Genomic DNA, 57671 nt, shown 5'->3' with positions numbered 1-57671 from the left:
TCGCGCGGGGGCAGGTCCGGGGCGGTGGCCGAAGTGAACACCTCGTCGTTGAGCGTGTCCAGGTCGCGGTACGTCCCGGTGATGCGGACCCGCTCGGCCTGCGCCCCCTTCTGGTCGGTCTGGACGATGGCCGCCGTGCCGGTGGAGAGTTGCCGCCCCTGACGCACCACGTCGGTCCGGATCTCGACGGGCCCGGGGGCCGAGCGGCTGAGGAAGTGGGCGCTCAGCGCGAACGGGTCCAGCCGGGCCGAGCCCTCCGCGAGCCGCTCGCCGAGCGCGCGGGCCGCGACGGCGAGCAGGAAGCCGCCGTTGACGTGGCCGTGGTTCAGCCATTCGGTGCTGAAGTCCGCCCGGTACCGGTCGTTCGTCCCTTCGACCGGCCGGACGGCCGTGGCCTTGTCGAAGTCTGTCTCAGTGGTCACAGGCGGTACTCCTCGCAGTGGGTGGGTGGCCGGGGCGTTCTCCGGGGCGGTTCACCCCGGAGGTCGGTCGTTCACCCGGGGATCATCGGAAGGTGATGCGGAAAAGGTTCGCGTAGCGCTTCTCGAAGGACTGGGCGGTGACCTCCAGGTAGCGCTCGTACTTCAGGACCGTGTCGGTGCCGGCGACGGCCTCGGCGGCGTCCCGGTTGTCCTTCAGGCGCTCCAGCCAGGTCCTGATCGTGCGCCCGTAGTGGTCGCCGTCGAAGCGCACCGCGATCGGGTCGAAGATCAGCTCGCTGGCCTCCAGGATCTCGGAGAGCCGGGGCGGTTCCGTCTCGGGGAAGATGTCGTCCGACACGAAGGCGATGTCGCGGATGTACCGGCGGTCGAGCTTGACGGTGTTGCCCTTGCCGACCGTCTGGAGTCCGAGGCGGCCCCCCGGGCGCAGCCAGGAACGGCAGCTCTCGAAGAAGGCCCGGTACCCGGCCACGCGTTCGGCGCGCGACAGTCCGCGCCGGGCGAAGTGTTCGAACGCGCCGATCGAGATGACGGCGTCGTACTGCTCGGTGGGCCGGTGGTCCTTCCAGTTCTCCAGGCGGACGTCGCAGCCGGGCAGCCCGAGGGAGCGGGCGGCCTGCGCCTGCTCCTCGCTGAGGGTCAGGCCGACGGCGGCGCCGACGCCGTGCACCTCGATCAGCCGCCGCAGGAGTCCGCCCCAGCCGCAGCCGATGTCGAGGACCCGGGCGCTCCCGGCCGCGCCGGTCTGCTCGACGAAGTAGTCCAGCTTGCGCAGTTGGGCGCTCTCCAGGGTGTCGCCGTCCTGCCAGAGTGCGCAGGAGTAGACGCGGTTCTCGTCCAGCCAGAGCCGGTAGAAGTCGTTGGACACGTCGTAGTGGTGCTGGATGGCGTCGGGAGAGGCGCCGGTGTAGTGCGCGTTCGTGCCCGCTGTTCCCATTCCTTCTCAACCCTTCCTCGGAACACGTCGGTACAGGTCGGTGCATTCGGTCGGGGGCGCGGTCAGGCGGGTCACCAGCGGACGAGCACGGCGCCGAAGCTCAGTCCGCTGCCGAGGCCGACGAGGCACACCAGGTCGCCGCCGCGCAGCCGTCCGGACGCCGCCGCGGCGGCCAACTGCTGCGGTATCGCGGCCGCGTTGGCGCAGCCGTACTCGTCGACCATGATCAGGACCTTCTCGCCCGGGATGCCCAGAGTGTGGCAGAACTCGCGGGTGTACGGGACGGATATCTGGCTGATGCAGACGAGGTCCACGTCCTCCACGGTCAGACCGTTGTCGGCCAGGAGTTCGGGGATCGGACCGAAGTCCGTCTCCGCCAGGGCCCGGAGCGCCTTCATCGGCTTGACCCTGAGCCGGCCGATCTCCAGCCTGCCGTCGGCGTTGGTGGTCATCGGGGTGACGGAGGCGCGCCAGGCCCGGGAGTTGGCGCCCATCCGGTGGGCGATGACGCCGGGTTCCGCGCTCGCCTCGATCAGCAGCGCGGCGCCGACGTCCGACATCGTGAGGGCGGCGCAACTGTCCAGGTAGTCCTGGAGGTTCGCCACCGCGGTGCCGAGCAGCCGGGTCGGGGCCTCCCCGCAGGCGACCAGGATCCGCCGGTAGCTGCCCGCCCGGATGAGCGCGTCCCCGACCTCGATGGCGTTCAGGACCGAGTTGCAGGCGTTCTTCAGGTCGAACACGGGGCAGGTCGCGCCCAGCCGGTCGGCGACGATGTGGGCCGTGGCCGGTTCGAGGACGTCCCCGCTCGCGGCGGCGAAGACGATCAGGTCGAGGTCGCCGGGCCCGTGTCCGGTCTGCTCGAACAGCCGGCGCGCGGCCGCCACCGCGAGGTCGGACGCCTCCCAGCCGGCCGGGGCGACATAGCGGTGGCGCACCCCGGTGAACCGTTCGATCAGACCGCGCGGCAGGTCGAGGCCGGGGTTGCCGGCGGCCAGTTCCTCCTCGACGTCGGCGACGGACCGCCGCCGCTCGGGCAGGTGGACCGCCACGGCCGCGATCCGGGAGCCGAGCGTCATGACCGGTCGCTGCTCAGGGCTTCCGCCACGAGTGCGGCGACCTGGGCGACGCTGCGCACGGCCGGGGCCTCGTCCTCGTCGAAGGCGATGTCGAAGTGGTCCTCGACCGCCAGCAGGCCCTGGAGGAGCTTGAGCGAGTCGACCCCGGGGAGGTTGAGGAGCTGGGTCTCGGCCGTCACCTCGGACAGCGGGATCTTGAGGTGGTCCGCGATCAGGCCGCGGACCTCTTCGAGCACGCGCGGGTACTCGGTGCCGCCGCCGTTCACCGCTTCGGCCGTGTGCTGGGTCACCTGGGGGTCTCCTTCGTTCGGTTCGGGTCAGCTCGGCCGGGGTGCCGGCCGGTAGTCGTTCAGCGGGGTCGCCAACACCGCGCCCGCGGCCGCGAGTTGGCGCAGCCGGAACAGGTAGGCGGCGCCGTGCATGAGCTGTTCGGCCACCTCGACCACGGTCCGGTTCTCCGCCGGGAAGAGGCGGCTGTCCTTCGCCCAGTCGTTGAACGCGCCCATGGCCGGGCCGCACCACACCTGGTAGTCCCGGATCCGGTCGGTCTCGCCGCGGACGGCCCAGCGCGCGGACAGGCCGAGGTACCACCGGAACACCAGGGCCATCTTGACCCTGGGGTTCCCGGCGGCGCGGGCGATCTGCGCCGGGTCCCGGGTACCGAGGTAGTCGAGGCACTCCCGCCACACCTCGTCCACCGACATCCGGAACACGTCCTTCTCCAGGCGGCTCAGCTCGGTGGCGGGGATGTCGTCCAGGCCCTCGTACGTCCGGTAGAGCTCACGCAGCCGGGAGGCGCGCATCGGGAACATGGTGCCGCTCCTGAGGACCTGGACCTCGGCGCCGAGTTCGAACATGTCGGCCGCGGGCGCCATCGCGTAGTCCGCGGCGCCGGCCCGGGTGAGCAGTTCCTTGGCCTCCGGGGACGTCCCGGCCTCCACGCAGCTCTGGTTGACCGAACCGGTGACCACGTAGTCCGCGCCCATCGCGAAGGCGGCGGCCAGGCCCTCGGGGCTGCCGAGTCCGCCGGCCGCTCCGACCCGGGGCACCGACCGGTAGCCGAGCTCCCGGGTGATCCGGTCCCGCAGCCGCAGGACGGCCGCCATGGCCACGGTCGAGGGCCGCCGGTCGGTGTGCCCGCCGGAGTCCGCCTCGACGGTGATGTCCTCGGCGAGCGGCACCCGGGCCGCCGACTCGGCCTGGAGGGCGTCGATCCGGCCCTCCGCGACCAGCGCGTCCAGGACCTCGCGGGGCGCGGGGCGCAGGAACAGCTCGGCGACCTCGGGACGGGACACCTTCGCGATCACCCGGTTGCGGGCCACGGTCCGGCCGTCGCGGTCGCGCTCCAGCCCCGCCACCCGGTAGCGCACCACCTCCGCGGTGGGGGCGATGAAGGCGGAGGCCTCGACGAGCCGGACCCGCCGGTCGAGGAGGAGGTCCACGGTGGCCCGTTCCAGGCCGGGCTCGGCCGGGCTGTGGATCAGGTTGCAGGCGAACGGCAGGCCGGGGATCTTCGCCGCGAAGGTGTCCAGGGCGGACGCGATGCGCTCCGGCGCCAGCCCGGCGGCGCCGAACGACGCCAGCAGGCCCGCCTCGGCCATCGCGATGACGAGTTCCTCGGAGGCGATGCCGTTGGCCATCGCGCCCGCCAGGTAGGCCAGCCGCACGCCGTGCGCCTCACGGAAGGCGGCCGAGCCGAGCAGGCCGGGCGGGAACGCCGGTGCGGTGGCCAGGAGTTCGAAGCCGTCCTCGTCGGTCGCCCGTCCGCCGGAGACCGCGCCGACCGCGTCGCCGTCGGCGACGACGTGGCAGGCCTCGTGCAGCCGGTGCAGCTCGCCGCGCACTCCGGCGACGTCGAACCGCGGGGTGCGTTCCCCCCGCCAGTTGGGTGTTCCGCTCACCTGTGACCGCCCCCCGTCACCACCGCGATGGCGATGTCCTTGAACTCGTAGACCCGCAGTTCGCCGCGCCAGACACTGGCGTCCGCGATCAGGAGGCGCCGGCCGTCCTGCTCCCGCACCTCCTTGAGGTGCGCCTCGAAGTCCAGCCGGGGGTGGGTCGGCGCGAACTCGCCCCGGTAGGTCCAGCTCGTCCGGACGCCGGGCGCGTGGTCGAACCGCGCGTCGGGCCGGTGCCGGGCCGGCTCGGCGACCATGGCGTACGCCCGCAGGCCCGCGTACACGGTCTCCGCGCCGAGCGAGCCCGGCATCACCGGGTCCTGGTGGAAGTGCAGCGGGAAGTACCAGTCGTCCGGGCCGATGGTCCGGTGGCCGCGCAGGTAGCCGGCGCCGTGCAGGCCGCCGCCCGGCACGTAGGAGAAGCCGTCGAGCATGTCCAGCCGCCCGGTGCCGAGGCGCAGCGAGTCGGTCCGCGCCCGCAGCGCGTCCAGGTCGACCTGGACCGCCCTGCCGGCCCCCGGCCCGGCGGAGTCCAGCCACAGCGGTACCGGCCTGCCCTGGTCCAGGCCGACGCTGCCCGCCCTGAGCTCACCGGTGAAGTAGCCGGAGAGCTGCTCCCCGGTGTGGAAGACCTCGCCGTCGACGGAAAGCTCCCAGTCGGCGCGGTGCAGGATCGCGCCGCCGACGGCGTCGTTGGACAGGATGGTGACCCGCTGCCGGACCGTCCTGCCGCGCAGGTCGACCTGGCGCAGCGCGGTGGCGTGCCCGCCCAGGTTGCGCAGGTAGTACTCGGTCTGCGGGAACCGCAGGGTCGTGCCGAGGTAGTACGGCCCGAGCACCCCGGGCTGGACGCCGGCCTCCATGTAGGCGAAGTGCGGCATGTACGGCTGGTTGTTCTCGGTGAAGTACCAGGCGTCCGCGGGGACGTCGTACTCCGACTCGACCACGACGCCGGGCCGGACGGCACCGTCGGCCGCGTCGACGCGCAGCACCCGGTCCACGAAGCAGAGTTCACCGCTGGGCAGCCGCGGCACCCGGGGCAGTTCCCGGCAGACCTCGAACTGCTCGCCCAGCATCGCGTGGTCGCCCCTGGCCACGTGGGCGACGTGCATCTCGTTGAGCACGGCGGGTTCCCCCGACGCGCCGCTGCGCCCCAGGTACCGCGGGGTGCGGTCACGGCGGTCCGGGCGGAAGGGCGTGCCCGGCTTCTCCATGAGCTGGAACCCCACGTTGCTGATCCGGGCCACGGGCAGGTCGTCGGCGTGGACCAGGACGTCGGCGACGACGAACGGGCGGGGGACGAGACCGATGTCGACGATGTCGATCTCGTAGCGGATCTCGCGGGTCGCCGGGCTGATCTGGCCGCGCACCTTGGTCGTGGTGGTCAGCCCTTTGACGGGCTGGTAGGTGGCGTCCGGCAGACACAGGTGGAGGCCGGCGTGCAGACCGTACACCTGGAGCGCCTGCATGGCGCCCTCGGCGACCAGGGTGCCGGGCATCACCGGGTCGCCGACGAAGTGGCTGGTGAAGTACCACTCGTCCGGGTCGAGCCGCTTGATCGAGGTGCAGGAGCCGCGGCCGTGCGCACCGCCGGTGAGCCCCATCCAGGGGACTTCGTCCACCATCAGCAGCCGTGTCGGGTTCAGCCGCAGCGAGCGGTTGGCGCCGGGCTCCTGCCGGTACGCGGGGCCGAACACCTCGGCGAAGCGGCCCTGGGTGAGCTTGGCGATGTCCTCGCCGTCGAGCTTCGTACGGTCCGTCCGCGCGAGCGGCTTGAAGGCGGAGGGCCGCGCCGCACGCCCGGCCGGCTCCTCCGCCGGTGCCTTCGACTCGGCGCCGATGATGCCCCCGGCCTCGGCGAGCTCACGGTCGGTGAAGAAGCCCGCGCAGCCGTTGCGCATGGTGAAGGCGAGCTCGCCGTCGACGAAGCAGTCGTAGTGGAAGAAGGTCAGGGTCGGGCCGTTGGTCTGCAGGACGTTGCTGATGTGGATGTCGCACCGGATCCGCTGGCCCTCCCGCACCGACGAGCCGTACGGGGTCAGTGAGCCGTCGAGCAGCCGGTAGACCCGCTCGCCCCGGTTCTCGAAGTCGATCCCCATGTAGCTGATCAGCACCAGGTCGCACTGGCCCGCCTCGGCGAGCACCCCGAAGGGGACCTGCCCGTCGACGCTGTACCAGGCCCCCACCGGGACGTCGTACTCGGTCCGGATGAAGGACGGCCCGAACCTGCCGCGTTCGGCTTCCAGGGCGGTCACCCGGCTGACGAAGTGGTAGGGCTCGGCGGGCAGCCGGACCCTGCGCGCGAAGGCGTCGATCGGCGCGTACTCCGGACCGAAGGCCTTGCCCACCTCGCCGTTGGCGAACTCCAGCAGGTCCTGCTCGTCGAGGACCACGCCCGGCGGCTTCCTCCGCCCGGCGGGCGGAGCGGCGGCGGGCGGAGCGGCGGCGGGCGGAGCGGCGGCGGGCGGAGCGGCGGCGGGCGGAGCGGCGGCGGGAGCAGCGGCGGCGGTCCGCCGTACCCGGCCGGGGAAGGTGATGGCCGGCTGCTCCTCCGGCGCCTCGCTGCTGGGCCGCAGCCGCTGGATCGCTGCGCGGCTGTTCTCGGCCACGGACTCTGCCACCGGTGGTCCTCCTGGAGTTGTCTGACGGATCGACAGAGCGCGGGCGGTTCCCCGGGGCGGCTCCGGCAGGTACGGCGAGAGGTCGACCGGCAGGCCGTGCGCCGCCAGCTGCGCCAGGACCCGGCCGATCCCGGACGCCGTGCTCGTCCGGCGCCGGTCCACCGATGCCGCGACGTGGCTGCGGGTGGCGAGGGTCTCCCTGATCCACCTGCTGCAGGTGCCGCCCGGTCCCACTTCGACGAAGTAGCGGTAGCCGCGCGCGTACAGCGTCTCGACCAGCCTCGGGAAGTCGACGGTCCGCCTCAGCGTCGCCGCGTTGTTCTCGGCGACGGCCGTGGCGCCGAAGTCCGTCAGCGGCGCGTAGCCGTTCGCGGAGTACAGCTCCACGTCGGTGACCGGCCGGGTCTCCCGGCGCAGGCAGTCGGCCAGTTCGCCCGCGTCCGGCAGCGGGCAGTGCAGCACGTGGCTCACCCCGGAGGCCAGGTTCCGGCAGCCCAGCGCGTCCACCACGGCCCGGCACTGGGCCGGGTCGCCCGAGATCACCACTTCCACCGGGGTGTTGACGTGGGTGACGAAGACCCGGTCGTACTCCCTGACGGCGGCCCGGACCTTCGCCACCTCCTCGAAGAGGACGAACCCGGACCAGACGTCGGCGTCCGCCGTGGCCTCCGGGAGCGCCCACGCCTCGCGAACGGCGGTCTTGGGCCCGCTCAACCGGCCCTGGAACACCTCGGCGAGCCGGGCACGCTGCTCCCGCCCGTGCGAGGCGGGGGAACAGGCGCCCAGGGCGTACAGCATGCTGGACTCGCCGAGGCTGTACCCGAAGGCGCCGTGCACGGGCACGCCCAGGAGGCGGCGCAGCGCCTGCGTCTGGAGCCAGGCGAACGAGCTGCCGATGTCCACCATGGACGAGAAGTCCCGCATGAGCGCCGTGGCGGCGGCCTCCGCCTCGTCGGCGTCCGCCGGGCGCACCCGGCGGCGGAACAGCAGGTCCTCGCGCATCAGTTCACCGGCGTCGGGCACCGCGGCCTCCGCGATCGGCAGCAGCCCCGGAAGCGTGCGGAACAGCTCGGCTCCGACGCCGGGATAGGCGCTGAGCATGCCGGGGAAGACCAGCGCGACCTTGCCACGGCCGCCGATGGGGGACGGCGTGTAGTGGCTCCCGGCCGGAGTGGTCCACTCCGTCCCGGCCGCGTGCGCCCGCGGCACCCGGGCGAGCGCACGCTCGGCCTCACGCCGCAGGACGTCGGGGCGGGCCGCGCACAGCACCAGCCGATGGGCGTGCTCGGGCATGGCGGCGAACTCCGTTGCGACCCGCCGGAGTTCGGCGCGGTCGCCGGTCGCGTCGCGCACCTCGGCGACCCGGTGCATCAGCTCGGCGAAGTCCGCCCCGCCCACGGCCACGATCAGCTGCCCGTGGACGTCCGGGCCTTCGACCGCCGTGACGTCACCGCGCACCGAGGCGCCCGAGAGGACGACGCTGACGTGCGCGCCCCCGGTGCCCAGTCCGTTCACCACCGCCCGGCGCGGGCCCCGGCGCGCGGCGCGCAGCCAGGGCCTGCTCCGGTCGGGAACGAAGAACGCCGACTCCGACAGCGTCGCCGAGAAGCGGTCCGACGGGCCCGACCAGCCCGGGACGGCGGGCAGGTAGGCGCGGTGCAGACAGAGCGCGACCTTGACGATGCCGACCAGCACCGCCGCCAGCTGGGTGTCCCCCACGTTGGCGGAGACCGATCCGAGCGCCGTGGTGCGTCTCCCGGCGCTCTCCGTGCTGCCCTCCTCCGGGCCCTGTCCGGCCCAGACCTGGGCGAGGCCCTCCAGCTCGGCCGCGTCCTGGTCGGGAACGCCCGTCGAGTGCAGCTCGACGTAGTCGACCTCGCCCGGCGTGATCCCGGCGGTCCCCAGCGCGTCGAGCGTGGCCAGCCTGACCTGCTCGGCGTCGGCCGCGAGGCCCACCGCCGGGGACGGCGCGTACCGGATCGACAGCGCGTCGATCGTGGCGTAGGCCGGGCGCCCGGGCGCCCGCCGGTCGCCGGCCCGGGTGAGCAGCAGCGCGGCGGCTCCCTCGCCCGCCCGCCAGCCCGGCCCGCCGCCGATCCCGAGTCCGGGCGCGCCCCCGTAGGCGGCGAGCCCGAACCGCGCCAGCATGTTCTCCACGTTGCCGGTGAAGTCGACCGCCCCGACCAGGACGGCTTCGACCGACTCGTCCAGGAGCACCAGCGCGGCCGCCTCCAGGGCGGAGGCGGCGCCCGTGCTGTCGGCCGCCACCGTGAACGCCGGACCGGTGAAGTTCCACAGCGACGAGACCCTGGTGGCGGTGATGCCCAGGTAGCTCAGCACCGCGTTGGGCGACCAGCCTGCGCCGATGCCCCGCTGCGCCGCGTCCACGAGCGCGGCCACGGCCTCGGCGTCGCCGGTCAGCTCGAGTTCCTCGCAGCGGCGGCGCAGGGCTCCGGCCAGGTCGTGCCGTGCGGCGTAGGAGTGCCCCACCGGGTTCATCTCGGCGGCCACGACCACGGCCACCCGACGGGCGGGCGGCGGTCCCCCGTCGTCGGCCTGCCGCCGGTAGCCCGCGTCCAGCAGCGCCTCCTCGGCGACCCGGACGAAGAGCAACTGCTGCTCGTTGAAGCCCTCCAGGTCGATCGGGGGAACGCGAAGGCGGGCCGTGTCGCAGTCGAAGGAGTCGATGTACGCGCCGTCGGGCAGCGGGTGGCCGGGGGCGAGGCCGCGCCAGCGCCGCTCCGGCAGCGGGCCGAATCCGTCGCGGCCCTCGTACACCGCGCGTTCCAGCTCGCCGGCGTCGGCGAAGGGGCCGACGTGGCAACCGACGCCCAGGATGTCGAGCTTCGGCAGTGCGCGCGGGGCCTCCGGCGCGGTGGCGGTTCCGGAGGGCTCGGTCGGCTCGGAGAGGACCACGTGGGCGTTCGTCCCGCCGAACCCGAAGGAGGACACCGCCGCCGTGCGGGGCCGCCCGGTCCCCGGGAAGTCCGTGTTCTCCCGGGCGAGTCGGCCGTGGGTGTCCGCGAGCGGTTCGGTCACGCCCGGGGTGGGCGGGATGACGCCGTACCGGATCGCGAGGATCGTCTTGATCAGCCCGGGCATCCCCGCGCCGGTCAGCAGGTGCCCCAGGTTGGACTTGACCGAGCCCAGGTACGGGATGGTGCCCGAGGCGCCGAAGAACTCGTTGATGCCGGACAGTTCGACGCCGTCACCGAGCCGGGTGCCGGTGGCGTGGCACTCCAGGTACTGCACGGTGGACGGGTCGACGCCCGCGTTCCCGTACGCGCGCCGGTAGGCGTCGACCTGGCCGGTGCGCTGGGGCACGAGCGTGTGCCGGCCCGTACCGTCGTTGGTCAGCGCGGCCCCCTCGACGACGGCGTGGATCCGGTCACCGTCGCGGCGGGCGTCCGCGAGCCGCTTCACCACCAGCATGCCCGCGCCCTGGCCGGTCAGCGCCCCGCTGGAGCGGGCGTCGAACGGCTGGCAGCGGCCGTCCTCGGGGTAGGCCCGCAGATCCGAAAAGGCCAGGTGCAGACCCACCAGTTCCTGGCCGCCGACCGCGCCCGCGAGCATCACGTCGGCCCGGCCGACGGACAGGTGGTCGCAGGCCAGCTTGAGCGCGTACAGTCCCGAGGCGCACGCCCCGTCGACGGCCAGTTGGGGGCCGCCAATGCCCAGCGCCGCCGCGACCACGCGCGCGGGCATGCCCCCGACCCACAGGTTGTGCGCGGCGGCCAGGGGATCGGAGCCGCCGCCCGCGCCGGAGGCCAGCGCCTGCCCCGGGTCGAACCCGGCCTCGGCCAGGCCGCGTCCGACCGCGGCGAGCCACAGGTCCGAGCCGTGCCGGGTGGACAGCAGCGACGGGAAGCCCGCGTTGCCGAGCACGATTCCGGCCCGGTCGGCCCGCACCCCGGCTATCCGCCCGGTGCCGTCCCCGGCGTCGTGCCCGAGACCGCGGCCGAGGTGGTGTCCGGCGTCGTGTCCGAGGTCGTGTCCGGCGTCGGCCAGGGCGTCGCGGGACGCGTGGAGCGACCACTGGAAGATCCGGTCGAGCGCGGAGAGGTAGTCGGCCGGCAGCCGGTAGCCGGTGGGGTCGAAGCTGAAGTCGCGGACGAAGGCGCCGCGGGTGCTGTAGATCCGGTGCCGGTCCCCCGGCCGGGCCGCCGGTCCGCCCGGCACGCCCCGTTCGAAGATCTCCTCCGTGCCGTCGGTGCGGCTGTCCCGGCCCCGGCACAGGTTCTGCCAGAACTCCTCGACCGTCGCGGCCTCGGGGAACAGGCAGCCCATGCCGACGACCGCGTACTTCTGCCCGTGCGTCATCCCCGTCAGCCCCCGGTCACGGCGGAGGAGGGTGCCCGCCGCGGGTCGAGGCCCGCGGGCCCGGCCGTCGGACCGATCATGACGACCGCGTCGCCGGTGCGCCCGGGCGCGAACTGCTCGGCGAACATCCCCGCGCCGACGTGCCGCGGGATGAGGACGACCCCGCGCTCCTCGAACATCCCGCGCAGTTCCGGCGTGACCATTCCACCGTCCCACGCACCCCAGTTGATGGAGAGGACGCGGTCCGCCCGCCGCTCCCGCCTGAGCGCGGCCACCATGCGGTTCAGCACTTCGTTGGCCACCGCGTAGTCGGCCTGGCCGCGGTTCCCGAACAGCCCGGCGACCGACGAGAACAGCACGATGTGCTTGAGGCGCCGGTCCGTCAGCGGCGACAGGACGTTATCGAGGCCGACCAGTTTGGTCGCCAGCACGGCGGTGACGTCCTCGGCCCGCTTCCTGGCGATCAGCCGGTCCGCCAGCAGGCCCGCGCCGTGGACCACACCGCTGATCCGCTCCCGATAGGGCTCCAGGGCGTCCTTGACCGCGCCCGCGTCCAGGATGTCCACGGCCAGGTACGTCACCCGGGCACCCCCGGCGCGGAAGCGGGCCAGGTTCGCGGCGATCTCGCGCCGGGCCAGGATGGCGCGGTACCGGCGCTCGACCTCGGGGAGGGCCACCTTCCCGCCGTTGCGTCCGGCGTGCTCGATGATGCCCCCCTTCAGCCCGGCGCCGTCGAGGCCCTCGGCCCACTCCGGCTCGGCCTCCGGCTCGGTCCGGCCGAGGATCAGCAGCTCACACGGGTACTCGGCGGCCAGCGCGGCGACGCACTCGGCGGTCACCCCGCGCGCCCCACCGGTCACCACGAACAGGTCCGACGCCCCGGGTGATCCACCGCCTCCGGGACCGACGGCCGTGCCGGGGGCCACCGGTGGTGCGAAAGCCAGCGCGGTGCGCCTCCGGCCGTCGTGCCCCACTTCGTGGAGTCCGGTGTCCGGGTCGTTCAACTCGCCGTGCACGACGGCCCGGACCGTTGCGTCGTCGAGTCCCGGTGCGAGGTCGATCGACCGGCAGAACAGGTCCGGTGATTCGACGGCCAGCGTCTTGGTCAGGCCCGTGAGCCCGGCCAGCAGGCCGCTCGGCAGACCGGCCGGTGGACCGCTCGGCAGCGTGCCGCCGCCGAGCCCTGCCGCGCCGTCCAGGTTCGTCACGACGACGAACCCGGAACGCCCGTCCTGCGCGGTCGCCAGCAGATGCGGCTGCGTCAGCTTCGCCAGCAGGATCGCGTGGGTCAGCCGCTCCACGGCGTGCCCGACGGTGGCCGGTTCGCTGCCCGCCATCTGGAGGCACAGGTCCAGTCGGCCGGCCCGGCGCGCCACGTCCTCGACGGCTTCGGCGAGCGCCGACTCGTCCCAGGATCCGAGCCGGGTGACCGGCAGGTCGGCGGCCGGCGGCTGGACACCGGGCAGCGTGACGAGATGCGGCCGGAGCCCCAGGGTGAGGAGTTCGTCGACGATGCAGCGGGTGATTGCGGAACCGTCATCGACCAGCAGCGCCGCTGACCGCGGCGCGAATGCTTTTCCCTGCGTCACCACCTCGCCCACGGTGTCGTAGGCGACCGTGAGACGGCCGATTCCGGACGCGTGGTCGTCGCCCTGCGCCGCGTCCGCCGCGTCCGGGGCCGGGTCCGAGTCCGGGTCCGCTGCCACGAGGACGGCCACCACATCGGCGAGCGTCCTGAGTTCACCGAGCCGCTGGGTGTCCATCTCACGGATCGCGGGGTACGCCCCCTGCAGACCGCTGACGATCTCCACCCGCTTGATGGAATCCACACCGAGATCCGCCTCGATGTCCATCGACACGTCCAGCATGTCCACCGGATAACCGGTCTTCTCCGACACCACCGCGAGCAACGCCTCACGCGCCCGCACCGCCGCCACCGACTCCAGAACCGGAACCGGAACCGGAACCGGAACCGGGTCCGGGGCCTGGACCGGCGCCTCCACCGGTTTCGGCGCCTCCACCGCGGCCTCGACGACGTCCGCCGCGTCGGGGTCGGCAGCGACGAGGACCGCCACCACATCGGCGAGCGTCCTCAGTTCACCGAGCCGCTGGGTGTCCATCTCACGGATCGCGGGGTACGCCCCCTGCAGACCGCTGACGATCTCCACCCGCTTGATGGAATCCACACCGAGATCCGCCTCGATGTCCATCGACACGTCCAGCATGTCCACCGGATAACCGGTCTTCTCCGACACCACCGCGAGCAACGCCTCACGCGCCCGCACCGCCGCCACCGACTCCAGAACCGGAACCGGGTCCGGGGCCGGGGCCTGGACAGGAACCGGGTCCGGGGCCTGGGCCTGGACCGGAACCGGGTCCGGGGCCTGGACCGGAAGCGGGGCCAGGGCCTCCAGCGGTTCCGGCGCCTCAACTCCCGGTGCCTCGACCGCCTCCGCCGCCGCCCGCGGTAGGACCGCCTGCCGTGGCGCCGGTAAGGGCTCGACAACCGCAGGCGCCGGCAGCTCCGCCCCGTCGAGCAGAGCGGTGATCAGGTCGTGCCCCTGCTCCTGCCCTTCGAGGATCAGCGCGAGGTAGCGCTGCAGCACGCGCAGCGACTTCCCGACCTCCTCGGCGGGTGCGGCGCCGACGTGTTCGGAGATGTCGGCGACCATCTCCTGGGCGGCGTGCAACTGCCCGTTGAGGTATCCCTTGTGCAGCGTCACCTGTCTGGCCAGCAGTCGGCTGGTACTGATCGGCACATCGACTCCATCGTCATGAGTGGCAGGTCCGCTCTCCGCTGCCGGGGAGGGCCTCGCCGGTTCTTCGTCCCGGTGGCCGTGCGGAACGGCCGCGGCGGCGGGTGCATGCGGCGTTTCGGGCGTTCGGGAGGTCGTCATCTCGTACGGTGTGGCGAGGAGTTGCTCGTACTCCGCCTTCTTGTGCTCCGGGACGAAGTTCTTCGCGGTGAGGAGGATCGAGCCCTTGGCGACGGGCGCCGGGTCCTCGGTCCGGTCGTAGCGGCCGATCCGGTGGACGGGCAGGCCCAGGACGCGGAGCCGGAGCGCGAGGAGCTTGAGGGAACGGTCGGCGCAGGCGCGCGGCCCCTTGTCGGCGGAGAGACAGACCACCGAGCCGTTCGGCAGCGTGCGCTCGATCAGCCCGGAGAGCGTGGACCTGGGCCCGAACTCGACGAAGACCCGGAAGCCCGCGTCGTACATCTCGGTGATCCGTCCCGCGAAGTCGACCGGCTTGCGCAGCTGCTCCACCAGGACCCGCTTGTTCCTCGCCGGGTCGGCCCCGTAGGAGGCACCCGCCGTGTTCGCGTAGACCGGCCGGTCCGGGGCCCGGAACTCGGTCGCCTCGACGGCCGCGCGGAAGGACTCCACCGCGTGCTCCACGAACGGCGTGTGGAACGCCGCCGACACAGGGAGCCGTGACGCGGTGATCCCCTTGGCCTTCGCCTCGGCGACGAGTTTCTCGATCTGCCAGGTGGCTCCGCCGACGACGAACTGCTCGGGCGCGTTGATGTTGCAGACCCGGATGTCCTCGTGCGCCCGGACCAGGTCGTCCACCACGCTGCTGGGCGCGCTGATCGCGGCCATCGCCCCGGTGTCCAGGGCGCCGGGTCCGGTGGCGGGAGCGGCCATCGCCCGGCCCCGCGCACCGGCCAGGCGGAAGAACTGTTCCTCGGTCAGGCTGCCGGCGGCCCAGAGCGCCGTGAGTTCGCCGAAGCTGTGCCCGATGAAGCCGTCCGGGGCGAAGCCGAGTTCCCGCAGCCAGTTGTACTGGCCGACGGAGAGCGCCCCGATGGCGGGTTGGGCGTTCTGGGTCTGCCGCAGCAGCTCCTCCTGCCGCCGGTCGTCCTCGCCGAAGGTGGGCGGCGGGAAGACCGCACGGGACACCGTCGACTTCCCGGCTGCCCTGGCCATGCTGTCGAAGGCTTCCCGCACCGGCGGCACGGCGAGCGCGGCGGTCCGCCCCATGTTGACGTACTGGCTTCCCTGACCGGCGAACACGGCCGCGACCCTGCCGTGTCCGGGCAGTGCTCCGCGTCTGCCGGAGATCCCCGCCGGGTCGTTCCACTCCTCGGCCTCGGGGTGCTCGCGCACCAGGCGGGCGGCGGCCGACCTCAGCTCCTCGAACTCGTCCTGGGTGCGGTAGACGAAGCCGATCCTCGGGTCCCCGGCCGGAACGGCGGCGTCGTCCTCGGCCGGCGGGTCCTGGACGAGCCGTTCCGCCAGGGTCGGGGCGTCCGGGGCGTGCCACAGCGCCGTCCGCACGGTCGGCGCGAGGACCGTCCTCGGCTGACCGGGGGCCGGGTACTCCTCCAGTACGCAGTGGTAGTTGGTCCCGCCGAACCCGAAGGCGGAGACCGCCGCCCGTCTGGCCGGACGCTCCGGGTCGTGGATCCACGGCTGCGCCAGGGTGTTGACGTAGATCCCGCTGTCGGGCGCGGCGGCCGCTTCGAGCGGCTGGGTGACGTTGATCGTCGGGGGCAGCACCTTCTGGTGCAGTGCCAGGGCGGTCTTGATGAGGCCCGCCGCACCCGCCGCGGCCTTGGTGTGGCCGATCTGCGACTTCACGCTTCCGATCGCGGCGAACTTTCCTTCGGAGGTGGCCTCCCGGATGACCTCCGTCAACGACGAGAGCTCCACGCTGTCACCGGCCTTGGTGCCGGTGCCGTGCGCCTCGAAAAGGCCGATCGAGGAGACCGGTACGCCCGCGTCCTCGTACGCCCGGCGCAGTGCGAGCATCTGCCCGTTTTTCTGCGGGGCGTAAATGCTGCCGGACCGGCCGTCATTGGCGGTTCCGAGTCCGCGAATCACGGCGTATATCTTGTTGCCGTCGCGCTCGGCGTCATCGAGCCGGCGCAGCGCGACCATGCCTATTCCGTCGCCGAGGAGGGTCCCGTCCGCGGATTCGTCGAAAGGCCGGACGTTGCCGGAGAGGGAAAGCGCCGGAGTCTTGGAGAAGGCCATGTAGGCGAAGACGGTGTTGTCGACGGTGCAGCCGCCGGTGACCATCATGTCCTGTCGGCCGGCGGCCAGTTCCCGCACCCCGACTTCTATTGCCGCGAGGGAACTCGCGCAGGCGGCGTCGACCGTGCAGTTCATTCCGCCGAGATTCAGTCTGTTGGCGATGCGCCCCGCCACGACGTTGCCCAGCAGCCCGGGAAAGGAGGCCTCGTCCCATTCGACGAAGGCCCTCGTGAACCGCTCCGCGATCTCCTCGGCATCGCGCTCGGCGAGGCCGATGCTCCGCGCCGCGTCGGCCACGACCGGGGCCTGCATCCGGGAACTGAGCGGGATGGTGGCCGAGAGGGAGCCGCTGATGCCGAGGACGACTCCGGTCCGTGACGGCTCGAACCAGGAGGATCCCTCGGCTCCGGCGTCCCGCAGCAGGTCGCGGGCGACGACCAGGCTGAGCAGTTGGACGATGTCGGTCGACGGCAGGAGCGTCGGCGGGATGCCGAGGCCCATCGCGTCGAACGGGACGTCGGGCAGGAATCCCCCGCGCCGCGAATAGGTCCTGTCCCGGGCCGTCGGATCGGGGTCGAAATAGCGTTCGGTCGACCAGTGCGAATCCGGGACTTCCCGTATGCAGTCCTCGGCCTCCACGACCCTTTGCCAGAAATCACCCGTGCTGCTGGAGTTCGGGAAGAGGGAACCGATTCCGACGATTGCGATCGGAGTTCCCGAAGATCGCCGTTCACCTGAATGGGAGCGCATGTCTTCCTTCCATGGAAGCCGTTGCACGGCGTCCGGACGGCGCTCCAGATCAAGCGCGCGACACGACAGCAGAGGTCGGTGTCATGCGCCCCCGCTGCTTGACGAGTCCGATCCTTACACGGCTATCGGCGAATCAGCAAGGCCCTGGCGCGAAGTGAAATCCGATCACGAAATCTCCGCCTATCACGTCGACTTGCGGCGGCATGATCATTGTTGTGGCGGCATGATCCTCTTTATCGGAGATCTTGGAACTGCCGCCGGGCGGCCGGTCGGTGCGGCGCGGGGGTGGTCGACGGGGACGGACTCGACGAGGGCCCGGCCGCTGCCACCCGGTTCCGCGTTTTCCGCCCAACTGCACTGGAACCACGGTAGGTTGAGGCATGACGCAGACAACCCCGCCGGCGGAGCAGGCGCTCGCGGTCCTGCCCCCGGCGCTGCGCGGGTGGCTCGGGCCGGTCGCGGGCCTCGCCGCGTCGGTGGTCGCGCTGCTCGCGTTCCGGTACGCCGGCGAGGGCGAGCCCGGAACGCTGGACGCGCGGATCGGCGCGGCGGCTGGCGGGGTTCGCCCGCCGTGGCGGTCCGTGGCGCTGCTCCTGGACTCGCTGGGGGAACCGGTGGGGGCCACGGCGCTGGTCGCCGTCCTCGTGACGGGTTGCCTGGTGCTGCGGCGCCCGCGCGCGGCGGTGTTCGCCGTGGCCGCGATCGGCCTGACCGTCGGAGCGGCGACGCTGCTCAAGCACCTGGTGGGGCGCACCATCCACGGCGAGAACCTGTCCTACCCGAGCGGGCACACCGCCTTCGCCACCGCCCTCGCCCTCGTGCCGGCCCTGCTCGCGACCGGCCGCCGCAGCCACCACGGCCCCGGGCCCGGATTCGGGTCCGGGGCCTGGCTCGTACTCGCCGCCGCGGCGGCGGCCGGAGCCGCCATGGGCTGGGCGCAGGTCGCGCTCGGCGCGCACTACCCGACCGACGCCCTGGCCGGCTGGTGCACCGCGCTGGCGGTGGTGCCGGCGACGGCGTGGCTGGTCGACCGGACGGCCGACGCCGCTCGGCGCGAGCACCGCTGACGTCGGCACGTCACCTCACGTCACGTCACCCGGCCGACCGAGCCGGGCCGGACCGGACCGGACCGGGCCGGGCCGGGCCGGTCAGGCTCGGCGGCGGAACACCGGCTTCACCGGCCGCCCGCCCAGCCACGACGTGGGATCACCGGCGTCCAGCGCCTTCCGGTACACGGCACAGGCGGCGGCCACCACCTCGACCGTCCGGTCGATGTCGGCCTCGTCGAGCGCGCTGCTCACCACGAACGACGGCGCCAGCACCCCGCCCGCCAGGAGCTCCCGCAGGAACAGGGTGCGGTAGGGCTGCGAAGGCCGTCCCTGCTCGTCGAGGGTGGCGAAGACCAGGTTGCTGGCCCGCCCCCGGACGACGACGTGGTCGCCGACGCCCATGGCGGCCGCTGCCTCGCGGACACCGGCGGCCAGCCGCTCCCCGAGGGCGTGCAGCCGGGCGGTGACGCCCTCCTCGACGTAGGTGGCCTGGACGGCCATCGCGGCGGCCAGCGCGTGGGTCTCCGCGCCGTGCGTGGTGGACAGCAGGAACACCCGGTCGCCCTCGCCGCGCAGCCCGCCCCGCTCCATCAGGTCGCGGCGCCCGGCCAGCGCGGAGACCGCGAAGCCGTTGCCCAGTGCCTTGCCGAAGGTGGAGAGGTCGGGGACGACGCCGTACAGGGCCTGGGCGCCGGCCTCGGACCAGCGGAAGCCGGTGATCATCTCGTCGAAGACCAGCACGCAGCCGTGCCGGTCGGCCAGTTCGCGCAGCCCGGCGAGGTACCCGGGCGGCGGCTCGGTGTGGCCGGCGGGTTCGAGGATCAGGCAGGCGATCTCGCCCCGGTGGCGGGTGAGCAGTTCCTCGGTGGTGGCCAGGTCCCCGTAGGGGAACGAGACGGTGAGCTCGGTGATCGCCGAGGGGATGCCGGCGTCCATGGGGGTGGTGCCGATGAACCAGTCGTCGACGGAGAAGAACGGGTGGTCCGCGCAGACGGCCACCCGGGAACGGCCGGTGGCGGCGCGGGCCAGGCGCACGGCGGCGGTGGTGACGTCGGAGCCGTTCTTCGCGAACTTCACCATCTCGGCGGTCGGCACCGTGGCCAGGAAGTGTTCGGCGGCCTCGACCTCCACGACGGACGGCCGGACGAAGTTGCTGCCGCGGTCGAGTTCCCGCCGCACCGCCTCCAGCACGCGCGGGTGGGCGTGGCCCAGGCTGACCGACCGCAGCCCGGAGCCGTATTCGACGTACCGGTTGCCGTCGACGTCCCAGACGTGGGCGCCGCGGCCGTGGCTGATGACCGGGGCCAGGTGCTCGGGGTACTGGTCGTCGCCCTTGGCGTAGGTGTGGGCGCCGCCGGGGACCAGCGCGTGCAGCCGCTCGTTCGCCGCCCGCGACTTGGGGAGCTGGAAGTCGTCAACGGTCATGGGACTCAGTTCTCCTCAGCACGCAGGGCCTCGGCGAGGCTCGGCGCCTCCCGGTCCCGCTTGGACATCGACACGGGCGGCAGCGGCCAGGCGATGGCGAGCTCCGGGTCGTCGAAGGCGATGGTCACGTCCTCGCCCGGGTCGTGCGGGCGGTCGATCCGGTACGAGACGTCGGCGTCGGTCAGCGCCTGGAAGCCGTGCGCGCACCCGGCCGGGATGTACACGCTGGCCTGCGTCTCGCCGGACAGTTCGAAGGTGGCCACGTTGCGGTAGGTCGGCGAGTCCGGACGCAGGTCCACGACGACGTCGAACACCTCCCCGTGCGAGCAGCGCACGATCTTGGCCTCCCCGGCGCCGGAGCGCAGGTGCATGCCGCGCAGCACGCCCCGCACCGAACGGGAGACGCTGTGCTGGACGAAGGCGTCGGGGTCGAGGCCCACCGAGCGGAGCACCTCGGCGTCGAAGGTGCGGCAGAAGAAGCCGCGCTCGTCGGCGTACGGGGTCGGGGTGAACAGGTAGGCGCCGGCGATCGCCGGGACTTCGGTGACCTTCAAGAGGAGTCCTTACACGTTCGGGAAGAGGGCCGTGGTCAGGGCGGTGAACTGTTGCTCCAGCTGCCGGGTGGCCGTCAGGTTCCGTTCCCCGAGGGTCCGCCGCAGCTCCGCGGACCGCTTCTCCAGTTCCCGGAACTGGTCGATCAGCCGGTCGGGGTCGATGTCACGCGCGGCGTGGCAGTACGCGCCCAGGCCCATCCGGTCCATGAGCGCGTCGCTCTTCGCCGCGTAGCTCAGGGCGAGGGTCGGGGTGCCGGCCTTCAGTGCGCAGACCAGGTTGTGGTACCTGGTCGCCACCACGGCGTCGGCGGCCGCCGTCTCCGCCATCAGGTCGGCCAGTGACGCCACCTCGGCGGCGGTGACCAGCGGGGAGCCGACCGCCTCGGTGATCGTGTCGACCACCGCGGCGTCGCATGCGTCGCCGGTGAGCAGCCGCACCTGCCGGCCGTCCTCGACCAGGGCGCGGACGAAGCGGGTCGTGCCGTCCAGGTAGCGCCGGTGGATCTCCTCGGCCCGGGCGCGGTCGTCGTTGCCGCCATGGAAGTCCATGACGCCGACGCAGACCCGCCCGCCCGGGGAGCCGGGGGCGGGCGGTGCCGGCAGGGCGAAGGCGAGGTCCGGGTGGACCTCGTCCCGCGAGACGTCCACGCCCATCGCCCGCATCGCGTCGCGGGACAGCGCGTCCCGGTACGACCGGTAGGCGGCCAGCCGCGCCGACCAGCGCACCAGGGCCCGGGTGGGCCGGTCGGCGATCGCGGCGGCGCCGACGCCGACCAGCGCCACCGGGGTGCCGAACAGCCGGCCGGAGGCGCAGAGCAGGAACAGCGCGTACGGGAAGCCCCAGGGCCGCAGCGGCAGCGTGGCCTCCAGGACGCCCATGCCCGGCACGATCACCACGTCGTGCCGGCGCACCCAGGCGGCGGTGCGGGCGGCGTCGACGAGCTTGCCCAGGCCCTTGCCGAGGATCGCGCCCGCCCCGGAGGCGGTCCGGTACTCGCCCCGGTACCAGTGCAGCCGGGTCGCGGGGATCCGGTACCGGGCCGTGACGACCTCCGGCCCGCCGCACAACGCGTCCACGACGGCCTCCGGCTGCTCGGCACGCAGGTACCCGAGGACGGCCTCCAGCGACCCGTCGTTGCCGAGGTTGCCGGAGCCGAGCAGCCCGAACACCCCGACCCGCAGGGGCGGTTGCTTCATGCCCGCCTCCCTTCGCGCCCGGCCACGAGCCCGTCGACGGAGACGGCCAGGTCGGTGGGCACGACCGGGGCGCGGTCCTCGACCCGCTCGCCGACGCCCGGCCGCGCCCGGCTGGTCATCCAGGAGGCCAGGTGGCGGTAGCACGCGCGCCGGTCGTCCGGGGACAGCGGCGCCCGCCGGATCGCCGAGGCGAAGCCCCAGACGTACTCGGCGAGCAGTCGGGGTGTCGGGTGGAGCAGGCCCGCCCGGCGCGGGTCCAGGTTGACGCACCGGGAGCGCTTGGAGGGGTTGGCCCGCTCGGCGCGGGTGGGGTGGTCGCGGCGGAAGTACAGCAGCTCGGGCACCTGGTGGAAGGGCCCGTGCAGGGTGATCTCGGCGACGAAGGTGCGGTCCGCGTGGTGGTAGCTGTCGTGCGGTTTCACCCGGCGCAGCACGTCGGCCCGCATCACGCCGTAGAAGTCGTCGCCGCCGGGCTCGAACAGCAGGCTGCGGAAGCGCTCGGGCGCGGACGGCGAGTCGGTGGCGAGCCCGTACTCGTAGGGGACCTTGACGTGGCCGTTCTCGTCGATGACGGCCTGTCCGGAGTGCGCGAGGATCATGTGGGGCCGCTCGTCCAGCGCCTCCACGCAGCGCAGCAGCAGGTCCCGGGCGTACAGGTCGTCGTGCGAGGCCCACTTGAACAGCTCGCCACGGCACTGGGTGAAGACGTAGTTGTGGTTGGGCGCGGCGCCGACGTTGACGGGCAGCCGGAGGTAGCGGATGCGCGAGTCCTGCTCGGCGTAGGTGCGGCAGATGTCCTGGGTGCGGTCGGTCGAGGCGTTGTCGGAGATGACCAGCTCGAAGTCCTCGTAGGTCTGCCCGAGCAGGGCGTCGAGCGACTCGGCGAGGTACTCCTCGCCGTTGTAGACGGGCAGCCCGATGCTCAACCGGGGAACGGCGGTCATGGCGTCCTCACTTCGGGGGTGTTTTCGGATGGCTGAGGTGCTCGCGCAGGGCGGCGCGCAGTTGCCACCACCACAGGGCCGAGCCGCAGGCGGTCGCGGCGGCGACGCCCCAGGCCGAGCCGACGGTGCCGGCCGCGGCCGCTCCGCCGAGCCCGCCGCCGAGGTAGCAGGCGGAGGCGAACAGCTGGCAGCGCAGGCTGCGCCGGGCGGCGGCGAGGGCGCGCAGCCCGGCCGCGGCGCCGCTGCCGAGGCCGGCGCCGGCGACGCCGAGGGTGGCCGGGACGATGAGCTGGGAGGCGGAGTGCCAGACGTCGCCGAGGACGAGTTCGCCGGCCCGGTCCGGCATCAGCAGCAGCGCCGAGCCCCACAGCAGCGCGGCACCGGCCTGCCCGCCGCCCAGCAGGAGGCAGAACCGGCCGAGCCGGTGCGGCGTCCGGCGCAGCACCCGGGCCGCCTCGGCCACGGTGACCAGGGACAGTCCCATCAGCAGGGCGAGGAACGGGCCTTGGAGGAGTTCTGCGCCCCGGACGGCGCCCACCGCGCCGACCCCGGCGATCGCACCGAGCCCGTACGCCCGCAGCTGGCCGGCTCCGCTGAGGCTGACGTTCTCGACCAGGTACCGGGAGCCGAGGTCGCGTTGCTCGCGGAGCCACCCACGGGCTCCGGTCACCCGGGGCCGGACGCCGGACTGGAGGAAGCCGTATCCGGCGGCGGCCGCGGCGGCGGCGCCCCAGGCCAGCAGGAAGGCGGCCACCGTGCCGACCCGGGCCGCCACCACCATCGCCGGGACCAGCGCGGCGCCCTGGACGAGGTCGTTGGTGCAGGCCTTGCGCCCGGTGCCGGCGGCGAAGAAGGCGAACCGCCGGGCGTCCTGGAGCAGCAGCGCCGGCAGGGCGACGCCGAGGCAGGCGAAGGCGGGCCCGACCTCGCCGCCGAGGCCGAGCCCGATTAGCAGGCAGACGGTCCCGAGCGTGCCGCCGACGGCGAGCGCGGTCCCCGAGGAGCGGGCGGCCGCCGCGCGCCAGGCGGCCTCGGGGACGCCGCTGAACCGCACCATGAGCGGGTCGGTGGCCAGCCCGCGGGAGACGTTGAGCACCACTCCGTAGGTCAGCCAGGCCAGGCTGAACACGCCGAAGGCGTGCACCCCCAGCTCGCGGGCGACGTACATGCCCACCGCGAAGTTGATCATGCTGGTGACCGCCTGGTCGGCCAGCCCCCAGGACACCCGCCCGAGGACGCCCCGCCTGGCGGGCCGCCCGCCCTCCCCGGCGGGCTCGGTGGACCCGGCCGGGGTCGTCGTCCTCACCCCCTCGGTGGTCATCGGCGTCAGGCCTTGACCAGCCCGGCGCCCCGGAGGGCGTCGGCCGCGACGGCGACCGTGTCGAACGGCAGCCCGGACCGCTCGGCGACGTCCAGCAGACTGTGCCGGCCGTCGGACATGCTGAGCACCCAGAGCATGGCCAGCTGGGCCTGCTTGGCGTCGCTGCGCCCGCCCAGCGAGTCGTACAGCCCGCGCCGGCCCAACTGCGGTTCGCCGTACGGGCTGAGGTTGAGGTAGCTGCGGTTGCGGTCGAGCAGGGAGAAGGCCTCGCGGCAGACCGCGAGGGTGTCCGCCATGGCCTCCGGCGTGACGAAGTCCGGGTTGTCCGCCGAGGTGTGGTACTCGGGGTACCCGGCGTACGGGGTGCGGCTGAGCGAGCCGACGCCGAGGTCGAAGCCGGGCGAGCAGTACTGCCGCTCGTCGTAGCCGTACGGGGTGAACTCGGTGATGCGGTGCGGGCGTCCGGAGGCGGTGAGGACGTGCCGCAGCACCCGGTCGATCTCCGCGTCGCCGCGCCTGCTCCGCTTGTACGTCAGCTGCCCCCGGTCCCCGGCGCAGGCCAGCACCAGGCCGTGCTTGACCCGCTCCACCCGCTCCGCGTTGCGGGCCAGCCAGGTGATCGCCCCGATGGTGCCCGGCGCGAAGACGAACCGGTAGGTGTACCACGGGTCGCGCCGCGCCAACTCCCGTGCCAGGAAGGTCGCCACGGCGATGCCCGCCAGGTTGTCGTTGGCCAGTGAGGGGTGGCAGACGTGGCAGGAGACGATCACCTCGTCGGCGACCTGCCCGGGGACGACGTGCTCGGCGTAGGTGAGGTGGCCGTCCGCGAGCGTGGAGTCGATGCGCACCTCGTAGTCGCCGTCCGGCAGGGCGTCCAGGGTCTCCTGCGAGAGGCAGAACCCCCAGTCGGGCGTGTAGTAGCTGGTCCGGTACGGCACCCAGCTCGGGTGGTCGGGCAGGGTGTGGAGGTGTCCGCGCAGCTCGGCCAGCGGCATGGTGGCCGCCACCGGCACGCTGTAGCCGAGCACGTGCAGGCTGGACGCGGCGAAGTCGACGACCCGGTTCCCGGCGGCGTCGGCGATGTAGGCGTCCCGGATGTTCCACTCCTGCGGCACCGTCCAGTCGAGCACCTGCGTCCCGGTCGGCACCTCGTGCACCTGCAGCGGAAGGTACTCGCCGAGGATCTCCAGGGTGGCGCGCACCCCGTCGCCGGTGATGCTCCGGCAAATCGGGTGGAGCCGGGCCACCAGCGCGTGCATCTCCTCGCCGACGGTGGTCACCGGCGCCACCGCAGGGTGTCGTCGACGGTGCCGGCCCCGGTGGCCCGGCGCAGTACGGCCAGCCGGGTGTAGCGGCCGTCGAAGTCCTCCTTGGTCAGGCCGAACTTCCGGTAGGCGTCGGCGAGTTCGGCGGCGCCGCGCTCGACCGTCCACTCGCAGTCGAAGCCGGGGACCGCGGCCCGGAAGCGGGAGAAGTCCACCCGGTACGAGCGGGGGTCGGCGCCGGCCTCCCCGGTGATCCGCACCTTGGAGCCCTCCACCGCCTCGGCGACCTGTTCGGCGATCTCGGCGACCGTGACGTTGTTGACCTCGCTGCCGATGTTGAACGCCCGGTCGTGCACCGCCTCCCGGGGCGCGGCCAGCGCCGCCGCGAAGGCCCGGGCGATGTCGGCGGCGTGCACCAGCGGGCGCCAGGGGGTGCCGTCGGAGAGCACCAGCACCTCGCCGGAGAGCAGGGCGTGGCCCACCAGGTTGTTCAGCACGATGTCGGCGCGCAGCCGGGGCGAGTAGCCGAAGGCGGTGGCGTTGCGCAGGTACACCGGGGTGAAGTCGCCGTCGGCCAGCTCGTGCAGGTCGTCCTCGACGCGCACCTTGGACTCCGCGTACGGCGTCACCGGGCGCAGCGGCGCGTCCTCGCCCACCAGCTCGTCGCCGCCGGCGGCGCCGTACACCGAGCAGGTGGAGGCGTACAGGAAGCGCTTCACCCCGGCGTCGCGGGCGAGTTCGGCGAGCCGCACCGAGGCGTGGTGGTTGATGTCGTAGGTGAGGTCCGGGGCCAGCGAGCCCAGCGGGTCGTTGGACAGCGCGGCCAGGTGGATCACGGCGTCCACCCCGGCCACGTCCTCGGCGGTGACGTCGCGCAGGTCCACCCGGCGCCCGGGCGGGTCGGCGGGCTTCGGGCCGAGGACGCAGTCCGCGAACAGCCCGGCGTCCAGGCCGACGACCTCGTGCCCGGCCTCGGCGAGGACGGGAGCCATCACGGTGCCCAGGTAGCCCTGGTGTCCGGTGAGCAGTACGCGCAAGGGTCAGCCCTCCAGGCCGAGAGTGAGTTTGGTGGCGGCGAAGGCCTCGGCGTAGCGCGCGTGGCATTCGATGCCGCGGATCCGCGCCAGCCCGAGGAAGGCCTCCCGGTCGTACCAGGGGCGGTGCCGCTGCGAGGGGTAGTGCTCCTGCAGCAGCCGCACCTTCTGTTCGGCGGTCTCCGGGGCCAGCGGCTGGTACGCCGTCGGGCGGCCGAGGTCGCCGTCCCACTTGACGATCTCGTAGCCGAGCACGAGGTGGTCGCGGAAGGCGGTGGTCATCAGCTTCGCCAGGCCGCGGTGGTCCTGGTGCGCGTCCTCGGTGCGCGGGGCGAGCACCAGGTCCGGGTCGCACTGCCCGCGCAGCTCCTCCACCGCGGCCTTGGCCTCGTCCCAGTGCGCCGGCAGCCGGCCGTCCGGCAGCTTGCGGACGGTCAGGCGCAGGTCGGCGCCGGGGCAGAAGGCGGCGAGCGCGGCCCGCTCCTCCTGTTCCCGCTCGCTGCCGCCGCCGGAGAGCACCAGCGCGTCGACCCGCAGGCCCGGCCGTGCCCGGCACATGGTCAGCAGGGTGCCGCCGGCGCCGATGGCGATGTCGTCGCAGTGCGCGCCCACGGCGACGACGCCGTTCAGGCGCCCGGGCCGGAGCCGGATCACGCCGCGCCCTCCCGCTCCCAGACCGCCCACGGGCGGTCGCCGTGCGCGTAGGCGGCGTCCAGGGCGGCCCGCTCCTTCACGGTGTCGGTCGGCTTCCAGAAGCCGCGGTGCCGGTGGGCCACCAGCCGTCCGCGCTTGGCGAGTTGGGTGCAGCCGTCGGCCACCAGGTCACCGTTCTCCGGGATGTGGTCGAAGATCTCCTGACGGAGCACGAAGTACCCGCCGTTCTCCCACAGCGGCATGTCGCTGACCGCGGTGATGCCGCCCACCAGGTTGCCCTCGCCCAACTCCACGCAGTGGAACGAGGACTGCGGCGGCACCACCATCATCGACGCACCGGCGTCGCGCTCGGCGAACCGGTCGATCATCTCCGGCAGCGGGGCGTCGGTGAGCACGTCGGCGTAGTTGGCGAGGAACATCTCGTCGCCGTCCAGGTGGTGGCGCACCCGGCGCAGCCGCTCGCCGATCGGCGACTCGATGCCGGTCTGCGCGAAGGTGATGGTCCAGGAGGCGATGTCGGTGGACAGCAGCTCGGTCCGACCGCCCCGCAGCACGAAGTCGTTGGACGTGGTCTCCTCGTAGTTGAGGAAGAAGTCCTTGATGTGGTGGGCGCCGTAGCCGAGACAGAGGATGAACTCGGTGTGCCCGTAGTAGGCGTAGTAGCGCATCACGTGCCAGATCAGCGGCCGGGGCCCGACCATCGCCATCGGCTTGGGCACGTCGTCCGACGCCCCGCTGCGCATCCGCAGCCCGTAACCCCCGCAGAACAGGACGACCTTCACGGCTTCACCTCGACCATGCTGAGTTCCGGGACGGGGAAGACCAGCCGGCCGCCCCACTCGTGGACGAAGGACAGCTGCTCGGTCAGCTCGGCCCGCAGGTTCCACGGGAGGACCAGGACGTAGTCCGGCCTGTCGACGGCGATCTGCTCGGGGGCCAGGATCGGGATGCGGGTGCCGGGGGTGAACCGGCCGTGCTTGTAGGGGTTGCGGTCGACGGTGTACGGGAGCAGGTCGGGCCGGATGCCGCAGTGGTTGAGCAGGGTGTTGCCCTTGCCCGGGGCGCCGTAGCCGACGACCGTCTCGCCGCGCTCGGCCGCGTCGATGAGGAACCGCAGGAGGTCGCGGCGCACCCTGGCCACCCGGGCGGAGAACTCGGTGTACCCGGACAGTTCCTGGAGCCCGGCGGCCTTCTCCCGGTCCAGCACCTCGGCCACCCGGCGGCCCGGCTCGCCGGCCGCCGCGGCCGGGCGGGCCCACAGCCGGACGGAGCCGCCGTGGGTGGGGAGCAACTCGACGTCCACCAGGGTGAGTCCGCCGCTCGCCAGGGCCCGGGCCGCGGAGGCGACCGTGTAGTACTGGAAGTGCTCGTGGTAGATGGTGTCGTACTGGTTCTCCTCGATCAGGGTCAGCAGGTGCTGCACCTCGACGGAGACCCAGCCGTCGTCGGCCACCAGGGCGCGCAGCCCCCGGGTGAACCCGACCACGTCGGGGATGTGGGCGTAGACGTTGTTGGCCACCACCAGGTCCGCCGGGCCGTGTTCGGCGCGGACGGCCGTGCCGGTGTCCGGGGAGAGGAACTCGGTGAGCGTGGGCACGCCCGCCTCCCGCGCCGCGGCGCCGACGTTCACCGACGGCTCGATGCCGAGGCAGCGGATCCCCCGGTCCACCACGTGCCGGAGCAGGTAGCCGTCGTTGCTGGCGACCTCGACCACGAAGGCGTCCGGGCCGAGGCCCAGCCGCTGGACGGCGCCGTCCACGAAGCTGCGGGCGTGCTCCACCCAGGAGGTCGAGTAGGAGGAGAAGTACGCGTACTGGGTGAAGGTCTCCTCCGGCGTGATCAGCGGGGGGAGCTGCGCGAGCCAGCAGTCGGTGCAGACCCGCAGGTGCAGCGGGTACGCCGGTTCCGGCCGGTCGAGTTCGTCGGCGGCGAGGAAGCTCTCGCACGGCGGGGTCGCCCCCAGGTCGACGACGCTCGCCAGCGCCGCCGAGCCGCAGAGTCGGCATCGTGTCACGTGGTGCCCCCAATCCCGCCCGCGCGGGATCCCCGCGGCGGGCCAGCGTTCGTGTTCCCTACCGGCGGCGCGCCGTCCGCGCCGCCGGACCGACCCGCGATCGCGGAGCGGTACCCCTCCACCAGGCGCTCCAGCCCGACGGCCGGGCTGAACCCCTGTTCGTAACGGCGCCGGGCCGCCAGTCCCATCTCCCGGTTGCGCGCCGGCCCGGCCGTGATCCGGCGGATGGCGGACGCCAGCGAGGCCGCCTCGCCCGGCCGGTGCAGCAGCCCGGTCACCCCGTCCTCGACGAGTTCCACGAAGGCGCCGTGACCGGCGGCGACGACCGGCACCCCGGCCGCCATCGCCTCCACGACCACCAGCCCGAACGCCTCCAGCCAGGTCGAGGGCGCCAGCACGGCGACCGACCGGGCGACGGCCTCCCGGCACCGGGCCGGGTCGTACAGCCCCGCGTACCGGACGTCGTCCCGGCCCGCCGCCCAGGCGGCCACCTCCCGCTCCAGCGGCCCGGCGCCGGCGACCACCAGCGGCACGCCCACCCCGCCGTCCGCGGCGAGCCGGTCCCACGCGGCCATCAGCAGCCGCACGCCCTTGGCCTCCGCGAGCCGCCCGAGGTAGAGCAGGTGCTCCCCGCCGCCGGTGCGGCCGACGCCCGGCTCCGGCACGAAGTTGTGCTTCACCGCCAGCCGTTCGGGCGGCAGCCCGGCCCGCACCAGGACGTCGCGCTGCGCCGCCGAGATGCAGAAGAACCGCTCCACGCCGGACCACCAGCGCCGCCGGTTGACCGCCAGGCTCACCGCGAGCGGCACCGTCGCCAGCCGGGAGCCGCGGTAGCAGCCGTGCCGGACGGCGGGCAGCGGTGAGCCCCCGACGCACTCGGTGCACGGCCGGCCGTCCCGCTGGAGGGTGCCCGGCGGGCAGACCTGGGAGTAGTTGTGCAGGGTGGCGACGGCGGGCACCCCGGCGTCGGCGCAGGCCGCGAGCACCGCGGGCGACAGCAGCGGGAAGACGTTGTGGACGTGCACCACGTCCGGCCGCTCGGCCCGCAGCCGGGCGGCGAGTTGCGCGCGCACCGCCGGGTTCCACGGCACCAGCAGCGGCACCGCGGCCTTGCCCGGCAGGGACCGGGCGGCGATGGAGTCGCTGCGCCGCTCGAACAGCTCGACCCGGTGGCCGGCCTCGCGCAGCAGCGCCGCCTCCTGGTCGACGACCCTGTTCTCCCCGCTCGGCTGCGCCGAGCCGTAGCGGTTGTGCACCACGAGGACGTGCATGGTCAGCTCACCCCTTCGGGCGTCGGGACGGGAGCGGCGGGGGCCGCCAGCAGCGAGGCGGCCACGGTCAGGTGCAGCAGGTACGGCGAGGCGTCGCCGAGCCCGGCCTCGGTGTACGAGGCGATCGCGCAGTAGCTGATGAGGAAGATCGCGCAGGCCCTGGAGAGCGACGGCGGCCGCAGCAGGGCGACGCCGCCCAGCGCGAGGAAGACCGCCGCCACGACGGCGGTGCCGGTCAGGCCCTGCTCGTTGTAGACGGCCAGCCAGCTGTTGTCGATCGGCAGCCCGCCGAAGGACTTGTCGCCCAGGCCCGTGCCGAACAGCTGCTCCAGGGTCGTGCGGGGCGCCGCGAGCAGGGCGTCCCAGACCTTGGCCCGGCCGGTGAGGTTGGAGAAGTTCTCCTGGCTCTGCCCGCGCAGGAACCACGCCTCCAGCAGGGAACTCAGCCCGACGGCGGCCGCGGTGGCGCACAGCACCGCCCAGCCGAAGAACCTGCGGGCGGCGGCGCTGGTCAGGACGAGCGAGCCGATCGCCAGCGCCAGTCCGGCGATCAGGCCGAGGGTGGCCGTGCGGGTGTGGGTCAGCGCGAGCAGGACGAGGGACGGCAGGATGATCACCGCCGCACTGGACCCGGTGGTCCGGCGCCCCAGCAGGAGCAGCACGGTGAGCCCGACGATCACCGCGGCGTACTGGCCGATCTGCGGCGGGGTGAGCGGCCACAGCGCGCCGACCAGCCGTCCGCCGTAGAGCTCGGGCATCGCCGCGCCCGGGGAGACGACCAGGCCGGCGGCCACCGACAGGAGCACCGCGAAGTACATCCGGACGTGGTACCGGACGAACGTCGGCCCGCCGTCCCACCAGCGGCTGAGCAGCCACAGCGTGCCGACGAACAGCGCCAGCCGGAAGCAGCGGAACAGTGCGCCGAACCCGGACTCCAGGTGGGCGCTGGAGACCACGCTCAGCACCAGCAGCAGGGTGAGCAGGCACAGGAAGGCGCTGGCCCGAACGCGCAGCCGAAGGTTGAGCAGGAGCGCCAGGGTGAACGCGGTGACCAGCGCGCCCATGGTGGCCATCTGGATGAGGGAGCGGGGCAGCGGGACGACGGTCACCGCCCCGGCGGAGCCGAGGGTGTTGAGGATCAGCAGCCCCCAGATCAGCTCGACGGTCCGGGGCGGGCCGGCCGGGCGCGGCGCGGCCCCGGGCCCCGGCTGCGGCCCGGACGCCGCGGCCGGCCCCCGGCGGGTCAGGTCCCGGTCCATCTCAACCACCCGCCCGGGGCCGGAAGGTGCTGCCCGTGTCCTGCTGGTAGGGCAGGCCCTGCCACTGCCCGAAGTCGAGGGCGCGGCTCGGGTCGTGGGCGACGAAGCTCCACGGCCCGAGGTAGCTGTTGTCGTGCCAGCGGTTCTGCTGCCCGCCGGTGATCGCCTCGGCCACCGGCTCGCCCTTGTACGGCGACCAGTCCGGATAGGTGCCGTAGTTGGCCAGCACGGCCATCCGGCCGCACTTGACCGCGCAGCCGACGACGGACCGGTCCAGCTCGAACCGGTTGTCGTGGATGTCGACCCGCTGGGTCTTCCACCGGCAGTCGCCGTACAGCGGCGGGGTGGCGATCGTCGGCGGGGAGCAGCGGTCGGTCTTCCTGACCAGCAGGGTGCAGTCACCGGAGGAGGTGTTGGCCGGGCTGTTGCAGAACCGGTCGGCGTTCTCCCACAGGGTGATCCCGGACCAGTTGTCCTCCAGCGCGTTGCGGTAGATCTCGATCCGGTCCGTGCGGGCCGGGATCCGCGGTTCGCCGCCGGACTCGGACAGGTAGACCGTCGCGTACGGGAAGTCGTCGCCGCGGTCGGCGGCGTTGCGGCCCTCGACCCAGTCGTTGCGCCGGATCGTGTTGTCGCGGATGACCGCGTTGTAGCTGGTCTCGTAGATCAGCGCGGCGCCGTCGTTGGCCTCCAGCAGGTTGTCCTCGATGCGGAAGTCGTTGTTGTTGGTGTCCGCCCACAGCCCCGGGCCGCGGTTGTCGTGCACCCAGTTGCCGCGTACGTCGGCGCCGTCGACGGCCCAGAACTTGGCGCCGCCGGTGCAGCCGCAGCCCGGTTGCCGCCGCTCCCACCCGTCGGTGTCGTTGCCGGTGATCTCGTTGCCCTCGACCAGCAGGTCGCTGACCGGGGCACCGGACTTGTACGCGTTGATGCCGTACTGGCCGTTGCCGCGCAGGCAGTTGGCGCGGACCCGCTGGTGGGCGCCGGCCATCAGCCCGGCGCCGGAGTTGTCCTGAACCGTGTTGTGCTCGATCACCCAGCCGTCGGCGGAGTCGTGGTTGACCACGCCCTCGTTCTGCGGGGCGACGAAGCCCTGCACGGTCAGGTGGCGGATGGTGACGTCGGTGGCGGCGCCGCTGAACGCGTACTCGTTGGTCTTCCGGCCGTCGAGCACCGCGCCCGGTGCGCCGAGGTAGCTGTCGCCCTCCTTGGGGACGACCTGGGCGTAGCGGTCCGGATCGAGCGTGTGGGTGCCCGGCCGGAGCCAGAAGGTGGTGTGCGGGGGGCTGTTCCTGGTCTTCGCCGCGAGGTCGCCGACCACCGCGGGGTCGACCGTCACCGCGCCGGCCGGTGCCTCCGCCGGTCCGGCCCCGGGGGCGGCGCACACCCGGGCCGCGGCCGCCGCCCCGGTCGGCCCGGCGGTCGGCTCCGGCGGGGCGCCGGAGCCGCTCGTGCAGCCGGTCACCGCCAGCAGGGCGAGCGCCGGCAGCGCCGCCCACGCCCCCGGGTGCCGCCTCGTGATCCCCACCCTCCCCTCCCCCTAGCCCCGGAACCCGAGGACGGTGGTGAACCGCCGGCTGCCGTCGGCGAAGCCGGTGCCGACCAGGGTGGTGGCGGGTTCCCGGCGTCCGAAGCCGGCGGAGTACCAGCCCAGCGGCGGGTCCGTCTCGCCGCGGTGCGCCCGCCAGGACAGCTGCCCGGGCAGGTCCAGCACGGCGGAGCGTTCCTCGCCGTCCCGGGTCCAGGTCAGCAGGGCCCGGTCGCCCGTCAGCTCCGCGGTGACGGCCGGGCCGAGGTGGAACACCAGGCGCACGGCCCGGCGCGGGCCGCGCAGCTCGTCGACCACCCGCAGCTCCCGGCTCGCCGTGTGCAGCTCGACCCGGCGGCGGTGCACCGACGGCCGGTAGCCGTCGTGCTCGGCGCACCAGCGGGCCACCCCGGGGTCGGAGGTGTCCGCGACCAGGACGCGGGTGCGGGCGTGCCGGGTCCACAGGAAGGGGCCGCCGGAGAGGGACTGGTCGGTGCCGTCCGCCTCCAGGGTGTTGTGGCCGAGGGTCGAGCGGAAGTACCGCCGCCACTCGGGCTGCCCGTGGTAGCAGTACGTCCCCGGGTCGGCGAGCACGTCGACCCCGTCGTGCCGGACCTCCAGGGAGAGCGCGTCCGCGTGGGCGTGCGCGGCGATGGACAGGAAGCCGTGCGGGCCGCCGTCGCAGCGGCACCAGATCTCCCCCGGGCCGCGCAGGATGGTCATCCCCGCGTCGGGGAAGTGGACCGGACGGCTCGCCGGGCGGGCCACGGCCGTGCTCCGCCCGTACGGCCGGATCAGCGCGGCCAGCAGCGGGGTGCGCACGTCGGCGCCGGCCGTCTCCGGCCACCAGGCGAGTCGGCCGAACACGGCGTCCCCGGTGGCGAGCAGCGAGGCCCAGCGGTCGGTGCCCGAGCCGTCCAGGACCAGCCCGTGCCCGTCGTCCGCGTCCCCCTGGCGGGGCGGTCGCAGCCGGTCGTCCACGACGGCCGCGAGGGCGTCGGTCATCCGCAGCAGCACCGGCCGGATCGTCGCGGGGACGGGCACGGCGGCGGCGTCCGCCTCGGCCAGCGCGGCCAGGCCGAGTTCCAGGACGAGTCCGTGGTACTCGGTGGCCAGCTCGCGGTTGAGGCCGGAGCGGAAGGTGTTGGCGCGCAGGTGCCGCTCCAGCGAGCGCAGTGCGCCGGAGCGCCAGCGCGCCGAGGAGGGGAACCACCCGAAGGCGCAGGCCGCGGCGAACTGCCCGGCGGCCTCGGCGATGACGTGGTTGTTCGCCGAGGACCCGCGGCTGGGGAAGGCGGCCAGCCAGCGCTGGTGGTGCCAGATCTGGTCCAGCGCCACCGGGTTGCCCTCGAACAGGGCAGCCGCGTCCGGCCAGCCGTCGAGCAGCCGGCGGATCCACACCCAGGACAGCAACCGGATGCCCAGCTCGATGCCGCTGACCCAGTGCACCCCGCGCAGCGGCGGGTTGGCCGCCCACCAGGACCGCAGGTGCTCGGCGACGCGCTCGGCGTAGCGTTCGTCGCCGGTCAGCGCGAAGGCGGCGGCGAGCACGGTCAGGTACTGGTGCCGGGAGGGCTCCCAGATCTGCTTGATGTCGCCGACCGCGTCCTCGTCGCGGTACGGCACGTCGAACGCGTAGCCGGCGGGGGCCCGGCGCCCGGTCCTCGGGTCGCGCCACCAGTCCGGGGCGACCAGGTCGTCGCGCTCCACCCCGAAGAACTCGGCGTGTCCGTCCATCAGCCGCTCCGCCTCGGCGAGCAGCCGTTTGGCGGCCTCCGGCGGCACCGCGGCGAGCGCCCCGGCGGGCAGGACGGCGGTGAACCGGGCGCCGGGGGCGCCCGGGCCGTGCGGCGGCACGGACGACCGCCACCGCCGCCGGCGCACCGCGTCGCCGACCCGGCCGCCGATCTCCTGCGGCCCCATCCGGGACAGCCGCCGCAGGTACCAGCCGGCGCCCATGGTCACAGCGACCTCGCCAGGGCCACCGGCGCGCCGCCGGTCAGGGCGGCCTGCACGGCGAGGGTGGCCGCCGTGGTGGCGACCAGCGACTCCAGCGGCACCGGCATCGGGCCGCCGGTGCGCACGGCCTTGACGAACGAGGCCAGTTCGGCGGACTGGCCCTTGTCGCGGGCCTTGGGCAGCCGCGAGCTGACCCACCGCTTGCCGCCGGCCGTGCTGTCGAAGTACACCGAGGCGCGGACGAAGTCGTCGAGCTTGAGCACCTTGCCGTCCGCGACCAGGTCCAGCGTCTCCTTGGGGAAGCCGGGCGCGCCGGTGGTGACGTAGCTGAGGGTGGCGGTGGAGCCGTCGGGGTAGCGCAGCACGATCTGGAGGTCCTCGTTGCCGGACGGGGCGACCGCGTACACCGAGACCGGGTCGGCCCCCAGCAGCCAGCTCGCGGTGTCGATGAAGTGCCCGCCCTCGCCGGCGAACCGCGAGCCCTCGGTGCCCTGTTGGAGGTACCAGCTGCCGTGCTGCAGCCGGCCCGCGTTGACCAGGTAGCGCAGGCTCGCCGGGCCGGTGCGGGCGCCGAAGCGGGCCCTGGCCTCCCGCAGCAGCGGCGCGAACCGCCGGTTGAAGCCCACCTGCAGGCGGTCGTTGCCGGACTCCTCCACCGCCGCGAGCACCCCGGCCAGTTCGTCCTCGGTGAGGGCCAGCGGCTTCTCCACGAACACCGTCTTGCCGGCCAGCAGCGCCCGGCGGGTCAGTTCGGCGTGCGAGCTGTGCCGGGTGACCACGAACACCGCGTCGATCGTCCCGTCGCCGAGCACGGCGTCGAGGTCGGTGGTCGCGTGGGCGAAGCCGAACTTCCGCTGGGCGTTGGCCGCGGACAGCGCCGTCGTGGTGACGACGGCGGACAGGGCGACGCCCTCGCGCCGGGCCAGGTGCGGCAGCAGCATCGAGGTCGCGTAGTTGCCCGCGCCGACGAAGGCCAGCCGCACGGGCGACCCGGAGGGCCGAGCCGGGGCGGACGCCGGGGCGGCGCGGCGCACCGCGGGCACCGCCACCGCCGGGGCCCGCGCCGGCTCCTCCCCCGCCTCCCCCGGGTAGCGGAACAGCACCGCGACGGCCTTCAACTCACCGTCCCCCAGCCGCCGGTACGTCTCGACGGCGTCCTCGAACTCGGCGATGTGGGAGATCAGCGGTTCCACGTCGACCCGGCCGCGGGCGGCGAGGTCGAGGAAGCAGGCCAGGTTGCGGCGTTCGGTCCAGCGCACGTAGCCGATCGGGTAGTCCCGCCCGTCGAGCTCGTACTCCGGGTCGTAGCGCCCGGGCCCGTAGGAGCGGGAGAAGCGGACGTCGAGCTCCTTCTCGTAGTACGCGTTCCACGGCAGGTCCAGGCGGCACTTGCCGATGTCGACGACCCGGCCGCGGTCCCGGGCCAGGTGGGCGGCCAGCTCGACGGGCTGGTTGCTGCCGCCGCCGGCGGCCAGGTACACCTGGTCGACGCCGTGACCGCCGGTCAGCTCGGCGACGGCGTTCTCCACGGCCGCGGAGCCGGGATCGCCGCAGGCCACCGCGCCCAGCCGCTCGGCCAGTTCGCAGCGCGCCGGGTCGGGGTCGGCGCCGACCACCCGCACCCCGGCGGCGGTCAGGAGCTGCACCACCAGCTGCCCGATCAGGCCCAGGCCGATGACCAGGGCCACCTCGCCGAGCTGCGGCTCGCCCTGGCGCACGCCCTGGAGGGCGATCGACCCGACCGTGCCGAAGGCCGCGTGCCGCGGCGCGAGGCCGTCCGGGACCGGGGTGTAGAGGTTCCGCGGCACCCAGTTCACCTCGGCGTGCAGCGCGTGCTCGTTGCCCGCGCAGGCCACCAGGTCGCCGACCTTCACGTCGTCGATCCCCGCGCCGACCTGCTCGACCACCCCGCACAGCGAGTAGCCGAGCGGCGTGTAGGAGTCCAGCTTGCCCATCACCTTGCGGTAGGTGGCGGGCAGTCCGTTGACGGCGACGCTCTGCATGACCTTGGCCACCTGGTCCGGCCGGGAGCGGGCCTTGCCCAGCATCGACATGCCGGCCTCGGACACCTTCATCAGCTCGGTCCCGGTGGAGATCAGCGAGAAGGCGCTGCGCACCAGCACCCCGCCCGGCTTGCACCCCGGCACCGGCACGTCGAGCACCGACAGTTCGCCGCTCTTGTAGTTCTGCACAACCTGTTTCACCGGAAGTCCCCTTGTTTCTGAGCCGTCGACTGAGCCCTGCTAGGTCGTGCTGTGGCCGGAGCCGGAGGTCGCGCCGCGGTACCAGTGCTCAAGCGTCAGCACGTGCCACAGGTGCTTGGAGAAGTCCCGCTGCCCGGCGGCGTCCTCGGCGGCCAGCCGCGCCAGCGCGTCGCGGCGCAGGAACCCGGACCGCACCAGCTCGCCGTCGTTGATCACCTCGCGCACCAGCGGTGCCAGGTCCCGGCTCATCCAGGCCCGCAGCGGGGCGCTGAACAGGCCCTTGGGCCGGTACACGATCTCCCGGGGCAGGACCGAGGCGGCCGCCTCCTTGAGCACGGCCTTGCCCTGCCGTCCGACGATCTTGCGGTCGCCGGGGACGGCGAACGCCGCCCTGACCACCTCGACGTCCACGTACGGCACCCGCACCTCGGTGGAGGCGGCCATGCTGGAGCGGTCGGTGTAGGCGAGGTTCAGTCCCGGCAGGAACATCCGGGCGTCGCCCAGGCACATGCGGTTGACGAAGTCGTCCAGGTCGTTGTCCCGGTAGACGTCCGCGTGCTCGGTCAGCACGTCCTCGACCGCGCCGGCCAGATCCGGATTCACCAGCGCGAGCAGTTCCTCGCGGTCGTACATGGTGTAGCTGCGCCGGAACGCGGTCTCCTCCGGCAGGTCGGCGAAGGAGAGGAACCGCTTGGCGAACCGCACCGAGCGGAAGCCCCGGTTGGCGGTGGCGACCGGCAGCCGGTCCACGGCCGCGGACAGGCCGCGCCGCAGCGGCCGGGGGACGCGCTGGTAGCGCAGCGCGAGCCGGTTGGCCAGGTGCTTGCGGTAGCCGGCGAACAGCTCGTCGGCGCCCATTCCCGAGAGCAGCACCTTGACCCCGGCCTCCCGGGCGGCCGAGCAGATCAGGAAGGTGTTGATCGCGGCCGGGTCGCCGATCGGCTCGTCCAGGTGGTACGTCATCCGCGGCAGCAGGTCGAGCACGTCCGGGGCTATCTCGATCTCGTGCAGGTCGACGCCGAACCGCTCGGCCACCCGCCGGGCGTAGCGCAGGTCGTCCGGCATCGCCTCGAACCTGGCGTCCTCGGCGCGGAAGCCGATGGTGTACGCGGAGATCCCGGGGTGGTCGCGGGCGGCCAGCGCGGTCAGGTAGCTGGAGTCCAGTCCGCCGGAGAGGAAGGTCGCCACCGGGACGTCGGAGAGCAGGTGACGCCGCGTCGAGTCCTCGACGATCGCGGCGAGGTCCGGGAGTTCGCCGGCCCGGGCCCGCTCCCGGCCCTCGGCGGCGACCTCCCGCAGGTGCCAGTACCGGCCGCGCTCTACCCGGCCGTCGGGCCGGCAGCGCAGCCAGCTCCCCGGCGGCAGCTTCTCCGCCTCGCGGAACGCGCAGCGCGAGTCCGGCACCCAGTAGTACAGCAGGGAGGCCACCAGCGCCGCGTGGTCGACCTCCAGGGAACCTCCGGTGGCGGCGGCCAGCGCCTTGAGCTCGGAGGCGAACACCAGTCCCTCGCCGCGCCGGACCAGGAAGAGCGGCTTGATGCCGAGCTGGTCCCGGGCGAGCACCAGCTCACCGGTGCGCTCGTCGAAGATCCCGAACGCGAACATCCCGCGCAGCCGGGGCAGGCAGTCGGTGCCCCAGCGCCGCCAGGCCTCCAGCAGCACCTCGGTGTCGGAGGTGCCGCGGAAGCGCACCCCGGCGGCCGTCAGTTCGGCGCGCAGCTCGGGCGCGTTGTACAGCTCGCCGTTGTACGTCAGGACCAGGCCGTCCGAGGCCATCGGCTGGGCGCCGGTCCCGGTCAGGTCGACGATGGCCAGCCGGCGGTGCCCCAGGTGCACCTCGCCGTCGCCGAGGGGGTGGCTGTACCGGCCCGAGCCGTCCGGACCCCGGTGGGCGAGGGTGTCGGTGAGCAGGTCGGTCACGGCCTTCCCGTCCGGCCATCGGTACGTGCCCGCGATGCCGCACATGTGCTACCTCGCCTCCTGGTCGCTGTCGGGGACCCGTGCGGTCCACATCGGTGGTCGTTCCGTCCGTCGCCGGCCGGTCCGGCTCAGCCGGGCCGGCCGCCCGTTCTCACCGCGCGGCGCGGTGTGCGGCCCGTCCCACAGGGTGCCGTCGGTCCGGTCCCGCGGATCGGGGTCGATCAGCACCACTCCGAGCACCGGGATGCCCTGGTCGGCGAGCCGGCGCGCCACGGTGTGCAGCCAGGCGGCGCTGCCGTGCCCGGCGCGCACCACGAGGACGGTCCGGGTGCCGAGGTGGCTCAGGTCGGTCCAGGCCGTACCGGGCGCCACCGAACCGACGCCGAGCCGGCGTTGCCCGGGTGGCAGGGCCTCGGCCCGCTCGCCGTCGACCACGGTCGGGTCGCCAGGTCTGGGGCGGCGCCGGCGGAGTTGGGGGCCGGGCAGGCCGTCGACGACGACCACCGGCCCCTCTTCGGCCAGTGCTCCGGCGAGGTCCAGGGCGATCGCGGCGGTGCTGTGCGCGCAGCCCAGTTCCAGCAGCGACACCGCCTCCGCGGAGCCGCGCACGGTGCGGGCCAGGGTGGTGGTGAGCCTCGCCCGGGCCGCCCTGGTCCGCCGGAGCCGCCGGCGGACGGCCGAACGGCGGGGCACCCGGCGCAGTTCCGCGATGACGGAGGCGCCGAGGTTCGCCGCGATCTCCCGGCGCAGTACGGGCCGGTCCGCCACCACCGCGCCGACGGCGGCCACCGCGATGCCGAGGACGAGCCCGAGGACGAGCCCGATCCCGCCGTCGGTGGCGGCGGCCGTGGGCAGGGAGCGGCGCACCGGACGCGGGGCGTCCACGATCTGCGTGCCGGCGACGAGCCGCGGCGTGCCGACCTGCGCCTCCGCCGCACGCTGGCCGAAGTCGTTGATGCGGGACGTGAGTTCGGTCCGGTTGGCGTAGAGCGAGTCCAGGTTCGTCGACGCGTTCGGCCCGGTCTGCTTGACGGCGTCGCCGATCGACCGGTTGATCTGCGCGAGTTCGTCCCGCAGCCGGTCCCGCTGGTCGAGCAGGGCCTTGGCCTCGGCGTCCGCGGCGTCCTTGATCCGCTTCACGTGGTCCGCGACGAAGGCGTCGGCCAGCGCCTTGGCCCGGGCCACCGCTTCCGCGTCGCTGCGGCCCGTCGCGGTGATCTGCAGCAGGTTGTTGGTCAGGCCGGTCCCCGCGTAGTCCCGCATGAAGTCCTCCGGTCGGTCCGGGGAGCCGAGGGCCTTGAGGGCCTGGTCGGCGATCCCGGTGGTCTGGAGCAGGGCGACGTCGGTGCGGATCAGCGTGCCGGGGTCGTTCGGCTGGTCCGCCTGGTGGGCGACCAGCACCTTGGTCACCGCGGCCGGCGGCGGCGGCCGCAGGACGGCCACGGCCGCGCCGAGCAGCAGTCCGGCCAACGCCAGGGCGCACCAGAGGCGGCGGCGCCTGCGCACGGCGACCACCAGCGCCTGGAGGTCCAGCAGTGGCGCGGCCGACGGCTCCGGGGCCGTACTCGTCGTCACCCCGGACCTCCTCCCGCGCCGTCGCCGACCGCGACCGCGGGTTCGCCGACCGCGACCGCGGGTTCGGCGGCCGTGGACGCCGACTCGTCGCCGTCCGGGCGTCGGCCCCGGGACCGCGCCGGACGGTCCCGGACCGGTTCGGCGAGGACGGCGCCGACGAGCTCCTGTCCGGCGTCCGCGCACGCCTCGGCGATTCCGGCGAGTTCCTCCGCCGTCCGGTTGCCCGCACTGAGCACGACCACTACGCCGGCCCCGGCCTCACGGTCCGGCACCAGCGGCCGGGCCACCTGGACCCCGGCCACCCGTAGCAGCGGCTCGCTCCCCGCCTCGGCGGCGAGCTGCCCGGCAGCCCGGCGGGCGGTCTCGTCGCCGTCCGGGAAGAGCAGCAACAGCTCCCCTGCGTCCGGCAGTTGCTCCCGCAGCCGGGCGCAGACCCGCCGGTGGCGCAGCCTCCTGCCCGCCTCGTCGCCGGAGGACCACGGGGCCGGCAGGTCCCACCGGACGTCGAGGCCCAGCAGCCGGCGGGCCAGGGCGCGCGGGCCACGCCCCCGCGGCCGGTGCGCATCCCCGGGGACGTCGACGGTGCCGAGCAGCGCCGCGCCGAGCGCCGCGGCGATCTCGGGCCCGGTGCGCAGGCGGCGGCTCATCCGGGCCGCGGCAAGGTGACCGACGACGGCGAGCAGGAAGAACAACAGCGCGCCGGCGGCGACGAGTTGGGTCCGGGTCGGCGGCGCCTCGCCGGACGGTCGGGGCGCCGGGCCCATGACGACCATGTTGGCCCTGTTGGCGGCCGGGTCGACCTGGTCCAGCTTCTTGATGGCGTCCTGGAGCGAGGTGCGCAGCTTCTCCAGTTCGGTCCGGGTCTGCACGCCCTCCACGGTCTGCCCCGGATCGGCCGCCGCGGCGAGGTCGCTGATGCGGCGGCTCGCCTGCACCACCAGCTGCCGCAGCGCCTCGGGCTGCGCCGACTCGGGGTCGGCGCTGTCGCCCGCGATCCGCCCGGCGAAGGTGACGAACTGCTGGGCCACCTGGTCGGAGAGCTGCTGGGCGCGCTCCGGGGTGTCGGCCGTGCCCGAGATCTTGATGATGTTCCCGTCCGCGGCCGTGGCGCTCACCTCGTCCCGCAGCGCGCTGCCGCTGACCCCGGCCCAGCCGAGCGTGGCGGCCGCCCGGTCGACCACCACCGAACTGGTCGCGATCTCCGCCTGGGTCAGCAGTTCGCGTTCCTGCCACACCCCGGGCAGCAGGACCGACGCCGACGCCGTGTAGCTCGGCGGGAACAGCAGCGAACCGCCGTAGCCGACGAGCGCACCCAGCAGGGCGAGGACGGCCAGCAGCCGCCAGCGCCGGCGCAGGATCCGGCCGATCGTGACCAGGCGTATCGTGTCGTCGCTCAACGGCGCGGCCCTGGGCGGCAGGCGGCGGCGTAGGCGGCGAGCAGCGAGCGCTGGGAGTTGCGCCAGGCGAGCGGCCCGTTGATCCGCTCCTGGCCGAGCTTGCCCATCCAGGCCCGCCGCTCCGGATCGTCCATCAGCTCGGCGATGAGCCGGGCGAACTCGCCCTCGTCGTTGGCGGGCGCGTAGACGGCGGCGTCCCCGGCGGAGACCCGTGCCTCCCGGAGGTCGAAGGAGACGATGGGCCGGCCCATCACCATGTACTCCAGGACCTTGTTCATGGTCGACACGTCGTTGAGCGGGTTGCGCGGGTCCGGGGACAGGCACACGTCCGCGGTCGACAGGTAGCGCACCAGGTCGGCGTCCGGAACGCGGCCGGTGAACTGCACCTGCTCGGAGAGCCCGAGCCGCCGGGACAGCTCCACCATCGCGTCGAAGGTGTCGCCGCCGCCGACGAACACCGCGTGCCAGTCACCGCGGCCGTGCTCGTCGCGCAGTTTCGCCAGGGACCGCAGGGCGTAGTCCACGCCGTCCTGCGGCCCCATGACGCCGAGGTAGCACAGCAGATGGGGCTTGCCGCGCTTGAGCTCCGGCTCGGGCGGCACCGGCCGGAACCGCTCGGTGTCGGGCGCGCTGCGCACCACGAAGACGTCCTCGGGCCGCCGGCCGCCGCGGCTGAGCGCGACGTCGCGGTAGCTCTCGTTGGTGGCGAGCACGACGTCCGCGGCCCGGTAGGTCCAGCGTTCCAGCGCGCGCACGGCGCGGAAGAGCAGGTCCTCGCCGCGGTCGAAGCGGGAGAGGTACAGCTCGGGCACCAGGTCGTGCTGGTCGAACACGAACCGCGCGCCGCGCCGCTTCAGCCACAGGGCGGGCAGGAACAGCAGGTCGGGCGGGTTGCAGGCGTGGACCACGTCGACCGGCCCGACCCTGCGGGCCAGCCGGGCGGTGTGCCACAGCGCCGATCCGTACTCCTGGAGGTAGCCGGCCGGGCCGCCGGTGGCCGCCCGCAGCGGGTAGCGGTGGATCCGCACGCCGTCGATCACCGCCTCCGGCTCGGTGTCCCGCTTGCTCCCGCGCGGGCAGATGACGTCGACCGTCCAGCCGGCGTCGCGCAGTGTCGTGCACTCCTGCCACACCCGCCGGTCGAAGGGCACGGACAGGTTCTCCACCAGGATCAGCGCGCGACGGGTCCGCCCGTCGCGGCCGACCGGGTCGCCGGACGCCGCGTCACCGGACGTCGCGTCACCGAACTTTTCACCACTGAAGGATGCGTCACCAAGCAAGGCCCGAGTACCCCGGTTCGGCCCGGCGCGCGTCGGCGTCGGGGAGGTGGACGAGATCGACGACCACCGGGCCGTCGCCGTGCGGCAGGGCCGACAGCACGGCCGGGTCCCTGGTGCCGACCACGCACACCTCGGCGTGGTCGAGCACCTCGCCGACCGACTGCGCGAGCAGCTGCGCGAGGTGCGGCAGCCGGGTCTCGATGTACTCGCGGTTGGCGCCGAGCAGCCGGGAGAGGTTGACGTTGGGGTCGTAGATCCGCAGGTCGTAGCCCTTGCCGAAGAGCCGCTCGGCCAGTTCGACGAGCGGGCTCTCCCGGAGGTCGTCGGTGCCGGGCTTGAAGGACAGGCCGAACAGGCCCACCCGGCGCTTGCCGGTGCGCTCGACCAGCTCCACCGCGCGCTGGAGGTGGTCGGAGTTGGAGGGCAGCACGTGGGACAGGATGGGCACCGAGACGTCGGCGCGCTGCGCCGCGTGGACCAGGCTGCGCAGGTCCTTGGGCAGGCAGGAGCCGCCGAAGGCGAAGCCGGGCCGCAGGTAGGCCGGGCTGATGTTCAGCTTGCGGTCGGCCAGGAAGACGTCCATCACCTGGTGCGAGTCGACCCCGAGCGCCCGGCAGACCGCGCCCAGCTCGTTCGCGAAGCCGATCTTGAGGCCGTGGAACGCGTTGTCCGCGTACTTGATCGCCTCGGCCGTCGGGACCGGCACCCGGAACACCTCGCCGGGCAGTCCCTCGTACAGGGCCGCGACCACGTCGCCGCTGGCCGGGTCGAGTTCGCCGATGACGGTCTTGGGCGGGTCGAAGAAGTCCCGCACGCTGGTGCCCTCGCGCAGGAACTCCGGGTTGACCGCGACCCCGAAGTCCGCGCCGGCGACGCCGCCGGCGTGCTTCTCCAGGATCGGCACCAGCAGGTTCAGGCAGGTGCCCGGGAGCATGGTGCTGCGGAACACCACGGTGTGCCGCCCGCCCCGCTCGGCCACCGCGGCGCCGATCTGCTCGGCGACCCGCTCCAGGTAGGTGGTGCACAGGCTGCCGTTGGGCTCCGACGGCGTGCCCACGCAGACCAGCGACACCTCGCTGCCCGCCACCGCCTCGCGCACGTCGCCGGTGGCGCGCAGCGCTCCGGTCCGCACGACCTCGGCGATCAGCTCGCCGATCCGCTCCTCGACCACGGGCGCCCTGCCGTCGTTGACCAGGTCGACCTTCACCTGGTTGACGTCCACCCCGATGACCTCGTGGCCCAGGCTGGCCAGGCACGCGGCCGACACGCAGCCCACGTAGCCGAGCCCCAGGACGCTGATCCTCATGACCCGTTCCTCCCCTCGGGCAGGCCCTTCGGGCCGGCCATCCGCGCGCCGACCGGACGGCGACGCCCCCCGGCCATCAGTAGGCCCCCTGTCCCTGGAGCACCGCACGCAGCGTCTTCCAGAGGATCACCGCGTCCAGGGCGAGCGACCAGTCCTCCACGTACCGCAGGTCCAGCCGGACCGCCTCCTCCCAGGGCAGGTCGCTGCGTCCGCTGATCTGCCACAGGCCGGTGAGCCCGGGTTTGACGAGCAGCCGGCGCCGGATGTCCGGGCCGTACGCGGCGGACTCCTCCGGCAGCGGGGGCCGCGGTCCGACGAGCGACATCGAGCCGGTGAGCACATTGAGCAGTTGCGGCAGTTCGTCGAGCGAGTACCGGCGCAGCACTCCCCCGACCCGGGTCACCCGCGGGTCCCGGCGGAGCTTGAACAGCAGGCCGGCGCCCTCGTTGCGGTCGGCCAGTTCGGCCCGGGCCCGGTCCGCCCCGGCGACCATGGTGCGGAACTTGACCAGGGTGAACTGGCGGCCGTCCTTGCCGACCCGGTGCTGCCGGTAGAACATCCCGCCCCGGCTGTCCACCAGCACCAGCAGGCCGACCGCCACCATCAGCGGCGCGAACAGCACCAGCAGCACCGCGGCGCCGAGCCGGTCGACGACCGCCTTGACCGCCCGCGGGCCCCCGGTGAAGGCGGGCATGCTGACCCTGAGCATCGGGATGCCGAGCACCGCGTCGACGTGCAACCGCGGACCGGCCACCTCCATCAGCACGGGGGCCACGACCATTTCGGCGTCGCCGCCCTCCAGGTTCCAGGCCAGCCGCTGCAGCCGGTCCGGCGACCAGTACGGGTCCGGGGTGATCGCGACGACCCGGTAGCCGTCGCGGCGGACGTGGTTGGCGACGTCCGCCAGCCGGCCGACGACCGGCACCCCGTCCAGCCGGTCACCGCCCGGGCCGAGGGCGTACGGCGTGCACACCGCCTCCACCCGCCAGCCCAGGTGCGGGAACTTGCGGGTCCGGGCGATCAGGTCGCGCACGGTGGCCGGGCTCCCGGCGGCGAGCACCGGGCGCAGGCACCGTCCGAGGTTGCGCTGCTTGTGCAGCCACAGCCGCAGCAGGTACCGCTCGGTCATGGTGACGAGCGTGATCGCCGGGATCGCGACGAAGATCCAGAGCTTGATGTTGTGCGAGGTGAGGGCGATCCCGCCGAGCGCCAGCACGACGGCCGCCGTGAACAGCGAGCGCCCGAGCCGGCGGAACTCCTCGGCGCCCTCGCCGAGCACGGCGGGGGCCCACGCGCGGGTGGTCGCCAACGCGCCCAGCACCAGCAGTTCGGTGCCGAAGGCGAGGATCCCCCATTTCTCGTGCCAGTTGGCCGCGTCCCGGACCCCGAAGAAACCGCCGATCGCCGCTACCACGAAGGCGGTGGCCACGGTGTCGCCGATGATCACAGTACGGCGGTACTGCTGCTCCCAGTCGATCCGAGGCCGGCTGAGCCTCCCGTTCCTCGGGCGTCCCGACGCCGGTGGAAACGGGCCGACTAATTCTCCCTCCCCCTGCTCAACAGCCCCGTCCAGGTCGCCAGTGGGTTCGACGTGCTCGCTCCACACGGTTCCTCCCCCCGGGAGGCCCGCGCCTCCCGCACCTGTTCGCTTCCTCCCCCCGGAAGGCTCCGCCTTCCGTGCCGCGCCGTTCCTGGCTCCGGGAGGCCCCACCTCCCGCGCATGGCAAAACCGGTCACTGCCGCGCTACTTGAAAGAACTCCGGACCCGCCCGGGGCCCCCTTCGGGCACCGGGAACCGATCACCGAACACCTGCCGCCGGGGACGCGACCACTCACCGTCCGCAGCACCGGACCCGTGGTCATGACCTGTCGCGCCTCGCGCCCTACCGAGCGAAGTGAAAATCAATCTAGAGCATCGGGGGCGCCGAAGAGGGGGATCTGTGAAACACGTGCACGAAGTTTGAAGCCCGACCCACCGAATGATCACCATCGGGGGCGCCCGGGAGCCGTGGACGTGCGGTGTGACCTGCGAGGACGGGAGGGCCGCGCCCGGCCGGGCGCGCGGGCGTCGGGTGAACGAGGGAAGTTCCGCGCCCCGGCCGCGCGTTGGCGGGATCAGCCGGTCGGGTGCGGGCGGGAGATGTCCCCGGCGAGGACCGGCGGGCGGACGTAGCGGGTGCCGTAGGACTGCACCCAGCCCGGCGTCCAGCAGGGCCGGCGCGGAGGCCCGGCCGGGCCCGCTGCCGCCGCCGGTGACCAGCGCGCCCTACCCGTGCGGCCGGGTGGTGGCGGGCCCGGTCACGGCGGATCGGGGCACAGCGGGTCCGGTCGCGGCGGGTCCGGTCGCGGCGGGTCCGGTCACGGCGTCCACGCCTCCCCCTCGTTGAGCCAGATCCGCAGCATCCGCCGGGCGTACGGGCCGGGTTCGTCCACGTAGGCCGAACGCCCGTGCAGCACCCGGCTGTTGCGGATGACCAGCAGGTCCCCGGCGGCCATCGGCAGGCCGAAGGCTGTCTCGGGGCGGTACAGCACCTCGTCCAGCACTCCCAGCGCCTCCCACTGCCGGTCGGTCAGCTCCGGGCCGCCCCGGTCCGGCGAGGAGCGGACGGTGCGGGTCTGGTAGTAGCAGCCGATCGTCCCGTCCCTCCTCGGGTACAGGATCGGGGTGACGACCCGCTGCGGGCCCGCCCGGCCGGTCCGGTCGAAGGTCCAGTCCTCGCAGAGGGTGGCCAGCGCGTCCGGCCGCTCCCGCTCGATCAGGTCGTAGACGTGCCGGGCGCTCGCCAGCTCGGTCAGTCCGCCGCCGCGGTCGGCGGGCTGGAGGCAGAGCAGGACGAGCAGGTCGCAGGTGTCGCAGTGGAAGCCGGGTTCGGTGTTGCCGTCGCCGTCCTGGTCGTGCAGCACCGAGGTGAGGTCGCCGCGCCCGTTCTGCGGCACGATCCGGCCGTGGTCCCGCAGCAGGAAGGCGAGCACCTCGGTGATCTCCCGCTCCGGCCGCGCCGGGTCGACCAGGTTGGCGACGTGGGTGAGCCCGACCGAGTCGATGCTCTCCCGCATGAAGGACCGCAGCCGCTCGCGCACCGGCTCGCCCGCGCCCCAGCGTCCGGTGAGGGCGTCGGCCCGCAGCAGCCGCCGCTCCTCGTCGCCCGGCTGCAGCGACCACAGCCGCCGCCTGGCCTCCAACTCCAGGCCGTTCCAGCCGATCTCGGTCACCGTGTGCTCGTTCACAACGCCTCCTCCGCGGTACGGGGGTGGGGGCACACGGGTCCGTCCAGACTTCGGGTGGCGGCGGTGGAGTCCGTCGTCGCCACGGACAGCTGAGTTCGGGTTCGCGTTCGGGTCCGCGATCGCCACGAGGAGGCACGCGTCAACCACGCAAAGTGATCCGCCCCAGGAGTATGAACCGGCCTTCGCGTCCACGACAAGAGCTGAGCCGACCCGTGGACACCTTCCCGCCACCGTGCGGTTCAGCTCCGGCCATCGGTCGATTCCCGGCCCACCGGAAACTCCGGCGCTCCCCCGCCCCGGTGATTCGCCGTCGGAACAGCCGATGCGGCAGAGTTGCGGCATGAGCGTCGACGCCCGGAGTCACCAGCACAGCCCCGGACCGGCCAGGCGGCGGCCGGTCCAACAGCGCAGCCAGGAGCGGTACGGCCGCATCCTGGACGCCTGCGCCGAGCTGCTGGACGAGGTCGGGGCGACCGCGCTCACCACCAAGGAGGTCGCCCAGCGGGCCCAGGTGCCGATCGGCACCCTGTACCAGTTCTTCGCCGGCAAGGAGGACCTGCTGGCCGCGCTCGCCACCCGCAACCTCGACCAGTACCTCCAGCGCCTGGACGCCCGGCTGGCCGGGTCCGCCCCGCTCGGCCCGGCCGGCTTCACCGACCTCGCGGTGGAGGAGTTCGTCGCGATGAAGCGCGCGGTTCCCGGCTTCGGCCAGGTGGACTTCGGGCTCGCCGGTACGGCCGTGCCCTCCGGGGTGCGGGACGAGACGCACCTGCTGGACGCCGGCGTGGACAACAACACCGCCGTCGCCCTGCGGCTGCAGGCCCTCGGCGGCGAGCTGTTCGAGACGGGCGACCCGGCGGCCACCACGCTGGCCCTGCGGGTCGCCCTGGAGGCGGCCGACGCGGTGCTCAAGCTGGCCTTCCGGGGGAACCCGCAGGGCGATCCGGCGCTGATCACCGAGTGCAAACGGCTGGTGCGCGGCTACCTCGCGCAACAACCGCCCGCCGGCTGAGCCGCGGCCCCGGGCACCCGGTGCGTCCCGCCCGCCCGCGCCGTTGCATGCCCGGCGCCCCGGCAGCACAGTGGATAGCGGAACGGTCGTAGACGCGGCCACCGCGATCCGAGGAGCACGATCATGCACGCGATGGTAGGTGACCAGCTCCACATCCACAGCAGGGCAGTGGGCATGGTGGACCAGAAGGGCGAGATCGTCGAGGTGCGCGGCGTCAACGGCGAGCCGCCGTACGTCGTCCGGTTCGAGGACGGCCACGAGGGCCTGATCTACCCCGGCCCCGACTGCAACATCGAGACCCGCAGGGCGGAACGCTGACCGACTCCCCCGCCACCCCGCACCCGACGACCGGTGCGAGGTGGTGAGGAGCGGTGACCGCACCCGCGCCCCCGCTGCCCGGGCCGCTCGCCGGGCTGGCGCCACTGCTGGACCACTACGGGTACCTCGCGTTGGCGCTGCTCGTGCTGCTGGACAACTGCGGCATCCCGGTGCCCGGCCAGACCGTCCTGGTGCTCGCCTCGGTGTACGCCGGCAGCGGGCACCTGAACTTCGCCGCCGTCCTGCTGATCGCGGCCGCCGCAGCGACCGTCGGCAACGCCCTCGGCTACCTGATCGGGCGCAGCGGAGGGCGCGCCTTCGTCCACCGCTGGGGCCGCTACGTGCTGCTCACCCCGGCCCGGATGGAACGCGCGGACGGCTTCTTCGCCCGGCACGGCGGCAAGGTGGTCCTCGTCGCCCGCTTCGTGGACGGGCTGCGCCAGTACAACGGCATCATCGCCGGGACGACCGGGATGCCCTGGCGCCGTTTCGCGGTGTTCAACCTGCTCGGCGCCGTGCTGTGGACGGCCGTCTGGGGCACCTTCGGGTACGTCGCCGGGGCCAACATCGGGACGGTGTACCGGACGGCGATCCGCTACCAGCTGTGGTTCGCGATCGGGCTCGGGGTGCTGGTGGTCGCGCTGCTCCTGCGGCAGGTGCTGCGCCACCGGCGCCGGCGCCGCGAGGGCACCGACGCCGGCGACGGGTCCGAAGACTCCCCCAAGGGTGGTTAGCGCAGCGGGAACACCTCGAACGGCACAGCGAAGCGCGTCCCCAGCCGGGTGCCCGCGCCCCGGCCGACGCCCTCCAGGAACTCCCGGGCGTCCGCCATCGCCCCGCCCAGCCCGGCCAGGTACGCCTTGTGCTCCTCCAGCGAGGCGACGCCCAGGTCGAAGGTCCCGGTGGTGTCCACGGCGTGCCGGGCCTCCGGCGAGGACGCCGCCCAGATCTGCCGGACGCCGTTCCAAGGCTCGTGGCCCTCGTCCAGCAGCTCGCGGAACACCCAGCGGTTCCCGGCGTCGCGCACGCCGTCCAGGGTGGCCCGGCCGACGGCGATGTGGTCGGCCTGGTTGAGGAACACCCCGCCGTAGGTCTCCCGGAAGTTGCTGGTGATCACGATGTCCGGGCGGTGCCGGCGCACCACCCGGGCGATGTCGCGGCGCAGCGGCAGCCCGTACTCCACGACGCCGTCCCGGTAGCCGAGGAACTCGACGGTCTCCACCCCGACGACGCGGGCCGAGGCGATCTGCTCGGCCTCGCGCAGCGGCCCGCACTCCTCGGGGGCCATCGAGTCGATGCCGGCCTCGCCGCTGGTGACCATCACGTAGATCACCGTCTTGCCCTGGGCGGTCCAGCGGGCGACGGCCGCCGCGCCGCCGTACTCCATGTCGTCGGGGTGGGCGACGATCGCCACCGCGGTCTGCCAGTCCTCGTCGACGGGCTCGAAGGGCTCGGGGGCCTGCTCGGTCATGCTGCTCACTTCCCTCTCACGCGCGGACGCACGGTCGTGCCGCTGGCGACTCTAGAAGACCGCGATCCACCACGCACCGTCAGACACCGTCGGCGGTACGGCCCGGGCGAGGCGCCCGGCTGACCGCCCCGCGGAACGAGCTCGCCCGGCTCGCCGCGACGGGGGACGCGGACGGGCCGGGCGAGGACCAAGGGCAGGCCCCGAGGGGATCGTCAGCCGGCCTCGGGGGCGAGCCGGCCCGCCGGTGCGGCCTGCGGGCGGGGCCAGCTGATGCGGGCGGCGCAGAGCGAGACCACGGCCGCGGACGCGGCGACGGCCGCCATGCCCCAGACCAGACTGGTGCCGCCCGCGATGAAGCCGATCACGGCGGGGCCGGCCAGCAGGCCGGTGGTGCCCATGGCGGCGACCAGGGAGAGGGCGTCGGAGCCCTGGCGGGCGGCGGCGACGTAGACGCAGGGGGTGACGGCGGCGACGCCGAGACCGACGCAGGCGAAGCCGAGCAGGGTCGGCACCACGCCGCCCGCCAGCAGGGCCAGGGCGAGGCCGAGCCCGGCCAGCAGGCTGCCGGTGCGGACGATCCGGCCGTCGCCGAAGCGGGTGCGCCAGCCGTCGGCGAAGATCCGGGCGCAGACCATCGTCACCGAGACCACCGCGATGCCCATCGGGGCGAGTCCGGCGCCGGCGTGCACCACGTCCTTGAGGTAGAGCGCCGACCAGTCGTTCATCGCGCCCTCGGTGACGGTGCCGAAGACCATCGCCAGGCCCATCCAGAGGGTGGCCGCGGCGGGCAGGGTGAAGCCGCGGCGCTCCTTCTTCCGCTCCTCCGGGGAAGCGGCCTCCGGGGAGGCGGCCTGCGGCGGCGCGTCGGCCAGCAGGCCGGGCCGGGCGGCCGCCACCAGCCCGGCCAGCAGCAGTGCGGCCAGCCCGAAGTGGACGGCGAGGGTTCCGGTGAAGGCGTTGACGCCGGAGGCCAGCAGGGCGGCCAGCAGCGAGCCCGCGCTGAAGGTGGCGTGCAGCCTGGACATCGTGGTGCGCTCGAAGCGGGCCTCCAGCGCGGCGCCCTGGGCGTTCATCGCGACGTTCAGGCAGCCCACCGCGACGCCGTCGAAGAACAGCACCAGCAGGGTGACCGGGTAGTTGGGCACCACCGACAGCGCGAGCAGGATCACGCCCAGGGCGAGCGCGGACAGCACCGAGAGCAGGCGCGAGCCGAGCCGCCGCATCAGCACCGCGACCAGCGGGAAGGACACCGCCGCGCCGATCCCGCAGGTCATCAGCAGCAGCCCGATCCGGGCCTCGCCCAGGTCGAGCCGGGCCTTGAGCGCGGGCACCCGGGACACCCAGGTCGCGTACTGGAACCCGAGGACGAAGAACAGTGCACCGGTGGCCAGTTGGGAGCGGCGGAACTCGTCGCGTACGGGAGACATGTGCATCAGCCCACTTCGGCTCTGGAGGGGGACGGGAGGGTGTCGGCCGAGGGGGGTGCCAGGGACTTGGCCATGTAGACCGCCTCGGTGCCGTAGCTGGCGGGCAGCCCGACCTCGGGCCGGGCGCGGTAGCCCAGCCGGGACCACAGCACCTGCGAGCCGCGCACGGCGACCAGCGAGAGGGTCCGGTAGCCGGCCTCCCGCCCGGTCTCCTCCAGGTGGAGCAGCAACCGGTCGGCGAGGCCACGGCCGCGGGCCCGCTCGGCGACCACCAGGTCGTGGGCGTGCAGGTTGTCCCCGCCGCTCCCGCCCGCGGCGCCGTCGGACTCGGCCCGGCTGAGGTCCGGGCAGCGGAACAGCGGGTACGGCAGGGCGAGCAGGTAGCCGCAGAAGCCCTCGGCGTCCTCCAGCACGAAGCAGGTCGACGGCGAGGCGCGGTGCCGGGAGCGCAGTGCCGCGCCGCCCTCGGAGAGGCCGCTGGGGGCGTAGGCGCGCTCCTCGGCCGCGATGACGTCCGGCCAGTCGCTCTCGCGGAGCAGCCGGATCCGGGTGCCGCTCATGCGCCACCCCGCTCGTCGGCTCGGCCGCCGACACAGGTGTGCGGCAGCGGCGCGAAGCCGTTGAACCCCCGGGTGGCGTAGGCGGTGGCGTACGCGCCGCAGGAGTGGATCCACACCGGGTCGCCGGAGGCGACCGCCAGCGGGACCCGTACCGGGCCGTCCTCCTGGGCGTAGGCGTCGTCGCTGTCGCAGGTCGGGCCGGCCACCACGGCGTCGACGAACCGGCCGCCGGGGTGGGTGGGGAACTCCAGCCGGAACTGCAACTGGTCCATCTCGTACAGGCCGTTGAACTTGCCGCAGCTCAGGTAGAGCCAGTCCTCCCGGGTGCCGTCGAGCCGGTGGCGGGAGGTGAGCCGGGCGACATGGGCGCGGATCGCGCCGTGGTCGGCGACCAGGTGGCGGCCGGGTTCGAGCAGGAACTCCAGCGGGGCGGCGTTGACGGCGCGCAGCCGCTCCATGCCCTCGCGCAGCACCGTGAACATCTTGTCCAGCGGTGGTTCGAGCGGGCGGCCGCGCCGGTCGAGCACGCCGAGGGCGGGCAGTCCGCCGCCGAGGTTGATCCGGTCCGGCACGATGCCCCGCCGGTTGAGCGCCTCCAGAACGGCGGCCAGCGAGTCGACGGCCGCGGCCCAGGCCTCGGCGGTCATCTGCTGGGAGCCGACGTGGACGGACAGGCCGGACGGCACCAGCCCGGCGGTGCGGGCGGCGCCGAGCACCCGCAGGGCGTCCTCGGGCGAGCAGCCGAACTTGTGGCTCAGGCCCCACAGGGCGCCCTCGCCGGTGGTCGCGATGCGGCAGAACACCCGGGAGCCGGGGGCGTGTTCGGCGACAGCGGCGACGTCCTCCAGGCTGTCGGTGGCGAAGTCGCGCACGCCCAGCCGGTAGGCCTCGGCGATGTTGCGGTCGGACTTGATGGTGTTGCCGTAGTGGATCAGCTCGGGGGCGACGCCGGTACGCAGCGCCTGGACGATCTCCTGCGGGCCGGCCGCGTCGAAGCCGGATCCGAGCCCGGCGAGGTGGTCGAGCACCTCGTCGACCGGGCAGGCCTTCATCGCGAACCGGACGGCCACGCCGGGCAGTTCGGCGCACAGGGCGGCGTACTGGCGGCCGATGCCGTCCAGGTCGTAGATGACGGTGTCCTCGGTGGCGGCGGCGAGCGCGGCGCGCAGGGCGGTGTGGTCGGGCGGCCGGGGGCGGGGCCCGGTGTCCGGGTGCACGGCGGGCTGGGCGGTCGGGGCGGTCGGGCGCGGTTCGGTGGGGCGCAGCTCGGTGGAGCGACGCGGTTCGGTGGTCTGGCTCATCACGTGTGAACTCCCGGTGCGGCTACCACGGCAGCCGGTCGGCGGGGATGGCCCTGCTCGCCCGCACCAGCGGGCCCCATGCGTCGATCAGCAGGGCGAAGTCCTCGATGTCCGCCTGCGCCTCGTCGAGCAGGCGCGCCCTCACGGCCGCCAGGTGGTCGGCGAACTCGGCGTACCTGCCGCCGAGTTTCCGGTAGCAGCGGTCGAGTTCGGCGAGCCGCCGGTGGTTCTCGGCGCGGTCCGTCGCCGCGCTGCGGCGGACGTGGTCGGCGATCACCTCGGGGCGGACGTGGTGGTGCTCGTCGAGCAGGGCGTCGCCGGCCCGCTCCATCTCGGCGTAGACCGGGTGGAGGTAGAGCATGGAGAGCAGGAACTTGGCGTAGCGCTCCTGGTAGGCGGTGAATCCGGCGCCGGTGCGCCGTTCCGGGGTGTAGTAGTTGACGATGTGGCGGTTGTGGGTGACGCCGGGCAGCGTGGCGTCGTGCACCAGGTGGTGCAGGAAGTAGTCGCTGCCGATGGTGTCGGTGGCGGGCGGCAGCGGGACGCGCTCGTACACCTCGTGGTCGAGGGCGATGTTGCACATGTCGATGCGCCAGATGTCGGGGCGGTCGAGCACGGCGCGGTCGGCGGTGAAGGGCTCGGTGCCCGCGCCGACGAAGGACTCGGCGACGAGTTCCCGGCGCTCCTCCTCGGTGGCCCCGGTGGGCGCCCAGAGGGCGACCATGTCGTGGTAGACCGCCGGGTCGAGTTCGCGGATCTCGCCGAGGTCGACGGAGAGTTCGCCGATGAAGGAGGCGCCGACCAGGGCGACCGGCTTGTCGGCGTGCGCCGGGTCGAGGGTGTGCTCGGTGACGGCTGCGGCCGCGTCGGCCGCCTTGAGCCCGATGGTGGCGAGTTCGTGCTCGATCGGGAACACCGGTTCGCCGCCGTGCCACTGGTAGCGGCTGTCGGAGTCGCGGCGGTGCACCGAGGTGCAGCCGAGCGCGGCGGCCAGCAGGAAGGCCCGGTTGGTGCAGGCACCGTAGGAGACGGCGTCGGGCAGCATCAGGTCGAGCAGCTTCTCCGGTCCGGGGAGGCCGGAGCGCTCGATCGCCTCGCGCAGGAAGGCGCGTTGGGCGCCCTCGTCCAGGTGGTGGACGACCACGCCCTCGGCGGGCGGCAGCGCGGCGGCGGCAGCGGCGTGCCGGGCGCGCGCCGCCGGTTCGGCGGAGTCGAGCACCAGCAGGTGCACCCGGACGCCGAACCGCCGGGCGGCGTGGGCGGCTTCGGCGCCGACCGCGGTGACGGTGTCCGCGCACTCGCGGTTGGTGGGCAGGGCCAGGCAGACGGCGCGCACTACCGCTCCCCCGCGGGCTGCTCGAAGTCGCGCCCGGTCCAGGACCGCAGGCCGAGCAGCTTCTCGCCGAGTTCGGTCAGTTCGGCCCGCCCGTAGCGCAGCGCCTCGGGCCGGTCGGCGTCCCCGACCAGGGTGCGGTTCCAGTCCGGGGTGGCGAGGGTGCGCCAGGACTCGACCCGGGAGCGGCGCAGCGGCTCGGCCTCCTCCAGGGCGGGCATCATGGACAGGTACTGCACCGCGCGCACGCCGCCCTCGGAGGTGTTGGGGGCGACGCCGTGGGCGAGCAGCCCGTTCCAGATCAGCAGGTCGCCGGCCTTCAACTCGGGGCGGATCACCGGGAACTCGGCGCGGTCGACGGACGGGCGGATCGGGTCGCGGTCGGCGGGCTGGGCGGCCTGCCACTCGTTGAAGCGGCGGAACAGCTCCGGGTCGCACTGGAAGCCGCCGTGGTCGGGGGCGGTGTCGTTGAGCGCGATGATGCCCTGGACGCGCTGCGGCAGCATGGCCCGGGTGGTGTCGACGTCCCAGTGCAGTTCGATGTCGAACCCCTTGTCGGTGGGTTCGATGAGGGCGCGGTCGCGGTTGCGCACGTTCGGCGGGTTGAGGTTGAGCCGGTCGAGGGTGACCCACAGCTCCTCGCAGTCCCACACGTCGACGAAGGCGTCGTAGACGCGCTGCGCCTGGCGGCTGTCCCAGATGAGCTGGTGGTGGTAGGCCTCGACGAAGCCGTAGATGTGCAGGTGCCGGTCGAGTTCGTCGCGGTACTCGCGCTCGCGGTACCAGTCCTGCGGGCGGTCGGGCGACAGGCCCTGGAACTCCCAGGTGAAGTCGAGCAGTCGCCGTGCGGCGTCGGCCGGGACGGCCTGCTCCACCACGACGTAGCCGTAGGTCTGCCAGTGCGCGAAGTCCTCCTCGGAGAGCACCCGCAGCGGGAGCCTCTTGCGCAGTTCCCGCAGGGCGGTCGGGGCGAGGTAGCTCTCCGTGTCGGCGCTGAAGTAGGGGCGCTCGGAGGCGGCCCGGTACAGATATTCCTCTGGGTGTTCGTCAGGGCTCGGCATGGGCGGTCACTCCGTGGTTCGTGGTCGATGCAGCGCGTCCTCGGGCGCCCGTCGCGGGCGCGGCGAGCCGACGGCCTGGCAGCGGCCGGAAGGGGAATTCGGCGCGCGGCCGGACGGCCGTCCGCATGCGCTCCTTCTCGCCTCGGCCCCGAGCAGCGCAGTGCGCCACGTCAGGGGGCCAACTCGCCCGGCCGGCCGGGGCACTCACCCCGCATCAGCCATTGCCGGACCGCGCTCCCCATACGTTGGACTAGACCAACTAATGGTGTCAACCCTTTCCCTTCGGTTGCCGATTGGGAAATCCGCGCATTTCGCAGCGCCTCCGGCGGTTCGCTCCATGTTCCGGAGACCGACATAAGGCCGGGTATGTTTCGGCAATTGACATAAATGCGGGAACGATGAACCCCGACGGCCTCCCGGGCCGTTGAACCGGTCCGTCGCCGACGGCCGACACCGTCACACCGGGCCACCGCCGGCCGTCCGCCGTACGTTGGGACTGTGGCACGCACCCGGCTGGCAAACCCCCGACTGACCCCGCCCGGCTGGCTGACCAAGAGTCTGCGGCCCCGGGACGCACCGATCCCCTGGGCCGCGGCGGCCCGCGCCTCGGTGGCGCTGGCCGCCCCGCTGGCCGTCGGCACCGCCACCGGCCGCACCGGCTACGCCGCGCTGGTGTCGATGGGCGCGCTGTCCGGGGTGATCGGGGACTCCGCCGACGCGTACCGGATGCGGGTCTTCAACATCGCCGTGCCGCAGCTGTTCGGCGCCCTCGGGGTGCTGGTCGGCACCCAGGTGTACGGCTCCGGCTGGACGGCCGTCCTCGTGCTGACCCTCACCGCACTGGTCTCCGGGATGATCTCCTCGATCGGCGCGGTCGCCTCCGTCTCCGGCCTGCTCCTGCTGCTCAACGCCGTGGTCGGGGCCGGCCTGCCGCTGCCCTCCCCCTGGTGGCTGCCACCCGCCCTGCTGCTGCTCGGCGGTCTGCTGGTGCTCGCCCTGACCCTGCTCGCCTGGCCGCTGCGCGTCGGCGTCCCCGAGCGCGCCGTGGTCGCGGACACCTACCGGGCGGTCGCCGGGCTGCTGGAGGCCACCGGCTCACCGGGCTACGAGGCCCGGCGCCACGCGCTCACCCAGTCGCTCAACCACTCCTACGACCTGCTGCTCGCCCGCCGTGCCCGCCGGCACGGCCGCTCCCCCACCCTGGTGCGCCTGATCGCCCAGCTCAACGCGCTGATCCCGGTGGTCGAGGGGGCGTCCGCGGCCCAGCTGCGCCCGCCGGGGTACGGTCCGCTGTCACCGGCCTACCCGGCCGCCGTCCGCGAACTGGCCGAGGCCGTCGAGCAGGGCCGCACCGGCCCGGCCCCGCCGCCCGAGCTGCCCGAGCCGCGCGGGCCCTCCACCCGCGCGCTGGCCGAGGCGATCGGGCACGCCGCCGCTGTCGTCCACGAGTCCGCGCCCGACCCGTACGCCGCCGACGACCGGCTCGGCCGGCCCGCCGGCCTGGAGGTCCGCACCCGCCGGGCGGCCCGCGCGCTGCTGCTGTCCGGCGCCTCCTGGCGGTACGGCCTGCGGCTGGCGCTGTGCATCGGGCTGGCCCAGGTGCTGGTGTCGGCGATCGCCGTCCCGCGCTCCTACTGGGTGGCGCTGACCGTCACCTTCGTGCTGAAGCCGGACTTCGGCTCGGTGTTCTCCCGGGCGGTGCTGCGCGCGCTCGGCACCGCCGCCGGACTGCTGATCGCCATGCCGGTGCTGGCCGAGGTGCCGCACGGCTGGTGGGACGTGC

General features: G+C 73.7%; 40 protein-coding genes and 1 pseudogene (2 of these 41 cut by a window edge). 5 read left to right on the top strand and 36 right to left on the bottom strand.

What is annotated here, in order from left to right; genetic code table 11:
* From ACZ6Z8_RS21605 to ACZ6Z8_RS21575, 7 genes are all read right to left on the bottom strand, one after another.
* Nucleotides 1-422, bottom strand: partial view of a thioesterase family protein gene (locus ACZ6Z8_RS21605; RefSeq protein ID WP_465611657.1) — the 5' portion only. The gene continues 430 nt to the left of window position 1, outside the view; 422 of the gene's 852 nt are visible here — the first part of the coding sequence; it begins with the start codon at nucleotides 420-422; its stop codon lies beyond the left edge, outside the window.
* 82 nt (nucleotides 423-504) lie between these two features.
* Nucleotides 505-1377, bottom strand: a complete 873-nt coding sequence (locus tag ACZ6Z8_RS21600) for a class I SAM-dependent methyltransferase (protein ID WP_465611656.1) — start codon at nucleotides 1375-1377, stop codon at nucleotides 505-507.
* A gap of 71 nt (nucleotides 1378-1448) precedes the next feature.
* A complete protein-coding gene (locus tag ACZ6Z8_RS21595; protein ID WP_465611655.1) occupies nucleotides 1449-2453 on the bottom strand; it encodes a 3-oxoacyl-ACP synthase III family protein in 1005 nt (334 codons plus the stop codon).
* Nucleotides 2450-2743 (bottom strand): acyl carrier protein, encoded by a 294-nt coding sequence (locus ACZ6Z8_RS21590; protein ID WP_465611654.1) that lies wholly within the window; start codon nucleotides 2741-2743, stop codon nucleotides 2450-2452. Before ACZ6Z8_RS21590 ends, ACZ6Z8_RS21595 begins: the two co-directional genes overlap by 4 nt.
* 27 nt (nucleotides 2744-2770) lie before the next feature.
* The gene (locus tag ACZ6Z8_RS21585; RefSeq protein WP_465611653.1) at nucleotides 2771-4354 is read right to left on the bottom strand and encodes a PfaD family polyunsaturated fatty acid/polyketide biosynthesis protein; all 1584 of its coding nucleotides are present in this window, start codon (nucleotides 4352-4354) and stop codon (nucleotides 2771-2773) included.
* Complete coding sequence (locus ACZ6Z8_RS21580) at nucleotides 4351-11292, bottom strand: beta-ketoacyl synthase N-terminal-like domain-containing protein (protein ID WP_465611652.1); 6942 nt, start codon at nucleotides 11290-11292, stop codon at nucleotides 4351-4353. Before ACZ6Z8_RS21580 ends, ACZ6Z8_RS21585 begins: the two co-directional genes overlap by 4 nt.
* Before the next feature lie 5 nt (nucleotides 11293-11297).
* Nucleotides 11298-17021: an SDR family NAD(P)-dependent oxidoreductase gene (locus tag ACZ6Z8_RS21575; RefSeq protein ID WP_465611651.1), complete on the bottom strand. Its 5724-nt coding sequence runs from the start codon at nucleotides 17019-17021 to the stop codon at nucleotides 11298-11300.
* 380 nt (nucleotides 17022-17401) lie between these two features.
* On the opposite strand from ACZ6Z8_RS21575, the gene ACZ6Z8_RS21570 reads away from it, so the two are divergent.
* Nucleotides 17402-18088 (top strand): phosphatase PAP2 family protein, encoded by a 687-nt coding sequence (locus tag ACZ6Z8_RS21570; protein ID WP_465611650.1) that lies wholly within the window; start codon nucleotides 17402-17404, stop codon nucleotides 18086-18088.
* An 81-nt stretch (nucleotides 18089-18169) separates the two neighbouring features.
* Here ACZ6Z8_RS21570 and ACZ6Z8_RS21565 read toward each other — a convergent pair whose 3' ends face one another.
* The 23 genes and pseudogenes from ACZ6Z8_RS21565 to ACZ6Z8_RS21455 form a co-directional block, all read right to left on the bottom strand.
* Complete coding sequence (locus ACZ6Z8_RS21565) at nucleotides 18170-19495, bottom strand: glutamate-1-semialdehyde 2,1-aminomutase (protein WP_465611649.1); 1326 nt, start codon at nucleotides 19493-19495, stop codon at nucleotides 18170-18172.
* A gap of 5 nt (nucleotides 19496-19500) precedes the next feature.
* The gene (locus ACZ6Z8_RS21560; RefSeq protein WP_465611648.1) at nucleotides 19501-20049 is read right to left on the bottom strand and encodes a dTDP-4-dehydrorhamnose 3,5-epimerase family protein; all 549 of its coding nucleotides are present in this window, start codon (nucleotides 20047-20049) and stop codon (nucleotides 19501-19503) included.
* 9 nt (nucleotides 20050-20058) lie between these two features.
* Nucleotides 20059-21246 carry a polysaccharide pyruvyl transferase family protein gene (locus tag ACZ6Z8_RS21555; protein WP_465611647.1) on the bottom strand — a complete coding sequence of 396 codons (1188 nt, stop codon included), beginning with the start codon at nucleotides 21244-21246 and terminating at the stop codon, nucleotides 20059-20061.
* Nucleotides 21243-22190 carry a glycosyltransferase family 2 protein gene (locus ACZ6Z8_RS21550; protein ID WP_465611646.1) on the bottom strand — a complete coding sequence of 316 codons (948 nt, stop codon included), beginning with the start codon at nucleotides 22188-22190 and terminating at the stop codon, nucleotides 21243-21245. The genes ACZ6Z8_RS21555 and ACZ6Z8_RS21550 overlap by 4 nt, the downstream gene beginning before the upstream one ends.
* Nucleotides 22191-22197: 7 nt before the next feature.
* Nucleotides 22198-23511 carry a hypothetical protein gene (locus ACZ6Z8_RS21545; RefSeq protein ID WP_465611645.1) on the bottom strand — a complete coding sequence of 438 codons (1314 nt, stop codon included), beginning with the start codon at nucleotides 23509-23511 and terminating at the stop codon, nucleotides 22198-22200.
* A 5-nt stretch (nucleotides 23512-23516) separates the two neighbouring features.
* Nucleotides 23517-24800: a DUF4910 domain-containing protein gene (locus ACZ6Z8_RS21540; protein WP_465611644.1), complete on the bottom strand. Its 1284-nt coding sequence runs from the start codon at nucleotides 24798-24800 to the stop codon at nucleotides 23517-23519.
* On the bottom strand, nucleotides 24788-25813 hold the full coding sequence (locus tag ACZ6Z8_RS21535; RefSeq protein WP_465611643.1) for an NAD-dependent epimerase/dehydratase family protein: 1026 nt from the start codon (nucleotides 25811-25813) through the stop codon (nucleotides 24788-24790). Before ACZ6Z8_RS21535 ends, ACZ6Z8_RS21540 begins: the two co-directional genes overlap by 13 nt.
* 3 nt (nucleotides 25814-25816) lie before the next feature.
* Nucleotides 25817-26464 carry a PIG-L deacetylase family protein gene (locus tag ACZ6Z8_RS21530; protein ID WP_465611642.1) on the bottom strand — a complete coding sequence of 216 codons (648 nt, stop codon included), beginning with the start codon at nucleotides 26462-26464 and terminating at the stop codon, nucleotides 25817-25819.
* Nucleotides 26461-27246, bottom strand: a complete 786-nt coding sequence (locus tag ACZ6Z8_RS21525; protein ID WP_465611641.1) for a glycosyltransferase family protein — start codon at nucleotides 27244-27246, stop codon at nucleotides 26461-26463. The genes ACZ6Z8_RS21530 and ACZ6Z8_RS21525 overlap by 4 nt, the downstream gene beginning before the upstream one ends.
* Nucleotides 27243-28478 (bottom strand): methyltransferase domain-containing protein, encoded by a 1236-nt coding sequence (locus ACZ6Z8_RS21520; RefSeq protein ID WP_465611640.1) that lies wholly within the window; start codon nucleotides 28476-28478, stop codon nucleotides 27243-27245. The genes ACZ6Z8_RS21525 and ACZ6Z8_RS21520 overlap by 4 nt, the downstream gene beginning before the upstream one ends.
* Entirely contained in the window at nucleotides 28475-29749 is a 1275-nt protein-coding gene (locus ACZ6Z8_RS21515; RefSeq protein WP_465611639.1) for a glycosyltransferase, read from the bottom strand. Before ACZ6Z8_RS21515 ends, ACZ6Z8_RS21520 begins: the two co-directional genes overlap by 4 nt.
* Nucleotides 29750-29751: 2 nt before the next feature.
* Nucleotides 29752-31008: an O-antigen ligase domain-containing protein gene (locus ACZ6Z8_RS21510; protein WP_465611638.1), complete on the bottom strand. Its 1257-nt coding sequence runs from the start codon at nucleotides 31006-31008 to the stop codon at nucleotides 29752-29754.
* 1 nt (nucleotide 31009) lies between these two features.
* A complete protein-coding gene (locus tag ACZ6Z8_RS21505) occupies nucleotides 31010-32536 on the bottom strand; it encodes a right-handed parallel beta-helix repeat-containing protein (RefSeq protein ID WP_465611637.1) in 1527 nt (508 codons plus the stop codon).
* 12 nt (nucleotides 32537-32548) lie between these two features.
* Entirely contained in the window at nucleotides 32549-34501 is a 1953-nt protein-coding gene (locus ACZ6Z8_RS21500; RefSeq protein ID WP_465611636.1) for an alginate lyase family protein, read from the bottom strand.
* Complete coding sequence (locus tag ACZ6Z8_RS21495; protein WP_465611635.1) at nucleotides 34498-36699, bottom strand: bi-domain-containing oxidoreductase; 2202 nt, start codon at nucleotides 36697-36699, stop codon at nucleotides 34498-34500. Before ACZ6Z8_RS21495 ends, ACZ6Z8_RS21500 begins: the two co-directional genes overlap by 4 nt.
* A 39-nt stretch (nucleotides 36700-36738) precedes the next feature.
* Nucleotides 36739-38664 carry an asparagine synthase (glutamine-hydrolyzing) gene (asnB, locus tag ACZ6Z8_RS21490; protein WP_465611634.1) on the bottom strand — a complete coding sequence of 642 codons (1926 nt, stop codon included), beginning with the start codon at nucleotides 38662-38664 and terminating at the stop codon, nucleotides 36739-36741.
* A 3-nt stretch (nucleotides 38665-38667) separates the two neighbouring features.
* A complete protein-coding gene (locus ACZ6Z8_RS21485) occupies nucleotides 38668-40194 on the bottom strand; it encodes a Wzz/FepE/Etk N-terminal domain-containing protein (protein ID WP_465611633.1) in 1527 nt (508 codons plus the stop codon).
* Nucleotides 40191-41591, bottom strand: coding sequence for a Wzz/FepE/Etk N-terminal domain-containing protein (locus ACZ6Z8_RS21480; protein ID WP_465611632.1), 1401 nt, complete (start codon nucleotides 41589-41591; stop codon nucleotides 40191-40193). Before ACZ6Z8_RS21480 ends, ACZ6Z8_RS21485 begins: the two co-directional genes overlap by 4 nt.
* Nucleotides 41588-42871 (bottom strand): glycosyltransferase family 4 protein, encoded by a 1284-nt coding sequence (locus tag ACZ6Z8_RS21475; RefSeq protein WP_465611631.1) that lies wholly within the window; start codon nucleotides 42869-42871, stop codon nucleotides 41588-41590. Before ACZ6Z8_RS21475 ends, ACZ6Z8_RS21480 begins: the two co-directional genes overlap by 4 nt.
* Nucleotides 42861-44177, bottom strand: a complete 1317-nt coding sequence (locus ACZ6Z8_RS21470; protein WP_465611630.1) for a nucleotide sugar dehydrogenase — start codon at nucleotides 44175-44177, stop codon at nucleotides 42861-42863. The genes ACZ6Z8_RS21475 and ACZ6Z8_RS21470 overlap by 11 nt, the downstream gene beginning before the upstream one ends.
* Before the next feature lie 76 nt (nucleotides 44178-44253).
* Nucleotides 44254-45750: a sugar transferase gene (locus ACZ6Z8_RS21465; protein WP_465611695.1), complete on the bottom strand. Its 1497-nt coding sequence runs from the start codon at nucleotides 45748-45750 to the stop codon at nucleotides 44254-44256.
* A gap of 551 nt (nucleotides 45751-46301) precedes the next feature.
* A pseudogene (locus ACZ6Z8_RS21460) lies at nucleotides 46302-46376 on the bottom strand (hypothetical protein); the annotation flags it as partial.
* A 159-nt stretch (nucleotides 46377-46535) separates the two neighbouring features.
* Nucleotides 46536-47405, bottom strand: coding sequence for a TauD/TfdA family dioxygenase (locus ACZ6Z8_RS21455; RefSeq protein ID WP_465611629.1), 870 nt, complete (start codon nucleotides 47403-47405; stop codon nucleotides 46536-46538).
* 340 nt (nucleotides 47406-47745) lie between these two features.
* On the opposite strand from ACZ6Z8_RS21455, the gene ACZ6Z8_RS21450 reads away from it, so the two are divergent.
* From ACZ6Z8_RS21450 to ACZ6Z8_RS21440, 3 genes are all read left to right on the top strand, one after another.
* On the top strand, nucleotides 47746-48417 hold the full coding sequence (locus ACZ6Z8_RS21450; protein ID WP_465611628.1) for a TetR/AcrR family transcriptional regulator: 672 nt from the start codon (nucleotides 47746-47748) through the stop codon (nucleotides 48415-48417).
* Between the two features lie 123 nt (nucleotides 48418-48540).
* Nucleotides 48541-48735 carry a DUF1918 domain-containing protein gene (locus tag ACZ6Z8_RS21445; RefSeq protein WP_465611627.1) on the top strand — a complete coding sequence of 65 codons (195 nt, stop codon included), beginning with the start codon at nucleotides 48541-48543 and terminating at the stop codon, nucleotides 48733-48735.
* 53 nt (nucleotides 48736-48788) lie between these two features.
* Nucleotides 48789-49469: a DedA family protein gene (locus tag ACZ6Z8_RS21440; protein WP_465611626.1), complete on the top strand. Its 681-nt coding sequence runs from the start codon at nucleotides 48789-48791 to the stop codon at nucleotides 49467-49469.
* On the opposite strand, the gene ACZ6Z8_RS21435 is transcribed toward ACZ6Z8_RS21440, so the two are convergent.
* From ACZ6Z8_RS21435 to ACZ6Z8_RS21410, 6 genes are all read right to left on the bottom strand, one after another.
* On the bottom strand, nucleotides 49466-50206 hold the full coding sequence (locus ACZ6Z8_RS21435; RefSeq protein WP_465611625.1) for a PIG-L deacetylase family protein: 741 nt from the start codon (nucleotides 50204-50206) through the stop codon (nucleotides 49466-49468). The genes ACZ6Z8_RS21440 and ACZ6Z8_RS21435 overlap by 4 nt on opposite strands.
* A gap of 212 nt (nucleotides 50207-50418) precedes the next feature.
* Nucleotides 50419-51633: an MFS transporter gene (locus ACZ6Z8_RS21430; protein WP_465611624.1), complete on the bottom strand. Its 1215-nt coding sequence runs from the start codon at nucleotides 51631-51633 to the stop codon at nucleotides 50419-50421.
* A 5-nt stretch (nucleotides 51634-51638) separates the two neighbouring features.
* Nucleotides 51639-52193 (bottom strand): GNAT family N-acetyltransferase, encoded by a 555-nt coding sequence (locus tag ACZ6Z8_RS21425; protein ID WP_465611623.1) that lies wholly within the window; start codon nucleotides 52191-52193, stop codon nucleotides 51639-51641.
* Nucleotides 52190-53494: a type III PLP-dependent enzyme gene (locus ACZ6Z8_RS21420; RefSeq protein ID WP_465611622.1), complete on the bottom strand. Its 1305-nt coding sequence runs from the start codon at nucleotides 53492-53494 to the stop codon at nucleotides 52190-52192. Before ACZ6Z8_RS21420 ends, ACZ6Z8_RS21425 begins: the two co-directional genes overlap by 4 nt.
* Nucleotides 53495-53516: 22 nt before the next feature.
* Nucleotides 53517-54830, bottom strand: coding sequence for a DUF6271 family protein (locus ACZ6Z8_RS21415; protein WP_465611621.1), 1314 nt, complete (start codon nucleotides 54828-54830; stop codon nucleotides 53517-53519).
* Nucleotides 54830-55888: a phytanoyl-CoA dioxygenase family protein gene (locus tag ACZ6Z8_RS21410; protein WP_465611620.1), complete on the bottom strand. Its 1059-nt coding sequence runs from the start codon at nucleotides 55886-55888 to the stop codon at nucleotides 54830-54832. The genes ACZ6Z8_RS21415 and ACZ6Z8_RS21410 overlap by 1 nt, the downstream gene beginning before the upstream one ends.
* A gap of 498 nt (nucleotides 55889-56386) precedes the next feature.
* Between ACZ6Z8_RS21410 and ACZ6Z8_RS21405 the strand changes: the two genes are divergently transcribed.
* Nucleotides 56387-57671 carry the 5' portion of an FUSC family protein gene (locus ACZ6Z8_RS21405; RefSeq protein WP_465611619.1) on the top strand. The gene runs 668 nt beyond the window's last position, so the window shows 1285 of its 1953 coding nt (coding positions 1-1285); the start codon lies at nucleotides 56387-56389; its stop codon lies beyond the right edge, outside the window.

The organism is Kitasatospora sp. NPDC101108 (assembly GCF_055584725.1).
This window is presented reverse-complemented; position numbering and strand designations above follow the sequence as displayed.

What these genes read in the sequence shown, in the direction of transcription:
- ACZ6Z8_RS21550 (WP_465611646.1), bottom strand. Translation starts at nt 22,190, where the DNA reads ATGACCGCCGTTCCCCGGTTGAGCATCGGGCTGCCCGTCTACAACGGC.
- ACZ6Z8_RS21555 (WP_465611647.1), bottom strand. Translation starts at nt 21,246, where the DNA reads ATGAAGCAACCGCCCCTGCGGGTCGGGGTGTTCGGGCTGCTCGGCTCC.
- ACZ6Z8_RS21510 (WP_465611638.1), bottom strand. Translation starts at nt 31,008, where the DNA reads ATGGACCGGGACCTGACCCGCCGGGGGCCGGCCGCGGCGTCCGGGCCG.
- ACZ6Z8_RS21545 (WP_465611645.1), bottom strand. Translation starts at nt 23,511, where the DNA reads ATGACCACCGAGGGGGTGAGGACGACGACCCCGGCCGGGTCCACCGAG.
- asnB (WP_465611634.1), bottom strand. Translation starts at nt 38,664, where the DNA reads ATGTGCGGCATCGCGGGCACGTACCGATGGCCGGACGGGAAGGCCGTG.
- ACZ6Z8_RS21420 (WP_465611622.1), bottom strand. Translation starts at nt 53,494, where the DNA reads ATGAGCCAGACCACCGAACCGCGTCGCTCCACCGAGCTGCGCCCCACC.
- ACZ6Z8_RS21410 (WP_465611620.1), bottom strand. Translation starts at nt 55,888, where the DNA reads ATGCCGAGCCCTGACGAACACCCAGAGGAATATCTGTACCGGGCCGCC.
- ACZ6Z8_RS21450 (WP_465611628.1), top strand. Translation starts at nt 47,746, where the DNA reads ATGAGCGTCGACGCCCGGAGTCACCAGCACAGCCCCGGACCGGCCAGG.
- ACZ6Z8_RS21575 (WP_465611651.1), bottom strand. Translation starts at nt 17,021, where the DNA reads ATGCGCTCCCATTCAGGTGAACGGCGATCTTCGGGAACTCCGATCGCA.
- ACZ6Z8_RS21580 (WP_465611652.1), bottom strand. Translation starts at nt 11,292, where the DNA reads ATGACGCACGGGCAGAAGTACGCGGTCGTCGGCATGGGCTGCCTGTTC.
- ACZ6Z8_RS21435 (WP_465611625.1), bottom strand. Translation starts at nt 50,206, where the DNA reads ATGACCGAGCAGGCCCCCGAGCCCTTCGAGCCCGTCGACGAGGACTGG.
- ACZ6Z8_RS21595 (WP_465611655.1), bottom strand. Translation starts at nt 2,453, where the DNA reads ATGACGCTCGGCTCCCGGATCGCGGCCGTGGCGGTCCACCTGCCCGAG.
- ACZ6Z8_RS21515 (WP_465611639.1), bottom strand. Translation starts at nt 29,749, where the DNA reads ATGCACGTCCTCGTGGTGCACAACCGCTACGGCTCGGCGCAGCCGAGC.
- ACZ6Z8_RS21600 (WP_465611656.1), bottom strand. Translation starts at nt 1,377, where the DNA reads ATGGGAACAGCGGGCACGAACGCGCACTACACCGGCGCCTCTCCCGAC.
- ACZ6Z8_RS21570 (WP_465611650.1), top strand. Translation starts at nt 17,402, where the DNA reads ATGACGCAGACAACCCCGCCGGCGGAGCAGGCGCTCGCGGTCCTGCCC.
- ACZ6Z8_RS21470 (WP_465611630.1), bottom strand. Translation starts at nt 44,177, where the DNA reads ATGAGGATCAGCGTCCTGGGGCTCGGCTACGTGGGCTGCGTGTCGGCC.
- ACZ6Z8_RS21430 (WP_465611624.1), bottom strand. Translation starts at nt 51,633, where the DNA reads ATGTCTCCCGTACGCGACGAGTTCCGCCGCTCCCAACTGGCCACCGGT.
- ACZ6Z8_RS21445 (WP_465611627.1), top strand. Translation starts at nt 48,541, where the DNA reads ATGCACGCGATGGTAGGTGACCAGCTCCACATCCACAGCAGGGCAGTG.
- ACZ6Z8_RS21565 (WP_465611649.1), bottom strand. Translation starts at nt 19,495, where the DNA reads ATGACCGTTGACGACTTCCAGCTCCCCAAGTCGCGGGCGGCGAACGAG.
- ACZ6Z8_RS21425 (WP_465611623.1), bottom strand. Translation starts at nt 52,193, where the DNA reads ATGAGCGGCACCCGGATCCGGCTGCTCCGCGAGAGCGACTGGCCGGAC.